This window comes from Kribbella capetownensis, from assembly GCF_004331485.1.
GTDB lineage: Bacteria > Actinomycetota > Actinomycetes > Propionibacteriales > Kribbellaceae > Kribbella > Kribbella capetownensis.
Map to the genome: position 1 here is coordinate 223,009 of NZ_SJKD01000007.1, position 57,671 is coordinate 280,679.

Genomic DNA, 57,671 nt, shown 5'->3' on the forward strand with positions numbered 1-57,671 from the left:
CCAGGAGGCCACCAGCTGCTCGGCCGCGGCGCCGTCGCCGGCGATGGTGAGTTCGCGCAGCTTCTCCACGTCGTCGAGCAGCGGCTGCCCGGCGTACTCGACGAGAACACGTCCGAGCAGTTCGCCGAGCAGCCGTACGTCGGCACGCAGCTCCTCGGGGACTTCGAAACGTGCGCGGGTACGGGTGCGCGCGGTTGCCTGACTACCGGTCTCGGTCACGTTCGCCCACCCTATCGGCGGGCGCACGTCGGCGCCGCTCAGTCCAACAGCTGGAAGCCGATCGTGACCGACTGCTCAGCTACTTCACAGTAAGAGGATCAGACGTTACCGAAGCCGCCGCCGACGACCTGGGAGACCACCGTGGCCAGCTCGACCGGGGTCCGGTCGGTGCCGTCGACCACGAGCATCCGGGCGCAGGACTCGGTCATCGAGGCGAGCAGCTCGGCCAGGACGGGCAGGTTCGCATCCGGGTCGGTGACGCCTGGCAACGACTTCAGCAGGGTCAGCCGTAGGCCTTCGACCAGGAACGCCCGGGCAGCCCGGACTCGCTCCGACACCGCCGGGGCAGCGCCGTACTGGGCTCCGAAGACGATGCGCCAGGACTGCGGGTTCTTGGCGGCGGTGGTGAGGAAGCCGGTCAGGCCGTCGAGCACTTGCTCCTCAGGGGTGCCGATGCTCGGATCGGCCGGCAGTGCGCTGACGATCGAGATGACGAGGTGCTGCTCCTCGCGGGCGAGCAGGGCCAGCAGCAGTTCGTCGCGGTTGGCGAAGCAGTCGTAGACGACCGGCTTGGTCACACCGGCGGCATCCGCGACAGACTGCATCGTGGTCCCGGCGTAACCGTTCGCGGAGAACACCTCGAGGGCCGCGTCCAGGAGCATCGGGCGCCGCCGCTCCGGGCCCAGATGGGCCGCCCGCCGGCGTTTTTCCGTATCCCCTGATGTGTCCCCAACCACTTGACAAACCTACAGCATCGTAGGAAATTCCTACAGTCTGGTAGGAACTACCGGACAGGTCTGGCGAGAACTGCCGCGGGGGTGGTCGATGGCCGAGCGAGGCAGTGCCGGCTGGCTCGAGTCCGAGGGCCTCACCGCCCTGGACGCGAGTGAGCTGGCCCGGCTGGTCGACCGGACCTCGGAGCGGGAGCTTCGGCATCGGCTCATCGGGGGTGTGCGAGAGATCGCGTTGCGCGAGATCTTTCGCCGGATGCCGGAGTATCTCCGCCCCGCCCGGGCCGCCGGGTTCGATGCGATCGTCGCGTGGCAGATCACGGGGGCCGGCGGCGACGGTCGTCCCGACGGCGTGGACGTGTACTGGATCCGGGTCAGCGACGGCCGCTGCCGGCTGCTGTCCGAGCCGCCCGAGGCCGCCGACATCTCGATCCGGACCGACCCGGCCACCCTGCTGCGGGTTGTCACCGGCAACGAAGACCCGGTCCTGGCCGTGCTCAAGCAACGCCTCTCGGTCCGCGGTGACCTGGCGCTGGCGGCCCGGCTGACCAAGATCTTCGCCGTCGGCCCGGCCTGAGTACGGCGTACCCGGCAGCGTTGCGGCCGACGTCACAACACGTCACGGCGCGCTGCCGTTAGGCTGCCCGATTATGGGAGAGACCGTGAACATCCACACCACCGCCGGGAAGCTCGCGGACCTCGAGCACCGGCTCGACGAGGCGGTGCACGCCGGGTCGGAGCGCGCGGTGGAGAAGCAGCACGCCCGCGGCAAGAAGACTGCCCGCGAGCGGATCGCGTTGCTGCTGGACGAGGGTTCCTTCTCCGAGCTGGACGAGTTCGCCCGGCACCGCTCGACCTCCTTCGGCCTGGACGGCAACCGCCCGTACGGCGACGGCGTGGTGACCGGGTTCGGCACCATCGACGGCCGGCAGGTGTGCGTGTTCGCGCAGGACTTCACCGTCTTCGGCGGCAGCCTCGGTGAGGTCTTCGGCGAGAAGATCGTCAAGGTGATGGACCTGGCGATGAAGATCGGCTGCCCGCTGATCGGCATCAACGACTCCGGCGGCGCGCGGATCCAGGAGGGCGTGGTCAGCCTCGGCCTGTACGGCGAGATCTTCCGCCGCAACGTTCGTGCCTCCGGCGTCATCCCGCAGATCTCGCTGATCATGGGCCCGTGTGCCGGTGGTGCGGTCTACTCCCCCGCGGTCACCGACTTCACCGTGATGGTGGACGAATCGTCGTACATGTTCATCACCGGGCCGGACGTGATCAAGACCGTCACCGGCGAGGACGTCAGCCAGGAGGAGCTCGGCGGCGCCCGGACCCACAACACCAAGTCCGGCAACGCGCACTACCTCGGCAGCGACGAGGAGGACGCGATCGAGTGGGTGAAGGCGCTGGTCGGCCACCTGCCGCAGAACAACCTCGAGGACCCGCCGGCGTACGACGCCCCGGCCGACCTCGACGTGACCGAGACCGACCTGGCGCTGGACACGTTGATCCCGGACTCGCCGAACCAGCCGTACGACATGCACACCGCGATCGAGGCGGTGGTCGACGACGGCGACTTCCTCGAGGTACAGACGCTGTTCGCGCCGAACATGATCGTCGGGTTCGGCCGGGTGGAAGGCCGCCCGGTCGGCGTGGTCGCGAACCAGCCGATGCAGTTCGCCGGCACGCTCGACATCGACGCGTCCGAGAAGGCGGCCCGGTTCGTCCGCACCTGCGACGCTTTCAACCTGCCGATCCTGACCTTCGTCGACGTGCCCGGCTTCCTGCCCGGAACCGACCAGGAGTGGAACGGCATCATCCGCCGCGGCGCGAAGCTGATCTACGCGTACGCCGAGGCGACCGTGCCGATGATCACCGTGATCACTCGCAAGGCCTACGGCGGCGCGTACGACGTGATGGGCTCGAAGCACCTCGGCGCGGACATGAACATCGCCTGGCCGACCGCCCAGATCGCGGTGATGGGCGCCCAGGGTGCGGTGAACATCCTGTATCGCCGCGAACTGGCCGGCACCGATGATGCCGAGTCCCGTCGGCAGCAACTGATCACGGAGTACGAGGACCACCTGGCGAACCCGTACATCGCGGCCGAGCGCGGCTACATCGACGCGGTCATCAAGCCGAGCGAGACCCGCGCCGAGATCATCCGCGCCCTGCGCCTGCTGCGCACCAAGCGCGACACCCTGCCGCCCAAGAAGCATGGGAACATCCCGCTGTGACCGGCCTGGAAGTAGTCAGAGGCAATCCGACGCCGGAGGAGCTCGCGGCTCTGGTGGCTGTGATCGCGGCGCGCTCCACGGCGGCCGCCGTACCGGCTGAACCGGGTCGCGCGTCGGACTGGGCGGCGTACTGGCGCCACGCCCGCCGTCCGCTTCACCCCGGCCCGGGTCGTTGGCGCGCGTCCGCTCATCCGTGACACTGAGGGCATGGCCAGATACGAGGTCAACCCTGAAGCCGTCGAGTACGCGCGGAAGCTGATCGACGGACGGCAGTACGTGCTGGACAGTGACTGGGGTGAGGTGCAGCCGCGGGCGGACGACCAGAACGCCTTCCTCGACAAGCACAGCTGGGACGAGTACGGCGCCTGGCACCTCGGCCTGACCGATGGCGCGGGTGCCGAGACCAAGGCGCGGTACGCCTTCGTCATGGGCGACTTCCGGCGCATCCATCGGACCGGCCTGATCGCCTGCGTCTACCGCGCCTCGGAGTGGCGCCACAAGGCAGTCGAACTGGCCGCCCACGACCTTCTCCAGGAACTGGACGCGAAGGCCGGCCTGAAGGCTTAGGTACGCCGGAAGCGGACCAGGGGGTAGATCGGGGTCTGGTCGGTGTTGCGGGGTGGGCCGGGGAAGGTGGTCGCGCCGTCGAGGGTCAGTCCGTGGTGGGCTGCTCGGGCGACCAGGTGGGTGATGGCGTCCTGGGCGCGGGTGTCGTTGGGACCTCGGCCGTCGGCGTAGCGGCCGGCGTCGGACTTGTCGGTGGTGGTGACGAAGACGCCGTCGGGGCGCAGGACTCGCGCGATCTCGGCGAGTGCGGCGTCGCTGTCCTCCAGCAGGTGCAGAAACCAGACGGCAACCACCGCATCACAACGCCTGTCGGCGATCGGAAGCTTGGCGGCGTCGGCCGCGGCAACATGCCCAGGCAACCGAACCCGCGCCCGCCGAAGCATCGCACTCGACAGGTCGACGCCGTGCACCAAGTTGCCCAGAGCAACAAGCTCTGCACCGACGATCCCAGTACCTACGGCCAGTTCCAGCACCCTCCCGCCCTTCGGCAGGAGCGAGTGGACAGCGAGGGCCGCCGCCTTGGCACGTTCTGCGCCGCCTCGGGTGTCGTCGTAGCGGGCTGCTTCGGATTCGTCGTAGGCGAAGGGGGTGGCGGATCGCCAGAGCGCCGGCCAGGAGATGCCTACCTCGGCGAGCATGCGGCGAAGCAGCGGGAGCGAGACACCGACGACGTTGTGGTAGTCGCCCTGGATGCCGGTGACGAACGGGCCGCCGAGACCGTCGACCGTGAACGACCCCGCAACCACCAGCGGTTCCCCGGTGGCGACGTACGCGTCGATCTCCTCGTCGGTCAGGTCGGCGAAGTACACCTCGGTCGACTCCAGCTCCCGCAGTTCCTGCTTGGAGTTCGTGTCGATCAGGCAGTGCCCGGTGTGCAGTACGCCGCTCCGCCCGCGCATCGACCGCAGTCGTTCCCGTGCGACTTCCGGCGTACCGGGCTTGCCGTACGGCTCACCGTCGAGCTCCAGCACCGAGTCGCAGCCGAGCACGGTCGCGTGCTCGGTCAGGCTCGCCACGACCGCTCGCGCCTTCAGCGTCGCCAGCAGCCGGGCGAGCTCACCCGGGCTCTCCGCGGTGATGTGGTCCTCGTCGACACCGGAGACGATCACCTCCGGCTCGACCCCGGCGCCACGCAACGTCTTCAGCCGCGCCGGCGACGCCGACGCGAGCACGAACCGCACGTTCACAGCTGAGTCGTTCACCGCTGGGTCGCTCACAGCTTGGCGAGCGCCCGGCGCAGCGGGTCCAGTCCGATCGAGCCCAGGTTCAGCGCGTCGGAGTGGAACGACCGCAGGTCGAACACGGCCCCCTTGCGCTGCTTGGCCTCCTCCCGCGCCTGCAGCCAGATCCGCTCGCCCACCTTGTACGACGGCGCCTGTCCCGGCCAGCCGAGGTAGCGGTTCAGCTCGGCCCGCAGGAACTCGCTCTCCATCCGGCAGTGCGCCCGCAGGAACTCGAACCCGAGCTCGGCGTTCCACCGCTCGCCCGGCCGCCAGCCGAACGGGTTGTCGCGCGGGATCTCCAGCTCCAGGTGCATGCCGATGTCGATGATCACCCGGGCCGCGCGGAAGCCCTGCGCGTCGAGCATGCCGAAGCGGGCACCCGGATCCTCGAGGTAGCCCAGCTCCTCCATCAGGCGTTCGGCGTACAGGGCCCAGCCCTCGCCGTGGCCCGACACCCAGCAGTCGAGCCGCTGCCACCGGTTGAGCAGGTCGGTGCGCAGCATGGTCTGCGCGCACTGGAGGTGATGCCCGGGCACGCCCTCGTGGTAGACCGTGGTGACCTCGCGCCAGGTGGCGAAGTCCTCGATGCCGGCTGGAACCGCCCACCACATCCGGCCCGGCCGCGTGGTCAGGTCCTCGCTCGGCTGCGTGTAGTAGATCGAGCCGTCCGAGGTCGGCGCGATCATGCACTCGAGCGTGCGGATCTCGTCCGGGATGTCGAAGTGCGTCGCGCCCAGCTCGGCCACGGCCGCGTTGGACATCTCCTGCATCCAGTCGCGGAAGGCTTCCTTGCCGTGGATCTTGCGGCCCGGGTCGTTGTCGAGCACGGAGGCGGCCGCCTCGATGCTGCGGTCGCCGCCGTTCAGGCCGGCCGCGATCGCCTGCATGTCCGCCTCGATCCGGGCCAGCTCCTGCCAGCCCCACGCGTACGTCTCCTCGAAGTCGATCGCGGCACCGAGGAAGCTGCGCGAGGCCAGCTCGTACACCTCCCGGCCGCACGCGTCCCGCTGCGGTGCACGCGGCGCGATCTCCGAAGTCAGCCAGGCGCCGAACTGCTCGTAGGCCTTCCGCGCCGAAGCGGACGCGGCCTCGACCTCCGACTTGACCGCGCCGTCGGGTGCCTGCGCGGCCAGGCCGGCGAAGAAGTCGTCGCCTTCGGCACCGGTCCAGCTGGCGATCCGGGCGGCCAGGTCGTTCACCTGACGCAGCGCCGACACACGTCCGAGCCCAGCCTGCTCCAGCAACGTCTCGCGGTACCCGTCCAGCGCCGTACCGACCTGGTTGAGCCGGATCGCGACGGTCTCCCAGTCCTGCTCGGTCGCGGTCGGCATCAGGTCGAACACCGAGCGGATCTCGGACGGGACCGAGGCGATCGCGTTCAGCTGATGCTGCGGGACGCCGGCGCGGTACCGCTCCAGCTCCAGTCCGAGCCGCTCGAGGAACGCGTCCTTGGCGACCTCCTCGCGCGGGCTGCTGGTCGCGGTGGCCTCGGCCTCGGCGACGGTCCGCTGCGTCAGTTCGGTCAGCGCCCCGAAACCGGACGGCGTGTAGTCCGGCAACTCGTGGTCGTGGCCGGTGATGCCCAGGTAGGTCGCGGAGATCGGCTGCAGGACGACGTACTGCTCCAGATACCGCTCGGAGAGCTGGTCGATCGGGCTGTCCGGTGTGGTGGCTTCGCTCACCTGGCCGACCCTACCCGCAGCTGAGCTCGGAGCTGACCTGATATTCCCGGTACTGTGGCGACCGCTATCCATGGCTCTCCGGCGAAAGGAACTAGGGTTGAGCCAGACACCGTACGGCGGGCCACCCGGCCAGAATCCGCCGTACCAGCCGCAGCCCGGCCCACCGCCGCAACCAGGTCCTTACGGACCGCCACCCGGCCAGTACGGCGGGCAGCCGCAGTACGGTCCGCCACCCGGCCAATACCCTGGGCAGCAGCAGTACGGGCAGCTCTATCCGCCGGTGTACGTGGCACCGCAGCAGGGCTTCGGCTGGGGACCCAACGCCGGCCCGCCGCGGAAGAAGTCCAAGGGCCCGGCGTTCCTGGTCCTGAGCCTGGTGGTGCTGGCCGTCGCCGGCGCGTGGATCTTCGGCATCGTCAAGAAGAACGCCGACAACAACTACACGCCACCGGTGAGCTCCGGCCGCCACACGCCGACGTCCGAGCCGACCGAGCAGCCCACCGAGGAACCGACCTCGAGTACGACGACGCAGCCGAACGGACCGTCCGACGCGGCGATCGTTGCCAAGAACAAGCTCTACACGGTCGGCCAGATGGCGCCGGTGAACTGCAAGGAGCCGAGCGTCCGGCCGAACACCGCCCGCAACGCGGAGGCGTACTGGGCCGCGATCAAGCCGTGCCTGGACAAGTCCTGGGCGCCGATGGTGGCCAAGGCCGGCTACACGTTCAAGGCTCCGCAGATGGTCTACTGGTCCGGCACGAGCGTGTCGAACCCGTGCTCCGGCGGCGCGGTCAACGTGCCGTTCTACTGCTCGGCGAACCACATGATGTACATGAAGGTCGACGTCTTCGTGAAGGCGTACAACGAGTACTCCGATCCGGAGGCGAAGGCCTACGCGCGGATGTGGTACACCCGGTCGATCGCGCACGAGTACGGCCACAGCGTCCAGAACGAGACCGGGATCCTGCAGGCCGCCAGCCGGATGCGGTACGACGCCCCGGACACCGCGAGCCAGATGCGGATGACGCGCCGGATGGAACTGCAGGCCAACTGCTTCGCCGGCGTCTTCCTGGCCGTGAACAAGCGCAGCTACCCGATCAACGGCCTGATGCTCAGCGTCTGGAACAAGTACGTCGTCACCGCCGGCGACCCGCCGGAGCAGGGCGACCACGGCAGCAAGGCCAGCCAGGCCCGCTTCATGGGCAGGTCGTTCCGCACCGGCAATCCGGCCACCTGCAACACGTTCTCGGCCTCGGCGGCCAACGTCAGCTGACGGTCAGCCCGGGTGGCGCGACCTGCCGCCAGGAGTCGGCCAGGATGTCGTGCAGTTCGCCGGCGTCCTCGAGCGCGGCGAGGCGGGCCCGAACCCAGTTCGAACCCGCCTCGTGCGGCGGAACCCAGAACTTCCCGGGTTCCGCCGCGATCAACTCTTCCCGCTCCAGCCGGGGACACCGGACCGCGAACGACGTCTGGTCGTCCGGCACCGTCACGAACATCCGCCCCGCGACGTCGAACGTCGGGTGCCCCCACCGCTGCTTCTCCACCGTCTCCGGGAAGGACAGCGCGATCCGTCGTACGTCGTCAGCGTCCAGCACGCTGACACATTAACGCTGCTTGCGGCCCGGCAGCAGGAGCGCGACGACCGCGCCGGCTGCGACGATCGCGGCACCGGTCCAGACTGCGGGAACCAGGCCGTCGGCGTACCGGACCGGCGACTCGTAGGAGCCGGCCGAAGCGAACACGGAGGCCAGTACGGCCACGCCCATCGCGACACCGACCTCACGGATGGTGTTGTTCGTCCCCGACGCCACACCGCGGTCTGCATCGGACGCGCTCGCCATCACGACGCTCGCGGCCGGTGCGAACGTCAGCCCCATCCCGACACCGGCCAGGATGAACGGCAACACCATCTCGCTGTACTGCGTCGACGCGGTGGTGATCAGAGCGAGCCAGCCGAGCGCCACCGCCAGGAAGACCTGCCCGGTCGTGATCAACGTGCGCGCACCGACCCGGTCCACGATCAGACCGGCGATCGGCGCGACCACCATCGGCGCCATCGTCCACGGCATCGTCCGTACGCCGGACTCCAGCGGGCTGTAGCCCTGCACGACCTGGAAGAACTGCGCCAGCAGGAACACGGACCCGAAGACACCGACCGAGAACGTGAACGACGTGATGTTGATGACGCTGAACGCCCGCACCGAGAACAACCGCAGTGGCAGCATCGGCGACGCGGTCCGCCGCTCCCACCCGACGAACGCGGCCAGCAATGCCACACCGGCGAACAACGAGCCCAGCACACCGGCAGAGGTCCAGCCGTCGTCAGCACCGTGCACAACGCCCCAGACGATGGACAGTACGCCGGCAGCAGCCAGGACCAACCCGAGCAGGTCGAGCCGCTTCACCGTACCCCTGGACTCGGTCAGGACGCGGGCGGCCAGCACCACTGCGACCACGCCGACCGGCACATTCAGCCAGAAGATCCATTGCCAGTTCAGACCGTCGACGACAGCTCCGCCGACGACCGGACCGACTGCGACTCCCAGTCCGGAGATGCCACCCCAGATGCCGATCGCGGCACTCCGCAACCGCTCCGGGACGGCGCCTGCCAGCAGGGTCAGCGACAACGGCATCACCGCGGCCGCACCGACGCCCTGAATCGCACGGGCACCGGTCAGCATCCACGGCTCGGTGGCCAGCGCACAGGCCGCCGAGGCGAGCGTGAAGAGGGCGATCCCGGCGAGGAAGATCCGCCGGCGCCCGAGGCGGTCGCCGATCGCGGCCGCGGTCAGCAGCAGCGCGGCGAAGGACAGCGTGTAGGCGTTCACGAACCACTGCAGGTCGGACAGTGACGCGCCGAGCTCCGACTTGATCACGGGCAGCGCGTTCGTCACGACCAGGTTGTCCAGCGTGACCATGAAGGTCGGGATCCCCACCGCGGCGAGGACCGCGCCCAGCCCGGCGCGACGGGCCCGCTGCGCGGGTGGTTCCAGCGTGGGTCCCAGCTCATCGAGAGCGGTCGACGTCATCTCGGTCTCCTAGTTGTAATTCACTGATAACAAGTTCGTGAGACCAAAGTATGCATTGACTGATAACATGTCAAGGGACGGTTGCCAGAGCGGGTGGGGTATCGACCCACCCGAGAGGAGAACCATGGCGAGCAAGATGCGACTGACCGCGGCTGAGCGAGGCGCGGAGGTGCTGGAGGCGGCTGTGCAGGCCTTCGGCGCGTCCGGGTACGAGGGGACCAAGACCGACGAGATCGCCCGGCTGGCCGGCGTCTCGCAGCCCTACGTGATCCGCCTGTTCGGCACCAAGCAGCAACTGTTCCTGGCCGCCGTACAGTCGGTCTGCGACCGGATCGAGCAGATCTTCCGCGAGGCGGCCGAGGAGTCACCCCAGCTCAGCACCCTCGGGCACAACTACGAACGGCTCCTGGCCGAGCCCGAACTGCTCCTCGTCCTGCTGCACGGCTTCTCGGCCAGCCGCGACCCGGCCATCGGCGACGCGGTCCGCGAGCGCTTCGGCCGCATCTACAGCCTCGTCCGCGAGCTGACCGGCGCCTCACCGACCGAGACCCGCGAGTTCCTCGCCACCGGCATGCTGCTCACGGTCATGTCAGCCATGCAGGTGATCGGTCCCGACGCGGCCGGCCTGCCCTGGGCCGAGGAGCTCAGGTCGACCCTGGGCGACGCGAAGTAGTCAGTCCCGGCCGAGCTTCTGCCCGGAGGCGAACCAGATCGCCACCGTCGACAGCACCAGCGCGCCCACGGTCACCAGCAACGAACCCCGCACGTCCGCTCCACGCACCACCGCGACCGCCACCGCAACCACCGGCCCGACCAGCACAGCAATTGCCCCAGGCAACAACCAGCGCCGGAGCGAGTCCGGGTGCACCCGCGCGTACGACGGGATCTGCGCGGTGAACGCGGTGGCCAGATGCACCACCAGCAAGGCGATCCCGGTCACGACCACGGTCCAGTCCACCTCGCTCGGCGCACGGAAGACCCAGCCGAGCGCGACCACGATGATGAAGACCAGCCCGGCCAGCGAGTCCGGCAGGATGACGGTTGCCACCAGCATCGGAATCGCGATCAGCGGAATCAGGTCCAGCTGATCCCACGGCTGCAGCCAAGAGATCAGCAGCGCCACGCCACCTGCGACAGCGATCACCAACCGGGCGAGGAATGCCGCCTCCCCGGCTGCCCGCAGCTGCACCAGCCACAGGCTGATCCTCTCGGCGGCGGTCATCGACGTCCTCGCTTCGCTCCGGGCGCCGATGAGACACGAGACGGACTGTGCTTGATGATGAACTCGCTCCGCTCGTTCATGACCGCATCCTCGGCGCCGCCGCGAGTCGCGAGGCGTCCCGCAGTACTTCGTCCAGCGTGCCGGCTCCATGCCACGGCACAGTCGGTACGCCGAGGTCGCCGAGCCGGTCGAGCTCGCGGCGACGCTCCAGCAACCGCAGTCGCCAGGCCAGCGGCCAGGTCCGCGCGTCGTGCTCCTCCAGGTCGATCACCGAGGCGACGTCCGGTGGCAGCGTGTCCACAGCGATCACTGTGCATCCCGAGTGCACCAGCGTCACGACGTAGCCGAGCACTGTCTGCCGGAGCAGCGGGCTGAGCACCAGCACGAGGCTGTCGGACCTGATCCGATGCCGTCTGGCCAGCTGCTGCTCGTCCTGCTGGCGGCCCTGCCGGTCGGCGTGGGTCAGTGCGTCGAGGATCCGGCGCAGGTGACCGCGACCGCTGCCGGACCGGACGCCGCGGACCGTGTTCCCGGTGTCGATCAGCCGGACGCGGTCGCCGTGGCGCAGGTAGTGCTCGGCGATCGAGGCCGCGGCACGGACTCCCGTGTCCAGGCTGCTCGACCGGCCGTCGATCCCTTCGCTGATGCCGATCTCGCCGCCGGTGTCGAGCAGGATCACCACCTCGGTGTCGCGATCGGACCAGGTCGACGTCACGTGCAGCTCGCGGGTCCGGGCCGAGACCGACCAGTTGATCCGCCGGAGCCGGTCACCGGTGCGGAACGGACGGACGCCGGCCAGTTCGGTCCCTTCACCCGGGCGCCGCGACCGGTGCAGCCCGACCAGACCGGCCGGACGCGGCATGGCGTCAACCGCTTCGAAGCCCTCGCGCAACGGCAACGTGGTCACGGACATCGCGCTGGCAGACACGACCGGGACGCGGTACGCACCCAGCATCGACGTCGCGATGACCGTCGGCCGCTCCAGCGCGCGAATCCCCCACCGCTTGGACCGCAGCCCGACCTCGAGGGTCACGGCACCTCCGGACACCGGCTCGGCGATCGCGGCCTGCGCGGGGTCGTACTGGAACCACTGCGACCGCGGCAGCGCCGCCACGATCAGGTCGATATCCGGATCGACCGTCCCGGCCACCTCCAGCCGGTACGTCGTCGCCTGACCCTCGAACAGCACGTCCGTGTCCAGTTCGGTACGCACCTCGGGGCGCTCCCGCGGACGGAAGTACCGGCCCCAGACCGCGACGAACGCCAGCGGCAAACCCAGCACGGCCGCATCCGGCCGTCGCGCCAGCACTGCGAGCACCAGCAACACCGCAGCCACGCTGACCGCGCGGATCTGCGCGTGCGTGGGCTTCCATCTCATCGGAGCGCTCCGCTCACTGCGAGGCACCCTGAGGTGCGTCCTGAGGTGCGCCGACCACGGTGGGCGGGGTCGCGACCGACCCCAGCACCGTGCGGACCACCGTCGCACCGGTCACCTCGTGCAGCCACAGCTCCGGACGAACCGTGATCCGGTGCGCGAGCGCCGGCACCGCGACCGCCTTCACATCCTCCGGTACGACGTAGTCCCGGCCCTGGATCACTGCGTACGACCGAGCGGTCAGCAGCAGCGCGAGAGAGCCACGCGGCGACGCACCGACGAGGACCTGGGAGTCGCGCCGGGTGGCAGCGGCCAGGTCGACGCAGTACTGCCCGACAGTGTCGTCAACGGTGACGGTCTCGATCGCCCGCTGCGCAGCGTGCAGACCGGCCGCGTCAGTGACTGCCTCAACGGTCTGGTCCTCCGTACGGCGGCTCATCCGGCGCCGCAGTACCTCCCACTCCTCCGCGGCGCTCGGATAGCCGAAGCCGATCCGCAGCATGAAGCGGTCGAGCTGGGCCTCGGGCAGTGGGTAGGTGCCTTCGTACTCGACCGGGTTCGCCGTCGCGAGCACGTGGAACGGGGTGGGCAGCGGGAAGGTCTGGCCCTCGACGGTGACCTGGTGTTCCTGCATCGACTCCAGCAGCGCGGCCTGCGTCTTCGGCGGGGTCCGGTTGATCTCGTCGGCGAGCAGCAACCCGGTGAAGATCGGGCCGGGCCGGAAGACGAACTCGGACTGCTTCTGGTCGTACACGAACGCACCGGTGACGTCCGAAGGCAGCAGGTCCGGAGTGAACTGCACGCGCCGGAACTCCAGTCCGAGCGCCTGCGCGAACGACCGCGCGGCCAGCGTCTTGGCGAGCCCCGGGTAGTCCTCCAGCAGCACGTGCCCACCGGCCAGGATGCCTGCGAGCACGAGCTCGAGCGCCTCGGCCTTGCCGACCACTGCCTGGCTCACCCGGTCCAGCACCTGGCGGCTCAGCTCGGACACCTCACCGAGCTTCAGCTCGCGATCAGTCACAGTTCCTCACAGGTTCTCGATGGTCTGGATCGCGTCCTCGATCTCCTCGAGGGACGCGGTGCGCTTGTCGTCGGCCGTGACCAGGGCCCACAGCCGTTCGCCGGTGATCGCGCGGGCGCGGTCCGGCTCCAGTGCGGGATCGACGCCATGACGGTGCACCAGCCGGTCGGTGGTCAGCTCGAGCAGCAGCGGGCGGATCCGGCGGGCGAAGGTCTGCGATCCCTCGCCGGCCCGGCGTTCGCGGCTCGACTCCTGCAGCCAGGTCGCCACGAACTGGGTCCGGTTGTCGGTGCTCCGGGTCCGCAGTGCGGCCAGCTTCTCGTCCTGCCGCGCCGGCCAGTTGGTCTCCAGCACCTGCGGAACGATCAGTCGCAGCGCCAGCGATCCGAACCCGATGGCCAGCGCCATCGCCACGAACCACAGCGGGCGCGGCGCCATCCCGGCCGCACTGAACGCACCGATCAGCAGCAGACTCGCCAGCACGGTGAACCCGACGTGCTGCACCAGCGCCTTGTCCAGCCGCATCGACCGAAGACGCCGTTTCTGCCCGCCACCTTGGTCACTGTTCCGTGGCGCGCTCTCGTCCAACGGAGTCCAGCGGTACGACGTCATCCGGGCACCACCTCGCCCGCCTCCTTGGCGGCCCGCGCAGATCGGACGGCGGCCAGTTCGTCACGCAGGCGCATCAGCGCAGCCCGCGCCTCGGCCCTGGCCTGCTCGGTCGACCCGTGCGTCGAGTAGCGGGCCTCGCGGTACAGCTCACCGAGCCGATTCAGCTGCGGTTCGGAGATGCCGCCGACACCCAATACCCGGACGGTGAACTCGGCCGGTGTCTCCGACTGCTCCCGAGCCAGTCCCGCGGACGCGGCCGCCTCCTCCAGAGCTACCCAGCAGGCGATGACAGCGTCGGTCGCCGTACCGGAGTCGATGCGCGCGAGGCCGGTGTCGACCGCCTCGGCCAGCCGGTCAGCCTTCATCCGCTCCCAGTCGGCGTCCGCGGTCTCGGCCTGCGGCAGCTCGACCTTGCGAAGGATCCGGTAGAGCAATCGGCCGAGTAGGAGCACGATGGCCGCGATCACCAGGTAGATCAGCGCCTGCCACAAGGCCTTCAGCCACTCGGGCATCGGCCGGTTGCCCTCGTCCTTCTTCTCCGGCGGGACGAACGGCGTGGGCGGCTGAGCCCGGTCCGTCGGAGTCAGCGTCGGCAACGGCCGGGGCGACGACCTCAGCGTGCTCTCGCTGATCGGCCGCACCGAACCACCGGCCGAGGCGAGCACCACGAATCCGGCCGCGGTGACCCCCAGGATCAGCACGACAGCCAGCGTCCACGCGCCCCGACGGTGGGTGTGCATCCAGGAAGGCTAACCGATCAGAAGCCCGTATCGAGCCACGGAAGCCGGCTCGTGGAAAACGCTTGCGCCGCGGCCTCGAGTGCACCGGCCGTGTGCTCCTGCGCCAGCCCGGCCGCACCGAGCCGGACCAACGACGGCTTGCCGAGGTAGACCGAGGCCAGATCGCGCACGTCGACGCTGAGATCGGCCGGCCGGGTCGTCGACTCGCAGGTCGCCCCGGCCGGACCGCCGGCGAGGTGCCACTTGCCCGCGTTCCAGGGCAGGAATCCGTCGGTCACCTCGAGGACGACGTCGATGTCGCGGGCGTACGTCCGGGCCGCAAGCGCCGGGGCCAGGTCGACGAATCGCAGCCAGAGACCGTCGCGGGTGATCGGCGACGGGGCCCGCTGGTCGACCAGCAGGTCCAGCAGCGGGTCGTCCGACGGCAGCGCCTCGTACCGCGTCTCGCTCAGCAGGTCCGGCTCCAGCAGGTACCGCCAGAGCGCGGCATGCGAGGCCAGGTCGACGGCATGCACACGCCGCACCTCCACGAACCCTTTCTCGGCGCGCTTGGTCCGGTAGTGCGCGAACCCGCTCAGCCCACCGCCACGCTCGGCCAGCACGCAGCGCAGCGCGGAGGCGTTGGCCGGATTGACCATCACGTTGTCGCTGACAACGAGCTCCTGCCATCGGTCGTCGTGCTCGAACATGCCGACCCGCTCGGTCGCCAGCTTGTTGCGCAGTGCCGCGGTCTCGGCCAGCGTGTCCCGCACATCGACGTACCTGATCCGGACGTCGTCGATGCCGGCCACCGGTCGAAGCTCGCGAGCAGGCTTCGGTACGACGATCTCCTGGTGGTCGCTGGCCAAGCCGTACCCGAACCGGCCGTAGATCACCGCTTCGCTCGCGGTCAGCCCGGCGAGCGGCTCGGTCCCGGCCTCGTGGATCTCGTTCAGCTGTGCCCGCATCAGGTCGCGCAGGATGCCGCGCCGGCGGTGGGTCGCGCGGACCCCGACCATGGTCACCCCGGCCATCGGCACCTGTGCGCCCGGCACCGTCATCCGGTGTGAGAACGCCGCAGTGTGCCCGACCAGTTGCTTCTCGTCGATCGCCACGATGCTCCGGTCCGGCTCCCAGACCCGCCGTTCCGCCTCGAGTTGCGCCGCACTCCACGGCGCCGAGAACGCCACGTCGATGAGCTCCAGGAGCTCGCCCCACTCACCCTCGAACCGCCCGATCTCGATCGCCATGCCCAACACCTACCAGACCCCACGAAGCACCGCCCCGCCTTTTGCCCGCGAAAAGACCGCAGGGCCAGGAATTCCCCGTGGTGACAGGAAAGTCGCGCGACTCCCGGTCTGGACTGATGAAAATCGTTTTCATATACTCAGGGCATGACCGCCCATTCGAAGACGCCGTTGTCCCTGCTGGCCGGGCTTTCCACGACACTGCGGGAACCTGTGCTGGACGCGATGCTGGACACCACCAGCGTGGCCGTGGTGGTCGACCAGGACGAGCTGTCCGGGCGGGGTGTGCTGTCCTGGCGCGTGCTGGACGCGTCCGGGCCGATCGACGCCGGCGAGTTCACCGTGGGGGACGACTGCGGGGCGTGTCAGCTGATCGAGTCGCTGCTGCCGTTGCTCGAGGCCCTGGTCGCACGGCAGCGCTGGGATCACGTCGTACTCGCGGCTCCGCCGGCGATGGAGGCACGGCCGCTCGCGGGCTCGCTCGTCGCGGCGTTGCCGGAGATCGTCGTCGACACGATCACCTGCGTGGTCGACGCCGTACTGCTGGTCGAGCAACTGTCCGGTGACGAACTCCTCGACGAGCGCGGTCTCGCACTCGGGCCGCCCGATCGCCGCAACGTCGCCGAGCTCACCGCGCGGCAGATCGAGTACGCCGACGTGTGCGTGCTCGCCAATCTGCACCGCAACGCGGCACCGGATCGGCTGTACAACCTGCTGCTGCACCTGAACCCGCGGACCACGGTGGTCGCGGCGGACCCGGCCGGCGTACCGGAAGGGCCGGTGGCGCGGACCGGGTTGTTCGAGTTCGACGCGGCCGAGGCGTGGGCCGGTGACCTGGCGTCGTCGGATCGTGTCCAGCCGAGTGGTGACGGCGTGACGACCGTGCTCTGGCGGTCCACGCGGCCGATGCATCCGTCGCGGTTGAACGACGCTCTGGAGGACATCGTGAGCGGCGTCGTCCGGAGCCGTGGCGTGGTGTGGCTGGCGAACCGTCCGACGCAGCGCGTGCGCTGGGAGTCCGCCGGGTTCAGCGCGTCGCTCGGCATGCTCGGCGAGTGGTCGGACAGCGAGCACCTGGCCGAGTGCACAGTGGTTGCGACCGGCATGGGTCTCGATCCGGCGCGGCTGCAGTCGATCCTCGACGCGTGCTTGCTGACCGAGTCCGAGCTCGCCAACCTGAACTGGAACGATCTCGACGACCCGTTCGCGGGTCTGCTGTAACTAACCCAGCAAGGGCAGGCGATCCGCGCGCGGGCCGAGCATGTCCAGGTCGTCCTCGCTCAGCGGCACCCGGCCGGTCGCCTTCAGCACGTACGTCGTCGTGTCCCAGCCGATCAGGTCCCACGCCTCCGGCCCGAACAGACCGTCCAGCGTCCGCGCAGTCACCTGCAGCGCCTCCGGATCGGGCTCGGGCGCGTCCGGCAGACCCACGGTCAGGTCGAGATGATGGACCGTTGCCTCCAGCACCAACGTGGCCACGAAGTCGGTCGCCCGCAGGACGTGACCCTGCGTCTCGATCCGCCGCCCCTTGTCCGCCAGCCCGGCCGCAGCCGCCCGGACGGCGGCCTCGGAGACTTCCCGCCAGTGCTGGACCAGCATCCCCGGCCGCCGGTACGACGCTGCGACGCCACGGACGAAGCTCGTGTCCGGATTGTCGCCGTCCATCCGCGGCGGAAAGTCCTGCCAGTACGTGACGAAATCCCGGTCCGGCCCGACCACGGCCGGGCTCGCGAACGCGATCAGCGCCCGCTCGGCGTCGTACAGCAGATGGACCAGCAGCGGCCCGACCGGCATCCCCGGGCATCTGGTCGCCAACCCGAAGTCGGCGTCACTCAGCCCCTGCACGACCTCCGTCAGCCGCCCGTACTCCCGGCCCAGCGTCGCCGCCAGCCCCAGCGGCAACGCCCCTCGCTCGGGTGCCTTCATCCCCGGCCTCCTCGGTGTGCTCCTTGAAGAAACCTAACCCGGGAGTACGCCGTGATGTTCCTACGACCGCGCGGTGTCGAGGTGCGCGGCGGCGCTGGCCTCGAGGTGACTGAGGTCCGACGCCACGGTCGCGAAGGTGTACCCCTGGCTCAGCCGGCGCCGGGCGGACTGCCCGTCCTGGGTGTGGATGCCCGCCGCGACGCCCGCCTCCTGTGCGGTCCGCGCGATCAGTGCGACCGCCTCCTCGAACGGCCCCTCGACCTCGGGGTCACCGGGGAAGCGAGCCCCGACCGACAGCCCGAGGTCCGACGGCCCGACGTAGATCCCGTCGAGGCCCGGCGTCGCGCAGATCTCGGCCACGTTCTTCAGCCCGAGCGGCGTCTCGATCATCGCCAGTACGACGGTCGCCGCGTCCGCGTCGGCCGGGACCGGCCCGATCCGCAGCGAGGCCCGCATCGGCCCGAACGACCGCACTCCGGTCGGCGGGTACTTCGCCGCCTGCACGGCCCGGGTGACGTCCTCGGAGTTGTCCACGAGCGGCACGATCACGCCGGTCGCACCCGCGTCCAGCGCCCGGCCGATCGGCGTCGGATGGTTCGCCTCGACCCGCACGATCCCAACCGTCCCGCCGCCACCAAGAGCAGCGCCCGCATCCACCGCGAGTAGTCCGTTCAAGAGCCCCTGGTACCCCAGCAGACCGTGCTGCCCATCCAGTACGACGTAGTCGTACCCGAGCCTCGCGATCCGCTCGGTGGCCACCGGTGCATCCATCACCACCCAGTAACCGATCAACTGCTCCCGGCCGCGAATCCTCTTGGCGAAATCGTTTGCGCTCACAGCTGCACCCTATCGGTCGCCTGCGCGCAAAATCGCTCGCCTGACCGATCTGTGGACGCGAGGATGGACGGCATGCCAGCCACAGAGCGCCTGCTCCACGACCTCGTCTCCGCGGCCGGACTGGCTCAGGTGCGCTCGGTCGAACCGATGCGGGGGCACGGGTTCGACCACGAGGTACTGCGCGCGACGCTGGCCGACGCACGGCAGGTCGTCCTGCGGCACCGGCAGGAGTCCCGTCCACTTCCCCTGGGCCGAGCCCGCTTCCTGGCCGACCATGACGTAGAGGCGCCGGCACTGCTCGGCGGCAACGACTTCGCAACGCTGTACGACTATGTCCCCGGCGACATGCTGTCCGCGGTGATCGACACGATGACCGACGCCAGTTGGAGATCAGTCGGTACGGCGTTCCGTCGCGTCCATGCAGTGCGCTTCCCCAGCGGTCTGTCCGGCGATTTCGGCCCCGACAGCCTGGTCCTCCGCCCGACCGATCCGGTCGAGGATCTCCACCGGCTGCTGGTCGACGCCGAGTCTCGACTCCGACCCAACCTCCCGTTCGTGCTCCCGCACCTCCCCCGCGTGCATGAGGTGATCGACGACCACGCCGAGCGGCTACGGCAGGCTCCGACCGCTCTGCTGCACGGCGATGTCTTCCTCGCCAACATCATCGTCGCCACGTCACAGACCACCCTGATCGACTGGGACCAGGCCCGCGTCGCCGATCCTGGCCAGGAGATCGCCGCCCTCGACGAGCGCATCCACCTGACCACCGGCGGCGAGCTCCCCGGCGCGTTCTTCGAGACGTACGGCCCGCGGCCGGACACCACAGCCCTGCATCGCGTGACCAACGCGATCGCCTGGTTCACGTACGGGCCGTTCGCCGGCTGGGAGATCGACCCCGACCTCGACGCCGACCGCACCCACCTGGTGACCGGCTGGCGCAACTCTCTCGTCGACTACCTCACCGGTCTCGGCGAGCGGCTGAAGGATTTCTAGACCGGCGGGACGCCGTGGCGGCGGGTGGAGAAGTGGCGATCCTTGGTCTGGGCCGCGGCGAGGCGGGCGATCAGGTCGGTGCGGAGGTCTTCCGGTTCCACGATCGCGTCGATGACGAGGTCGGCGGCGAGGCGCAGGATGTCGATGTCGGTCTCGTACTCCTCCCGCAGCCGGGACACGTACTCGACCCGTTCACCCTCGTCCGCGATCTCCTGGATCTTGTTGTAGTACACGGCGTTGATCGCCGCCTCCGGACCCATCACCGCGATCTTCGCCGTCGGCAGCGCGACGCACGCGTCCGGCGAGAAGCCGGGTCCGCACATCGCGTAGAGGCCGGCGCCGTACGCCTTGCGGACGATCACCGACACCGTCGGCACGGTCGCCTCCGACACCGCGGTGATCATCTTCGCGCCGTGCCGGATGATCCCGGCCCGCTCGACCTCGCTGCCGATCATGAACCCCGGTACGTCGCACAGGTACACCAGCGGCACGTTGAACGCATCGCACAGCCAGATGAACCGGGCAGCCTTGTCCGCCGAGTCGACGAACAGCACGCCACCCTTGACGGCCGGCTGGTTCGCCACGATCCCGACCACCTGCCCCGCCAGCAGCCCGAACCCCGTGACAAGCTCCGGCGCGTACGTCGGTTTGACCTCGAAGAAGGTGTCCGCGTCGACCAACGCGTCGATCACGTCGTGGATGTCGAACCCGACACTCTCCTCGGCCGGCACCAGGTCCCGGGTGAAGTCCCGGGCCGGCGGCGCCGCGTCGTACGACGGCGGCCGCGACTGCCAGGAACCGGGGAGGTAGGAGAAGTACGTGCGGGCCAGCTCGATCGCCTCGGTGTCGTCGGCGGCGAGCAGGTCGCCGCAACCCGAAACGCTGGTATGCATCCGGGCGCCGCCCATCTCCTCCAGCGTCACCTTCTCGCCGACCACCATCTCGGCCATCCGCGGCGAACCCAGATACATCGAGGCGTTGCCGTCGACCATGATCACCAGGTCGCAGAACGCCGGGATGTACGCACCGCCGGCCGCCGACGGGCCGAACAGGCAGCAGATCTGCGGCACCTTGCCGGACAGCGCGACCTGGTTGTGGAAGATCCGCCCGGCACCGCGACGGCCGGGGAACAGGTCCACCTGGTCGGTGATCCGCGCGCCGGCGGAGTCGATCAGCCAGAAGATCGGCAATTCGTCGCGGAGCGCGACCTCGGTGATCCGGACGATCTTCTCCACCGTCCGGGCACCCCATGACCCCGCCTTCACGGTCGGGTCGTTCGCGACGATCAGCGCCGGCCGTCCGTCGACCAGCGCGCGGCCGGTGACCACGCCGTCGGCGGGCAGGCCGGCGTTCAGGGCGTTGGCCAACTGCGCGTCCTCGACGAAGCTGCCCTCGTCGACGAGCAGCGCGATCCGGTCGCGGACGTAGAGCTTGTTCTGACTCGCGAGCTTGGCCGCGGCCTTGTCCGGCGGCGCCAGCGTCGCCTCGCGAGCGACCTTGACCTCAGTCCAGTGGTCATGCGTCATGCAGACATCATTCCACCGGGAGCCCGAGGCTCCGGGCGATCAGCATGCGCTGCACTTCCGACGTACCCTCGCCGATCTCGAGGATCTTGGCGTCGCGGTAGAAGCGGGTGACCGGGTACTCCTCCATGAAGCCGTAGCCGCCGAACACCTGGGTGGCGATCCGGGTCGCGGTCACCGCGGACTCGGTCGCGTACAGCTTCGCCACCGACGCGGCCTGCTTGAACTCCTGCACCGACGCGCCGGCGTCCTTCAACGCGGCCGCACGGTAGACGAGCAGCTCGGCCGCGTCCGCCATCACCTTGAGATCGGCGATCTGGAACGCGACGCCCTGCTTGCGCCCGATCGGCACCCCGAACGTCGTGCGCTCGCCGGCGTACCGGACCGACAGCTCCAGGCAGGCCCGGATGCAACCGAGTGCGACCGCCGCGATCGCCACCCGCCCGTCGTCGAGCGTCGCAAGGAACTGCGCGAACCCCTTGCCGCGCTCGCCCAGCAGGTTCGCCTCGGGGACCCGGCAGCCACTGAGCGACAGCGGATGCGTGTCACTCGCGTGCCAACCCAGCTTGTCGTACGCCGCCTCCGCGACGAAGCCCGGCGTACCACTCGGGACGATGATCGTGGAGATCTCCGGCTTGCCGTCCGCCTTCTCACCGGTCCGCGCGGTCACCGTCACGCAGGAGGTGATCGACGAGCCGGAGTTGGTGATGAACTGCTTCGAGCCGTCGATCACCCACTCGCCACCGTCGAGGACAGCCCGGGTCTTGGTCGCGCCGGCGTCCGAGCCGGAATCGGGCTCGGTCAGGCCGAACCCGGCCAGCTTCTGGCCGGCCACCAGCTCGGGCAGCCAGGTGGCCTTCTGCTCGTCGGTGCCGAAGGTGAGGATCGGGTTGATCCCGAGCCCGACCGCCGCCTCCAAGGTGATGCCCATCGACTGGTCGACGCGGGAGATCTCCTCGATCGCCACGCACAGGCTGGTGAAGTCACCGGCCGAGCCGCCGTACTCCTCCGGGGCGGTCAGCCCGAACAGGCCGAGCCGGCCCATCTTCTGCACGACCTCCACCGGGAAGTAGTGCTTGCGGTCCCACTCGGCCGCGTGCGGGGCGATCTCCGCCTCGGCGAAGTCGCGCACGCTGCGGCGGAACTCGCGATGCTCCTCGGACAGCTCGTACATGACGCACTCCTCTGTGCTTGACGCTTACGTAAACGTAAAGCACAGTGGGGTGCGTGCACAATAACCCGGTGCCCGCTCAGACCTGGTCGATCGCCGAACTGGCGGCCGAGTACGACGTCACCCTGCGCACGATCCGGTTCTACGAGGACCGCGGCCTGCTCACGCCCGAGCGCCGCGGCACGGTCCGCGTGTACCACTCCCGCGACAAGGTCCGCCTCGGCCTGATCCTGCGCGGCAAACGCCTCGGCTTCTCCCTCGACGAGATCGCCACCATCGTCGACATGTACGACGCCGAGCCCGGCGAGGAGGGCCAGCTCGTCTACCTCCTCGACCAGATCACCCACCGGCGCGCCGACCTCGAACAACGCCGCCGCGACATCGACGAAACACTCCAGGAACTGGCGGAAGTCGAAGCCCGCTGCCACTCCGACCTCAACTCCCTCCGCGGGCGAACCGCTCCCACTCACGAACGCCGCTGACACCCCCTCCCCTCACCCTTGCTCAGCACACCGCGCGACGGATCGAGCACGTTGGTGAGTGCTGGCGGTCCGGGTGGCCCAGCGCTGTCGATCCGGCCGGGGCGCATTCGTGTAGAGGGAGAAAGGACCTACACGAGGGAGGTAGTCATGGGTGAGACCACGGTGGTGTGCAGCGTGAGCCTGGATGGCGTGATGCAGGCTCCGGGCCGACCGGACGAGGACCCGCGCGACGGGTTCCGGTACGGCGGCTGGGCGACGCCGTACAGCCAGGACGCGATGGGTCGCGTGCTCGGTCGGGGCCGCCGGTTCGGTGGGATGCTGCTCGGGCGCCGCACGTACCACGACTTCGCCGGCTTCTGGCCGAACCAGCCGGACAACCCGTACACCGAGGCCCTCAACAACCAGCAGAAGTACGTCGTCTCGTCGACCCTGACGAACCCCGCCTGGGCCAACTCCCACGTCATCACCCTCGACGACATCCCCAAGCTGAAGACCGACCAGGACCTGATCGTCCTCGGCAGCGGCGCACTCGTCCGCTCCATCCCCGACCTGATCGACCACTACATCCTGCTCATCCACCCACTGACCCTCGGCTCAGGCCACCACCTCTTCGGCAACCACCACCAACCCCTGGTCCTGGAGAACTCCGAAACCACCACCACCGGCGTACTCATCAGCACCTACCGCCCGGCGGCGTGAGCCAGCACCTGGACTTCGTCGTACCTGCGCAGGGCCAGCGCGGCGAGACGGGGGTCGGCGCCGAGGGGTGGGCTGATGTGGTGGCCAGGAGCGCGGCGATGGAGCAGGCTGTTGAAGAAGCCGGGCGCCAGGAGGTACGTCGCTATGGCCGTGCGGGCTGGGGCTCGGGAGAGGACTGTGGTGAGGGGGTTGGCGGTGCCGGTGATGTAGGCGACGTCTACTGGGCGGTCGATGCGGGTGGACAGGAGCTTGGCTGTGGTTGAGCAGTCTTGGAGGGCTCGGGGGTCGGAGGACCCGGCTGCGGCCAGGACTACGTGGTCGATCCGGGAGAGGTCGCCCAGGCGGTCGGCGAGGATGCCGGCCAGGACGGGATCGGGGCCGAGGGCGGGCGCCGCGTGGACCCGGCCGGGATGGCGGTCCACCTCGGCCGCCACGTCGACGTACACGTGATAGCCGGAGCTGAGCAGCAGCGGCACCACGACCGCCTGATTGCTATCGGCAACAACCCGCCGGACCAGCGACGGCAGCGCCGGTACGTCGACGTCCACGAAACCCAGCGACAGCGGTACGCCGGGCCGCTGCCGCGCCATCATCCGGACCAGTTCGTGGACGACCCGGATGCCGCCCGGATCGGCGGTCCCGTGCGCGACCGCGACCAGGTCGATCACGACGGAACCCCGGCCGCCTCGACCGCCAGCCGATACCCGCGCCGGACCACCGTCCGCACCAGTTCCGGTTTCCCGATCGCCGTCCGGAGTCTGTTCACCGTGACCTCCACCGCATGCACGTCCTCAGCACCAGGGAGCACCGCGAGCAACTCCGGTCGCGACACCACATCACCTCCGGCCGCCACCAATGCGGCCAGCACAGCCCGCGGACCAGGACCGAGCGGCAGTACGACGCCGTCGAGGACCGCGGCCCCGCCACGGATCACCAACTGCCCGTGCTCGGTCTCGATCGACCGGGCGTTGTCGTCGGTGAGCCGATCCGTCACGATCCGGATCAAGGCACCCAGCCTGAAGCGGTCCGGCACCAGCGGCTCCAGACCCAGATTCACGAACGGCCCGGCGGTCACCGGACCCACACAGGCGTTCAGCACCCGGCCTGACTTCAGCGCCGCGATCAGAGCGTCGTACTGCCCGGTCAAGGCCGCCGAGTCGAGCATGGCCTGCGCACCGGGTGCGGACGTGTGCACGACCGCATCCACCGCACCCGTACCGATCTGACCGATCATCCGCTCCACCAGAGCGGGATCGGGCGCCGGGCCCCAGCGGTACACCTCCAACCCGCGCACTGACGCCCCGGCCGTGCGCAGCGAGTCCTGCAGCGCCGGATCCGACAACCCATGCAGTTGTACGACGATCTTCCGGCCGCTGACACCCTGGTCGCGGAGCCAGTCCACCACCTCGACGGTCGTCTCGGACCGCGCGGACCAGTGCTCGACCAGCCCGGCGGCCCGGATCGCGCCACGCGCTTTCGGCCCACGCGCCAGGATCCGCGACTGCTCCAGCGTGCCGAGCAGGTCCGCGGCCAGGCCGGCGCTGTCCGCGGCCTCGATCCAGCCGCGGAATCCGACCGCTGTGGTGACGACGACGTCGTCCGGCGGGTTCGCGATCACCCGCCGGGTCGCCTCGAGCAGCGCATGGTCGTCGGCGACCGGCACGATCTGCAGCGTCGGCGCGTGCAGCACCTTCGCACCGCGCCGCTCGAACGCCGCGATCAGGTCGTCCGCGCGGCGGTGCGCGGTGACCGCGATCGTGCAGCCACTGAGTGGCCCCGGCCTAGCCGTGCTCACTGAGATTCACCATCACCTGTCCGTCGACGATCTCGACCTCGTACACAGGCAGCGACACCGACGGATCGTCCAGGCATTCGCCGGTGCGCAGGTCGAAGACCTGCTTGAACATCGGCGACGCCACCGTCGGCACCTCGCCTCTGCTCCCCACGATGCCACGCGACATCACGTTCGCCCCACTGAACGGATCCTGGTTGCCCAGAGCAAACACCTCGCCGGCGTGGGTCCGGAACAGCGCGAGCTGCAGCTCCCCGGCCAACGCGGCGACACCACGCTCCGGCAGCAGCACGTCGTACTCACACACCACAAACGCGGTCGTGACGCTCATCGGCGTACCTCCAATCGGGGACCGGCCAGCAGCACCGGCTCCAGCTGTCCGCGTTCGGCCGGGGTGGCGGGCCGCGGCTGGTTGCGCTCGACCACGTACCGCAGATCGGCGTCCGGCTGGTCCGGCGCGTTCACGAAGGAGACGAACCGGGCCAGCTTGTCGGGGTCGTTGAGCGTCGCCTGCCACTCGTCGACGTACGAGTCGACATGCGCGGCCATCGCAGCGTCCAGGTCGGCGGCGATGCCGAGACTGTCGTTCAGTACGACGTCGCGGACGTGATCGAGACCGCCCTCGATGTCGTTGATCCACACCGCGGTTCGCTGCAGCCGGTCGCCGGTGCGGATGTAGTACATGAGGAACCGGTCGATCGCCCGGAAGAGCTCCTCGTCGGCCAGGTCGGACGCGAGCAGTTCCGCGTGCCGTGGCGTCATGCCGCCGTTGCCGCCGACGTACAGGTTCCAGCCCTTCTCGGTCGCGATCACGCCGACGTCCTTGCCACGCGCCTCGGCACACTCCCGCGCGCACCCCGACACCCCAAGCTTGAGCTTGTGCGGCGACCGCAGCCCGCGGTACCGCAGCTCCAGCGCGATCGCCATCCCGACAGAGTCCTGTACGCCGTACCTGCACCAGGTGGAGCCGACACACGACTTCACGGTCCGCAGCGCCTTGCCGTACGCGTGCCCGGACTCGAAGCCGGCGTCGACCAGCCGCTTCCAGATCGCCGGCAACTGCTCGATCCGCGCACCGAACAGGTCGACCCGCTGGCCACCGGTGATCTTCGTGTACAGGCCGAAGTCGCGGGCCACCTCGCCGATAGTGATCAGACCCTCAGGCGTGATCTCACCGCCGGGGATCCGCGGGACGACGGAGTATGTGCCGTCCTTCTGCATATTCGCCATCACGTGGTCGTTGGTGTCCTGCAGCGTCGCCCGCTCGCCGTCGAGAACGTGACCGGCGGGGTCCAGGCTGGCCAGGATCGACGCGACCACCGGCTTGCAGATGTCGCAACCGCGTCCGGCGCCGTGCCGCTCGACGATCTCGCTGAACGTCCGCAGCCCGGTCACCCGGACGACGTCGAACAGCTCGGCGCGGGACAACGCGAAGTGCTCGCAGAGCGCCTTGCTGACCTCGACACCGGCCTTGGTGAGTTCGGAGTTCAGCAGGTTCTTCACGATCGGCAGGCAGGAACCACAACTGGTCCCAGCCTTCGTCTTGCCGCACACCGACTTGATGTCGGTGCAGCCGTCGTCGCGGACCGAGCACCGGATCGCGCCGGCCGACACGTTGTTGCATGAGCACACCGGCGCGTCGTCCGGAAGCTCGAGCTTGACCGGCCCTGCACCCTCGGGCAGCAGGAATGCCGCCGGGTCCGCCCCGAGTTCACGGCCCACCATCGGGCGGAGTCCGGAGTACGCCGATGCGTCGCCGACCAGGATGCCGCCGAGCAACGTCCGGGCGTCGTCGGACAGGACGAGCTTCTTGTAGACACCGGCGACTGGGTCTGCGTACACGATGTCCAGCGCACCCTCGGTCGCGCCGAACGCGTCCCCAAAGCTGGCGACGTCGACACCGAGCAGCTTCAGCTTCGTCGAGGTGTCCGCTCCGGGGAATGTCGCGCCACCGCCGAGCAACCGGTCGGCGACGATCTCCGCCATCGTGTAGCCGGGAGCAACCAATCCCCAGACCCGGCCCTCGATGCAAGCGACCTCGCCGATCGCCCAGACGCCCGGCACCGACGTCCGGCAGCCTTCGTCGACCACGACACCGCCGCGTTCCCCGATCTCCAGACCGCCCACCCGGCCGAGCTCGTCCCGCGGCCGTACGCCGGTCGCGAACACCACCACGTCGGCCGGCAGATCAGGGCCGTCGGCAACGGCCATCGCCCGGGCCGCGCCTTGGGACGTCAGCTTCACCCGGTTGCACTGCGTCGACACCAGCACCTCGACGTCAAGTCCTTCGATCAACCGGGCGAGGGCAGCGCCGCCGCCCTCGTCGACCTGCAGCGGCATCAGCCGCGGCGCGAACTCGACCACCTTCGTCGCGGCACCCAGCGCCCGCAGCGCGCCGGCCGCCTCGAGCCCCAGCAGGCCACCGCCGACGACCACACCGCTGACCTGCCGGCCCTCCGACTTCAGCCGCTCGACGTAGACCCGGAGCGCGGCGACATCGTCGACGGTCCGGTAGACGAAGCAGCCCTGCGCGTCGTTGTTCTTCACCGGTGGGACGAACGCCGACGACCCAGTGGCCAGCACGAGTTCGTCGTACTTGACCTGCTCGCCGCGCGCGGTGGTCACGGTCTTGCCGGTAGTGTCGATCGCGGTGACCTGTACGCCCTTGCGGAGCGTCACCGCTGGGTCGTCCCAGAGGTCGGGTTCGCCGAGCGAGAGGTCGTGGGGGTCGCGGCCGGAGAAGTAGCTGGTCAGCGCGACCCGGTCGTACGGCAGCCGTGGTTCCTCGGCCAGCACGGTGATCCTCCACTGGATCTCGGTGTCGCGCGATCGCAGTGCCTCCACCAGCCGGTGCGCGACCATGCCGCCGCCCACCACAACCACGTGCCGGGCCTTCTTCAGCTCTGTCATCGTCGCCCTCCTGCTGGGAACTGGTTCGGTCTCGCCGCGCCGGAAGCGGTCGAGCAGTTCGCCGACGGCGCCGGTGCAACTACCGCACCCGGTCGTCGCCCGCGTCGTGGCGGCGATGCCGGCGACACTGTCGGCACCTCCACGCCAGGCCGCCTCGATCGCGGCCCTGGTGACCCCGTTGCAGCGGCAGACGGTGGTCACCTTCTTCTGCGGTACGACGGGATCCGCCAGCAGCCCGTCCGCCGCGACCGGCGTCCCGCGGTCCGCCAGCAGCACCAACTCAGCGGCCACCTCGGGCGCCCCGATCGCCACCGCGGAGCGGACCACGCCGTCGCGCAGCACGGCCCGCACATACCGTTCCCCGTCCTCGAGCCGCACCTCCTCGCCGTTCTCGTCTTTGTTGCCTAAGGCAAGTACATCGAGTCCACCGGTGGTCAGCCGCAGTACGTCGTACTCCGGGACACCGGCCGGCTCACTGTTCAGCTGCCGCGCCAGCGCCTCGGCCTGACCCCACGCGGACGCGACCGTCCCGCTGACCCAGCCATCGACCTCGGCACAGTCCCCGATCGCGTGCACTCGCGGATCGTCCGGGCTCGTCAACGTGCGGTCGACAACGATCCCGTCCCGCACCGTCAACCCGTCCGCCAACTCTGTCCGCGCGTGCACCCCACAAGCCACCACCAACAAGTCCCCGAACACCTGCCGCCCGCCACGCAGGGTCAGCGCCCGGAAATTCCCATCCCGCGAGGCAACCTGTTCAACCGTTGCGTTGAGCAACACCTCCACGCCCAACTCGCGAACCGCCCGCGTGACCCGCCGCCCTGCCGATCCTCGAACCGCCTTGTTCAGCAGCGTTTCGCCGTCATGCATCAGCGTGACCGGCACGCCACGTCCACGCAGAGCGCAGGCAGTCTCGACGCCAAGCACACCGCCACCAAGCACAACCACCCGTCGTACTCGACCAGCCGCGCCAACAAGAGCGCGGGCATCGGCAACGGAACGCAAGGTGTGAGCTCCGGCGGAACCAACAACCTCGGAAGGCACCGCGCCAGTCGCAAACACCAACCGGTCGTACGGCCACTCGCGTCCGGCGGAATCTGTTACTACGCGGCGGCTACGGTCCACGGCAACCGCTGTGGTGACTGGCTCATCGCCGAGGGAGGGCTCGGGCGCGCGGCCGGCGACGTACTCGGTGAGGCGGCTGCGGTTGTACGACGGCTCGTCGCCCAGCACCGTCACGTCGTACGATGCCAACAGCTCTGCCAACCGCCGACCGGCCATCCCACCGCCGATGATCACCACGCGCGGGTTCATGCGGAGACTCCGGTCACCGGGAGACTCGCGGCGCTCACCTCGACGGCACACGCCTTGAACTCGGGCATTCGCGACACCGGGTCGAGCGCATCGTTGGTCAGCTCGTTGACCGCCTCCGAACCACCGAAGTGGAACGGCACGAACACGGTGTCCGGACGCACATCCGCCGTCACCCGCGCCGGCAGCACCATCGACCCACGAGCGGTCCGCAACCGCATCGGCCGCCCGTCCGCGATCCCCAGCTGCGCAGCCACCCGCGGATGGATCTCCGCGAACACCTCCGGCTCCGCCGCCGCCAACTCCGGCACCCGCCGCGTCTGCGCCCCACTCTGGTAGTGCTGCAAGAGCCGGCCGGTCACGAGATACATCGGCGCTGCGGCGTGCAGATCATCCGCAACCGGCCGATGATCCACCGCCACCACGTGCGCCCGCCCATCCGGCGTACTGAATCCGTCCGCGAACAACCGCGGCGTCCCCGGATGCCCCGGAGAAGGAACAGGCCAGAACAACGCCTCCCCCGCGTCGATCCGCTCCCACGTGATCCCCGAGTAGTCAGCCTTCCCACCAGCACTCGCCAGCCGCAGTTCCTCGAACACCTCAGCCGGATCAGTCGAGAATGCGGCCCCACACCCCAGCCGCGAAGCCAATCCAGCAAAGACAGCCAGATCGCTCCGCACCTCACCAGGCGGCGCGATAGCGGCCTGCCGCCGCAGTACCCGCCCCTCGAGGGACGTCATGGTGCCCTCTTCCTCGGCCCACTGCGTCACCGGGAAGACGACATCCGCCAGCAGCGCGGTCTCGGACGGTACGACGTCCGCCACCACCAGCAAGTCCAATGCAGCAAGGCGTTCCCGCACTGATGCAAGCCGCGGTGCCGAGACCAGCAGATTGCTCCCGTGCACGAGCAGCGCCCGCGGACCACCCGCCGTACCCAGCGCGTTGATCAGCTCGACCGCGCTCTTGCCCGGACCAGGCAGGTCCTCAGGATCCACACCCCACACGCGTGCAACGTGAGCCCGCGCGGCCGGATCGGAGATGCTGCGGTACCCCGGCAACTGGTCCGCCTTCTGCCCATGCTCCCGACCGCCCTGACCGTTCCCCTGTCCGGTAATGCAGCCGTAGCCACTCCCCAGCCGCCCCGGCAGACCAAGTGCCAACGCAAGGTTGATGCACGCAGTCACCGTGTCCGTGCCCTTGCTGTGCTGCTCAGCGCCACGCCCGGTCAGAATGAACACTCCGTCGCCGCCGTGCACCGGTGCAGCAGCCGCAAGCACCCGGGCCGCCCGCCGGATCGTCGCAGCCGGCACGCCCGTCACCCGCTCGGCCCGCTCAGGCCACCAAGCCGCAGTCGAGCGGAACAACCCCTCCGGGTCGTCCGTCCGCTCACTCAGGTACGCCGTGTCCGCAAGCCCTTCCTGCAGTACGACGTGCGTCAGCGCGAGCACCAACGCCAGATCGGTCCCCGGAGTCGCCTGCAGATGGATTCCTGCGTCGTCTGCGGTCAGCCCGGCCGTCGCAGTACGACGCGGATCGACCACGAGCAGCCCGCCCGCGTCCCGTGCGCTCTGCAGATGAGCGACCGCCGGCGGCATCGTCTCGGCGAGGTTGCTGCCGACCAGCAGCACCACACCCGCACCACCGAGGTCGGCCAGCGGGAACGGCAGCCCGCGATCGATGCCGAAGGCGCGGTTCGTCGCGGCCGCCGCGGACGACATACAGAACCGTCCGTTGTAGTCGACGTTCGCGGTCCTGAGCGCGACCCGGGCGAACTTGCCCAGCGCGTACGCCTTCTCGTTGGTCAGCCCACCACCGCCGAAGACCGCAACGCTGTCAGAGCCGTACGACGCTTGGAGCGACCGGATGCGATCCGCGACGAAGTCCAGCGCCTCGTCCCAGCTCGCCGCCACCAAGTTCCCCGCGGCGTTCCGCATCAGCGGCGTCGTGAGCCGGTCCGGCACGGTGAGGACCTCCGGCGCCGTCCAGCCCTTCCGGCACAGCCCGCCGCGGTTGGTCGGGCCGCCCTCAAAGGCTTGAATGGCGCGGGGCTGCACCGACACCTGCACCCGGTCGACCGGGTGCAGGGTCGTCGCGCACTGCAGAGCGCAGTACGGGCAGTGAGTCGGAACAGCCGTCACACGCGCTCCCCACTCAGCGGGCCGCCCTTGCGCAGGTAGCAGAAGTACGTCACGGCCAGGCAGACCACGTAGAAGCCGCAGAAGACGTACAGCGCGGGAATCAGCGAGCCGAAGTGGCTCGTCGACATCGCGAAGCCGCGCGGGACCAGGAAGCCGCCGTACGCGCCGACCGCGGAGGCGATGCCGATGCAGGCCGCCGCCTCGCGCCGGGCCCGACCCGGATCGCCCGGTGTGGTCAGCCGGAACACCGCCGGGATCATCCGGTACGTCGATCCGTTCGCGGCGCCACTGGCGACGAACAGGACCAGGAAGCTGATCAGGAATCCGGCGAAGCTGCCCGCGTTCAGCGACACGATCGCGGCCAGGATGCCCAGGCCCATCACGACGAACGAACAGACCGTCACCCAGGCGCCGCCGACCAGGTCGGCCAGCTTGCCGCCGAACGGCCGCGCCACCGAGCCGACCAGCGCGCCGAGGAAGGCGATGCCGGCCCCGGTGACGTCGGGGAACGTGGTCTTGATCAGCAGCGGGAACGCGGCCGAGAACCCGATGAACGACCCGAAGGTGCCGATGTAGAGGAACGAGATGATCCAGGTGTGCGGTCGCTTCGCCGCCGTCACCGAGGTCCGGAACGACGAGGTCGCGACGGACAGGTTCGCCATCACCTTCCACGCCAGTACGGCGGCCAGCACGATCAGCGGGATCCACAGCAGGCCGGCCCGGTTCAGCGACAACCCGGCGCCGGCCACGATCACGATCGGCACCACCAGTTGGACCACAGCGACACCGAGGTTGCCGCCGGCCGCGTTGATGCCGAGTGCGAAGCCCTTCTCCTTCTCCGGGAAGAAGAACGAGATGTTCGTCATGCTGCTCGCGAAGTTGCCGCCGCCGACGCCGGCGGTGGCCGCGACCAGCGCCATCAGCCAGAACGGCGTGTCCGGCTGGGTCAGGAAGTAGGACAGCCCGGCGGTCGGCACCAGGAGGAGCAGCGCGGAGACGATGGTCCAGTTCCGGCCGCCGAACCGTGGGACCGCGAACGTGTACGGCAGCCGCAGCGTCGCGCCGACCAGGCTGGGCAGCGCGACCAGCCAGAACAGCTGGTCGGTGCTGTAGGTGAAGCCCGCCTTGGGCATCGACACCACGACGATGCTCCACAGCTGCCAGACGGAGAAGCCGAGAAACTCGGCGAAGATCGACGGCCACAGGTTGCGCCGCGCCACCCGGCGGCCGGTCCGCGCCCAGAACGTGCCGTCCTCGGGATCCCACACATCGATCCAGCGGCCGCGGCGCGGCGCCTCGACCGTTCCGACCGTCCCGGTCCGGTCGCGGTGAGTGACGACCTCCGGTCGTGCCTCCAGCGTCATCGTGCGTCTCCGATCATCCGGCCCGACTAGTAGGCCAGGACGCTATGACCGGGGTGTTTCCGAGCGGTCATCTCGTTGTTACGCCGCAGAAACGGCTCCCGCACACCCCGCGGTGGGTGGTGAGAGAAGACGTTGCCGGGCTGGGTACTGTGCCTACTCATGGGCCGCACCGACGGCGAGGGGACAGCGGTGGAACACAACGAACAGCAGAGCCCTGACAGCGACAACCGGCCTCGTAAGAGCCGGGGCCGTTGGGCCTGGCGGGCGGCGATCGCGGCGGTCCTGATCGGGTGGCTGGTGCTCGGGTCACTCGGCGGTCCGACGGTCGGCAAGCTGAGCGAGGTCCAGGAGAACGACAACGCGAACTTCCTGCCGAAACAGGCCGAGTCGACCCTGGTCGCGAACGAGTCGGCCAAGTTCGTCGACTCCAAGGCCCTGCCGTACTTCGTCCTGATCGTGCGCGACTCCGGTATCACGCCGACGGACCTGGCCAACGCGAAAGCCTTTCTCGCCTCGGTCCCGGCGATGGACCTCGGCGACGGCACGACGATCGGCGACTACCTGGCCGCGCCGGCCACGACGATCGTCCCGTCGGAGGACAAGAAGGCGCTGCTGCTCACTGTCGAGATCGACGGCGACCGGGCCGACGAAGTGGTCAAGGACGGCGAGACCGTGCTGTTCGCGGTCGCCGACACGATGCGCACCGAGATCAAGCAGACTCTGACCCCGACCGGTCTCGATGTCTACGTCACCGGTCCGGGTGGTGTGTTCGCGGACTTCGTGGTGGCGTTCAGCGGCATCGACGGGATCCTGCTCGGTGTCGCACTCGCGGTCGTCTTCGTCATCCTGCTCATCGTCTATCGCAGCCCGGTCCTGCCGATCGCCGTCCTGCTCACCGCCGTCTTCGGTCTCGCCCTCGCCGCGCTGGTGGTGTATCCGCTGGCCAAGAGCGACGTACTCGAACTGAACGGGCAGAGTCAGGGCATCCTGTTCATCCTGGTGGTCGGGGCCGCGACCGACTACTCACTGTTGCTGGTGTCGCGGTACAAGGAAGAGCTGCACGACTACGCCGGCAAGTACCAGGCGATGCGGATCGCATGGCGGGCCGCCGTCGAGCCGATCGCGGCCAGCGCGGCGACCGTCATCCTCGGTCTGCTCTGCCTCCTGCTCTCCCAGCTCGGCAGCACGAAGGGTCTCGGCCCGGTCGGCGCGATCGGCATCGCCGGCGCTTTCATCTCCGCGATGACGTTCCTGCCCGCGATCCTGCTCGCGTTCGGGCGGCGGATCTTCTGGCCGTCGATCCCGCGGCTCGACCACGTGCACGCGCGCGATCAGGTCGGCGGACGCAAGCTCTGGGGCCGAGTCTCTGGACTCGTCGGCCGCCACCCGCGCCGGGTCTGGGTCATCACCGCGCTGGCTTTGCTCGGGTGCGCCGCGTTCCTGCCGACGTTCAAGGCAAGCGGTACGTCGCAGGAGGACCTGTTCCTGAACAAGGTCGAGTCCGTCACCGGCCAGGAGGTGCTCGGCCAGCACTTCGACGCCGGCGCCGGTACGCCGGTCCAGATCCTCACACCGGCAGATCGGGCCGACCAGGTGGTCCAGACCGCGTCGAAGGTGGACGGCGTCGCGACCGCGTCCGCCTCGGTGGCTCCCGGCGTACCGCCGAAGGTCGTCGACGGGAAGGTGCTGGTCCAGGCCACGCTGAAGGTCCCGGCCGACTCACCGGAGGCGACCAAGGTCGTCGAGCATCTGCGCACCGAGCTGGACACGGTCAGTCCGGACGTCCTGGTCGGCGGCAGTACGGCGATCAACCTCGACGTACTCGACGCCAGCAAACGCGATCTGCGCGTGATCATCCCGACCATCCTGACGGTGATCTTCGTCGTCCTGATGCTGTTGCTGCGCTCGATCGTCGCGGCCGTGCTGCTGGTGGTCGCGAACGTGCTCTCGTTCGGCGCGACCGTCGGGGTGAGCGCGATCGCGTTCAACCACATCTTCGAATTCCCCGGCGCGGACCCGAGCATCCCGCTCTACGCGTTCGTCTTCCTCGTTGCCCTGGGCATCGACTATTCGATCTTCCTGATGACCAGAGTGCGGGAGGAATCCCAGGAACAAGGGACCAGACCGGGCATCCTGGTCGGCCTCGCGGTCACCGGCGGCGTGATCACGTCGGCCGGCGTCGTGCTCGCGGCGACCTTCTCGGCGCTCGCGGTGCTGCCGATCCTGTTCCTGGTCCAGATCGCGTTCATGGTCGCGTTCGGCGTACTGCTGGACACGACCGTGGTCCGCTCACTGCTGGTGCCCTCGCTGGCCTATGACATCGGCAAGCGGGTCTGGTGGCCGAGCAAGCTCTCGTCCTAGGGTGCGAACCATGGAGACGTTCGAGGGCACGATCGTGGTGAACGACGGCGGCGGCGCCTGGGTGGAAGTGCCGGGCGAGGTGATCGCCGGGCTCGGTGGCGGCGGGCGGATCCCAGTGCAGGCGACGTTCGACGGCGTCGCGTACCGCGGCTCGATCGCGTCGATGGGTGGGTGCATGGCGCTCGGCATCCTGAAGAGCATCCGCACCGAGCTGGGCAAGGGTGCCGGCGATCCGGTCACCGTCACGTTGCAGCCAGACGCGGCCGAGCGGACCGTCGAGGTGCCGGCCGATCTCGCCGCGGCGCTAGAGGACGCCGGGCTGCGGAAGGCCTTCGACGCGTTGAGCTACAGCCATCGCCGCGAGCACGTGAACGCGATCAACGACGCGAAGAAGCCGGAGACCCGCACCCGCCGAATCGGCAAGACACTGGAGATGCTCAATCCCTCCTGAGCGGCGCCAACTCGGTCCGACTGGACACCAAGCGATTTGTCGACAAGCCGTGCGAACACCTCCAGTACGCCGGTATGTCCGCAGACCGCCTGGGCTGCGTCGAGGGTGAAGCCACCGGCGGAAGACCTGACGTTCGTCCGGTAGTTGAAGTGAGCTCGAAGATCCGCTGGGCTGAGCTGCCTGTGTCGGGTCGCTCGTGTCGACAGTATTCGTTAACCTGCGGAACAGGGGGTCGAGGAAGTGAGGAGCCCGATGGCCGACACCAGATCGACTGACCACGGCAGATTCGCACTGCCGACCAAGAACCTGCCCGCGCCGCAGGTGCGTGATCTACCCGAACCACCCAGCCAGACCTGGAAGATCGTCGGCCCCGGCATGGTCGGCGCCGGTGTCGGCCTGGCGTCCGGTGAGTTCATCCTCTGGCCGTACATCTCCAGTCAGGTCGGCCTGGTGTTCCTCTGGGGCGCCGTCGTCGGCGTGATCGTCCAGTGGTTCCTGAACATGGAGATCGAGCGGTACACGCTGGCCACTGGTGAGACAGCGTTGACCGGCTTCAACCGGTACGGCAAGCACTGGGGCCTGTTCTTCGCGATCATGACGTACTTCGCGAACATGTGGCCCGGCTGGGCGACCAGTTCGGCCTCGATGCTGACCTACCTGTTCGGCGCCGGCGATCCGCGCTGGATCGCGATCGGCATCCTGGTCGTCATCGGCGTGATCCTGACCCTGGCACCGGTCGTCTACGTGATGCTGGAGCGGCTGATCCTGGTCAAGATCCTCGCCGTCGCGGTGCTGGTGATCCTGGCGCTGGCCTTCGCGATCCGGGCGAAGACCTACCACGCGCTCGGCGACGCGGTCACCCACCCGGAGTTCCCGGCCGACCAGCTCGGCTTCGCCCTGATCATGGGTGCGATCGCGTACGCCGGAGCCGGCGGCGGCCAGAACCTGGTGCAGAGCAACTGGATCCGGGACAAGGGTTTCGGCATGGGTGTGCACGTGCCGCGGCTGACCTCGCCGATCACCGGCGAGACCGAGGCCGACCCAACCGCGAACGGCTACGTGTTCGAGCCCGACGAGGCGAACATGGCCCGCTGGCGGCGCTGGTGGAAGTTCGCCAACATCGAGCAACTCGCAACGTTCGTCGCGATCACTGTGCTCACGATCGTGTTCACCTCGATGCTGGCGCACGCGACCCTGTTCGGCGACGAGAACGTCAAGAACAGCATCAGCTTCCTGAAGATCGAGGGCACCACGCTGCAGTCCCTGGTCGGCGACTGGTTCGGCTACCTGTTCTGGGCGATCGGTGCATTCGCACTGTTCGCGGCCGCGGCCGGCATCGTCGACTACACCTCGCGGCTGGCCTCGGACATGATCAAGGCCCGCTACCTGCGCGAATCATCGGTCAGCGAATCCAAGCTGTACTTCTGGCTGGTCTGGGGACTGGTTGCCTTCGGCATCATCGTGCTGCTGGCCGGCCTGACCCAGCCGCTGGTGCTGCTGGTCATCTCCGCCTGCACCGCGGGCACGATGATGTTCGTGTACTCCGGTCTGCTCTGGTACATGAACTCCCGCGCCCTGCCGCAGGCCATCCGGATCAACCTGGTCCGCACGCTGGTGATGGTCTTCGCGTTCCTGGCCTTCGGGTTCCTCGCCGTGTTCACCGTCATCGACCAGATCAAGAACAACTTCTGACCCTGCGGCCCCGGGGTACGCCGTACCCCGGGGTCACTTGAAGTCGGTCAGGAACTCGGCAACGACCCGCTCGGCCTCGGTACGGCGTTCGACCGCGACGCCACTGCTGTCGCGGACCTTGCGGTACAGCTCGACCGACGCCTTCAACGCCCGCAGGCAATCGTCCCGGTCCGCCGTGGCCACGGTCTCCCGCAACTCCGGCACGAGCTCCGGCGCCAACGTCTCCAACCGCCGTACGCCGGAAGGCTTCGGGGTGCGACCGTGGACGGCGAGCGGTGCGATCGCGGCCGAACGCAGCGCCCCCAGGCCTTCGATCGCCTCGAACAACTCGCCCCGCGCGATCTTCACGCCGATGTAGTGGGTCCACCCCCAGAACCGGTCCTCGATCCACTGCGGATCCGGCTGCGGCCACTGGGCCGCGCCGGGAGTCGTGTCGAGGGTGTCGTCCCGCTGCCAGAGCACCAAGCCGTCCTCAACCCGGTGATGGAGGTCGTCGGGCGTGACGAACTTCAGGTCGAGATGCAGCAGCGGCGGTCCGTACAGCGCGATCAGCAGCCGCGGTTCGCCGACGTGTTCGCCGGTGAAGCTCGTCAGCAGGGTCCCCAACCGCCCGGCGAACGTCCGAGCGTCGGCCAGGCAGGCCGCCTGCCCCTCCGGAGTGCAGACCAGCACCAGATCCAGATCCGAGTACTCGTCGCTCGTTCCGGTCGCGATCGATCCGCCGGCGACGACGGCCAGCAGCCGCTCGTCGGCCTCGGCCTCGGCGACAACAGCCTGCGCGATCTCCCGAAGGTGCGCAGGAACCTGGTCGATGGGTGTGGTCACAACTACTCCTTGGGGTGCTTGGTCAGTGCGTGAGCATCAGGATCAGCCGGACGACGAACGACAGTGCCAGCACCGCGACACAGGCGATCCGCCACGGCGTCGTACTCGGTCGCAGCGGCAGGAACATGCCCAGCAGCAACGGGATCGACGCGATCGTCATCCAGGTGTACGAGTCGTCCATCACGTCGAGCGTGCGGTGACTGCACTCCAGGTACTCCGTGACGTCCGTCGGGCAACTGGCGTCCGCTCCGGCGTAGTGGACGATCTCGACCACGGCCAGCACGAGATTCGCGATCACGACCAGGAAGGCCGTTGCCCGCCACACCTGATCCTTCGTCCGTACGTCGTCCTGAACCCACACCGGAGTCACGGTACTGCTTGTCCGGCGCGTTCTCCTGGCAATTACCGGACCACCAGACCGCCCCAGCTCGGCGCGTACGACGGTACGACCGACTGGCAGTCGACGATCTGTGGAGCGTCGGCCGCGAAGCCCCAGATCCAGCCCAGGCGGTCGATCCGGCCGTCCTTCAGCGAGAACGAGACCGGCTTGCCGACCTTCGCCGGATCGTTCGAGGCGGTCACCACGCCGGTCGCGACTGCCACCGGGCCGCCGGCGACCAGGCAGTTGATCCGGCCCTCGACGTCCACTCCCGAGCCGCGTCGATCCGAGAAGTGGAAGTCCCCTTGAACCTCCGTCGGGTTGCCGCCGACCGGGACCCGAGCCGCCAACTGGAACCGCAGCGTCGAGTCACCGAGCAGCGCAGCGACTGTGGTCCCGGTCTCAGCCGCCTTCACCGCGACTGTCGGGCGAGTCCCCGGCGCCGGCCGTGCGCCGTGCACCTGGAAGCCGCCTTCGGTCAGCGGGAACGTCGGCGCGGTGCCCTGCAACAGGCTCACCGGAGCGCCGAAGAAGCCCCAGATCCAGCTGATCCGGTCCTGCCGGCCGCCGTCGTACACGGTCAGCGAGATGTTCTTCCCGACCATCTCCAGCGGCAGGCCCGGGTTGTCGGCCGCGTCGATCACCCCGGTGACCACCGCCACCTCGTCGACTGCCTTCAGGCTCGTGATCCGGCCGCTGAACTCCGCGAGCAACCGTCCGTCGGGCTTGCGGTGCACGACATGGAACGTGCCGGACGGATGCAGCGGATCGGTGGCCCGTCCGTCGATCTCGAATCGCACCGGATCCCCGGCGAAGTCTGCGCCCCACTCCGGTCCGAGCGTGCCACCACCCGCGCCCGCCACCCGCATGACGCCCGTCGCACCGTCACGGTCGTTGCCAGCAGCAACCGCCGACGGCACGGCACCGGCCGTCACCATCAACACCAGTGCTCCGGCGACCAACCGCCGTACGAATCTCCGGCTTCTCACGCGAACCCCTCCTCGGTCGGCCCGCCGCGTGCGGGCCACCGAGAAGACGTTTCCATCAAGGCAACGGCAAGGGATCCATCCCGAGAACCAACCGTCTCCCTCCGCCGAGGGAGATCAGCGCTGGTACGGCTGCGGTGCTCCGTTGACGGTGGTGAAGACCGAGTAGACCGAGGTCGTCGCGGTCACGAAGAGGCGGTTGCGCTTGGCGCCGCCGAAGGTGAGGTTGGACACCGTCTCGGGGACGAGCAGCTTGCCGAGCAACGTGCCGTCGGGGTGGTAGACGTGCACACCGTCCGCCGCCGACGCCCAGATGCGGCCCTCGGTGTCGAGGCGGATGCCGTCGAAGATCCCGTTGCCGCACTCGGCGAACAGGTCGCCACCGGACAGTTTGTCACCCTCAACAGTGAAGACCCGGATCGTCCCCTCCTCCGAATCGGTGATGTAGAGCAACGATTCGTCCAGCGAGAAGACCAGCCCGTTCGGCCGGTTGAAGTCGTCCGCGACCCGGGTCAGCACGCCGTCGGTCGAGACCCGGTAGACGTGACAGCCGCCAGTCTCGATCTGGCCCTTGTATCCCTCGTAGTCGCTGTCGATCCCGTACGCCGGGTCGGTGAACCAGACCGAGCCGTCCCGCTTCACGACGACGTCGTTCGGGCTGTTCAGCCGCTTCCCGTCGTACTCCGAGGCCAGGACCGTGATCGCGCCGTGGTGTGCGGTCCGGGTGACCCGGCGGTTCCCGTGCTCGCAGCTGACGAGGCGGCCCTCGGTGTCGAGCGTGTGCCCATTGGTGTTCCCGGCCGGCTGCCGGAACACCGACACCTGGTACGACGTTTCGTCCCAGCGCAGGATGCGGTCGTTCGGGATGTCGCTCCAGAGCAGGTAGCGGCCGGCCGGCGAGTACACCGGGCCCTCCACCCACCGGCCACCGGTCCACAACCGCTCGAGCAACTTGTCCCCACGGATGCCGGCGAACCGGTCGTCCAGCGATTCCCAGACGGCCGGGGCGGTTCCGGCCAACGGCTCGAGGATGGTCATCAGCACTCTCCAAGGGCTCGACTGTGCGTCAGCCGGAAAGCCTATTCCCTTGGAGCCGCCCATGGTTGCGGTGCGCCGGATGCGGTCAGCAGCCAGGACCAGACCGCGTTCGTCGCGGTGATGAACAGCCTGTTGCCCTTCGGTCCGCCGAAGGTCAGGTTGGAGACGACGTCGGGCAGCAGGAGCTTGCCGATCAGCGTTCCGTCGGGGTCGAAGCAGTGCACGCCCTCGTGTGTCGCGGCCCAGACCCGGCCTGCGTCGTCCAGCCTGATGCCGTCGAACATGCCCGCCTCGCAGGGCGCGAACACCTCGCCGCCGATCAGCTGGTCGCCGTCCACGTCGAACCGGCGGATGTGCTTGCCCGGGGTGTCGACGACGTACAACTGGGACTCGTCGAGCGAGAACGCCAGCCCGTTCGGCCGGATGAAGTCGTCCGCGACCACGGTCAGCGCGCCGTCCGGGGCGATCCGGTACACATGGCAGCCGTCGATCTCCTGCCCGGCCTTGTGTCCCTCGTAGTTCGAGGTGATCCCGTACGGCGGATCGGTGAACCAGATCGAGCCGTCCCGCCTGACGACCACGTCGTTCGGGCTGTTCAGCCGCCGCCCGTCCAGGTGTGACGCCAGCACCGTCCGCGTCCCGTCGTACTCGGTCCGGACGACCTGGCGCTCGCCCTGGGAACAGCTGACCAGGCGGCCCTCGCGGTCGATCGTGTTGCCGTTGACGTACCCGGACGGCTGGCGGAAGACGCTCACGTCACCGGAGACCTCATCCCAGCGCAGCAGCCGGTCGTTGGGGATGTCGCTGAAGATCAGGCAGCGCCAGGCCGGTGAGTACGCCGGGCCTTCCAGCCAGCGACCGCCGTCGTACAGGCACTCGACGTACTCGTCCCCCGCGATCTTGCCGAACCGCTCGTCGAGCACCTCGAGCTCGGCCCGGATCCGGGTCGGTGCGGCGGACAGCGTGATGGTCATGTCCCTCCTTTGTCGAATCTCATCCTGTTACAGTTCTAGATCACAGGATGAGGTTTGGTAAAGGGTGACAATGGCCATAGACGAGACGGACCGCAAGCTGCTCGCCGAACTCCAGCTGGACGCGACCCAGTCGTACGCCGCGCTCGGCCAGGTGGTCGGGATGTCGGCCGGAGCCACGCACGAGCGGGTCCGGAAGCTGAAGGCGGCCGGCGTGATCCGGCGGACCGCGGTCGAGGTCGACCCGGCCGCCGTCGGGCAGGGCGTACTGGCCTTCGTGATGCTGGACGCGGACGCCTGGATGGGCGACGAGCCGACACTCCGCGCGCTGGCGGAGATCCCGGCGGTCCAGGAGGCGCACATCATCGCCGGCCCGGCGTCGGTCCTGGTGAAGGTGCGGACGGCCACCACCGAGGACCTGCAGACGACCCTGCGCGCCCTGCACAAGGTGGACGGCGTCACCAGCACGCAGACCATCGTCGTGCTGGAGTCCTGCTTCGAGCGGCCGCCCGCGGTGATGTGAGTAACGCTCCTCCCCGCTGGAGGCCCGCTTGACCCTAGACTCAGGCTGGCCGAAGGGAGTCAGCTGTGTCCGACAGCAAGAAGATCACCAAGGTGCTGATCGCCAACCGTGGCGAGATCGCCGTCCGGGTCGTCCGGGCCGCCGCCGACGCGGGGCTCGGGAGCGTTGCCCTGTACGCCGACCAGGACCGCGACGCCCTGTTCGTCCGGCTCGCCGACGAGGCGTACGCGCTGGACGGGTCGACACCGGCCGACTCCTACCTGAACATCGCCAAGATCCTCGACGTCGCGGCTCGCTCCGGCGCCGACGCCGTCCATCCCGGCTACGGCTTCCTGGCCGAGAACGCCGACTTCGCGCAGGCCGTTCTGGACGCCGGACTGATCTGGATCGGCCCGCCGCCGTCGGCGATCGACTCCCTCGGCGACAAGGTCAAGGCCCGGCACATCGCCGAGAAGGTCGGCGCACCACAGGTCCCCGGTACGCCGGACCCGGTCGCGGATGCTTCCGAGGTGGTGGCGTTCGCGGAGGAGTACGGTCTGCCGATCGCGATCAAGGCGGCGTACGGCGGTGGCGGTCGGGGGATGAAGGTCGCCCGCAATCTGGAGGAAGTGCCTGAGCTGTTCGAGTCCGCCGTACGTGAGGCAACGAGCGCCTTCGGCCGGGGTGAGTGCTTCGTCGAGCGGTACCTGGACAAGCCGAGGCACGTCGAGACCCAGTGCCTGGCCGATGCCCACGGCAACGTTGTGGTCGTCTCCACCCGGGACTGCTCGCTGCAGCGCCGGTACCAGAAGCTGGTCGAGGAAGCGCCTGCGCCGTTCCTCACCTCATCGCAACTCGAGACGCTGTACACGTCCTCCAAGGCGATCCTGCGGGAAGCCGGGTACGTCGGCGCCGGCACCTGTGAGTTCCTGGTCGGTCAGGATGGGCTGATCTCGTTCCTCGAGGTGAACACGCGCCTGCAGGTCGAGCACCCGGTCAGCGAAGAGGTCACCGGCCTCGACCTGGTCCGGGAGATGTTCCGGATCGCTGACGGCGAGGAACTCGGGTACGACGATCCCGTCGTGTCCGGGCACTCGATCGAGTTCCGGATCAACGCCGAGGACGGCGGTCGCGGCTTCCTGCCCGCACCCGGCACACTGACCCGCTGGCACGCTCCGTCCGGCCCGGGCATCCGGCTCGACGGCGGCTACGACCAGGGCGAGACCGTGCCGGGCGCGTTCGACTCGCTGGTGGCGAAGCTGATCGTCACCGGCCGGGATCGCACCCAGGCGCTGCAGCGGTCGCGGCGCGCGCTGCGCGAGTTCGTCGTCGAGGGGATGCCGACGGTCATCCCGTTCCACTCCGCCGTGGTGTCGGACCCGGCCTTCGTCGGTGACGACGGCTTCAAGGTCCACACCCGCTGGATCGAGACCGAGTACGACAACCAACTCACGCCGTACGACGGACCCACCGCCGAGATCCCGGAACCGGCCGAACGCGAGAAGGTGACCGTCGAGGTCGGTGGCAAACGCCTCGAGGTCGTCCTGCCGGCCGGCCTGGGCGCGTCCGCTGTCTCGGCTGCCGGCGCTGGCACTGGCGGAAAGAAGAAGCCTGCGCGCCGCGCCGGCGGCTCAGGCAAGGCCTCAGCCGCGTCAGGCGACTCGCTGACCTCTCCGATGCAAGGCACCATCGTCAAGATCGCCGTAGAAGAAGGCGCAACGGTGGCCGAAGGCGACCTCATCGTCGTCCTCGAGGCCATGAAGATGGAACAACCCCTCAACGCCCACAAGTCCGGCACCATCACCGGCCTCTCAGCCGAGGTAGGCGCTACCGTCACCGCCGGCGCCACCCTCTGCGAAATCAAAGACTGATCAATCCCACCTGCAAGCCGCCCAGGACCAAGCCGAACCCAAACTCAAAGATGCCATCGCGTCCGCCAGGGCAACCAGCCGCGGCGGCCGCGTCCGGACAAATGCACCCCGACCTCTCGTAGACGGCCGGGGTCCGGTCGCCGTACCTCAGCTCCTCCTCGGCCGCACAGCTTGGTGCCGCCGACCCCAGCCGTCGCCCGAGGGCCCACATGTTCAGGCGCTCACTCCACCCGACCTCTGAGCGGGACCACACTTGTCGCAGTTGTTGCATTACGCAACATCCACAGGCCTGAGCAGCTGTGGACGAGATGTACCTGACCTGTGGATGACGAAATACCTTGAAAACAAGGGCTTCTGACGTTCAGAAACTGTCGGAGGCGAGGTTTAGGGTTGGCGGTATGGAACTTCTGGGCGAGCGACCGGTGTGGTCGATGAGTGGCGCGGAGAGACTCGCCACCCTCGACGCGCTGGAGGCCGAGCTCGCCCGCCTGCAGACGAACCGTCTCCAGCTGATCGCCGGCCTGGAAGAAATCGGCTACGCACAGGGGATCGGCGCCCACGACACCGTCCAACTGCTGGCCTTCCGCTACCGGATCGATCGCCCTGAAGCCAGGCGCGACGTACGCCTGGCCCTAGCCCTGTCCAAGTACGCCGAAGTAGGGGCCGCCCTCCCCGCAACCAACCACTCCGTCGATGCCGACCAGCCCGGCGATCCAACTCGGCTGGACGCCCCAACTCAGGCAGACGAGCCGGGCCTGCGCGACGACGAGACTGACGACCGGGACAGGGTGACTGATGTGTACCTGCGTACCGCCCGGGCCGAGGCGATCGTGTCCGCACTCGAGCGAGTCCCGAGCACCGTCCCCGCAGAGGACGTCACCGTCGCCGAGCAGCAACTCGTCAACCTCGCCCGCCACCTGGCTCCCGGCGAACTCCGCAAAGCCGGCCAGCGAATCCGCGACATCCTCGACACCGACGGCCCCGAGCCGGACGAACGAAAGGCCTACGACCGCGAGAGCCTGAGCCTGTTCACCGCCCCCAACGGAGTCAAGTTCCGCGGATATCTAGCCAACGAGAACGCCGAACTCCTCAGATCCCTCATCCACGCCGGCGCCCGCCCGAACCGCACCATCGACGGCCAACTCGACCCCCGCCCCCGCGACAAACGCCAAGCCGACGCTCTGACCACCACCCTCAGCATCGCAGCCACCGCCTACGACACCACCCCCACCCACCCCCGCAAGCCCTCCACCACACCAACCACCAACGCCGCCCAAAGCGTCGACACACCAGCCACCAAGACCAACTCGCGCGCCCACACAACACCTGCTGGCAAAGACACAACCGGCGAAGCGGGCCTTGACGCCAACCCCGGCAACGCAACAGGCTCCGATCCCAACCCAGCCGACGCCGCAGCAGATCCTGACCACAACCCAGGCAACGGCGCGGCAGGTGCTGACGGTACGTCGGGCGATCGGGCGGCGGGTGCTGTTCCTGGGTTTGGTGCGAAGGCGACGATCACGGTCACGATCGACCTGCAGGATCTGACATCCGCTGCCGCGGATGCGACCGGCGACCTGGTCTACGGCGATGGTCTGTCCGCCGCCGCGATCCGGCGACTCGCCTGCGACGCGAAGATCATCCCGCTCGTACTAGGTTCCAACTCCGAACCACTCGACGTAGGCCGCGCCGAACGCCTCGTCAACAGAGCAATGCGCCGCGCCCTGAACGCCCGCGACAAAGGCTGCGTGGTCTGCGGAGCCCCACCGATCCAATGCGACGCCCACCACGTCCGCTCCTGGATCGACGGCGGCCCCACCGCGGTCTCGAACCTGGCACTCCTCTGCCGCCGCCACCACATCGACCTCCACGCAGGCGACTGGAGCATCACGATCACGAACGGCGTAGTTCACGTCTCCCGCCCCACCTGGGCCGACCCGCCCCCACGCCCCACAACCAGACCACCCCACCAACCCATCGCCCACACCCCACCGCACTCGCATGCCCGCACCCCGCTTGTTCCACCCGCCCACGGCACACCGGGCTCGCCCGCCGACACCGAATCGGTCGTATCCGGCGCACCCGCCGACACCGAATCGGTCGTATCCGGCGCACCCGCCGACACCGAATCGGTCGTATCCGGCGCACCCGCCGACACCGAATCGGTCCCTTCCGGCTCGCCACCCGCGCCGGCCCCTCCATCTCGCACGCCCCAATCATCCGCCGCGAGCAGCCCGCTCCAACTCGTGCCCGAGACTCCAACTCCACCGGCCTTTCGCGGAGCTCCAATCGCTCCACTCGAGCCCGAGACTCCAGCCTCGCCGACGGCGGTGAGTACCACGAGCGCCCGCAGATCCCCAGATCGCATGGCGCCCGGAATCGGGCTCCTCTATCGACTGCTCCGCGCCGAGAGCGAGAACGCCGGAGGTACGACGCTGTCATCGCTCCGAGAGGCCGCAAGCCTCGCCATCTGGGGCGAACCCACGCAACCCGATCAGCCCGCGACCCCAGACAAACTCTCCCCCGACGATCAACCATCCGCTCTCCCCGACGACCACCCGTTCGACCCATGGCACCAGCCCACGCTCACCTCTAAACACGCGCCGTAGTCACTCCGGACGATCGCCGACCACGGCCTCACGTCCCTCTGCGCAATGTTCCACAAACGATCGGCCGTGGCCTGGCGCGGGCTTAAGGCCGCGACACCTGCGGCGGGGCGGGACCGCCGCGGACGGCACGGGCCCAGGCCCGCGGCGCCCTTGGCCTGGTCGGCCGCACCCGCGCCACCACTTGAGTGCTTCGACAGCCACGACCGGCCGCCCACTCACCCGAACCACCACTTGACCGATTCGACAGCCCCATCCGGCAGGCCGCCCGCTCAACCGACCCACCACCTCGCCTCTTCGATACCCGGCCGCACGCCTTGCCCACCCCACCCACCACCTGGCCGCTTCGACAGCCGCGGCTGGCCGTCTGTCCCCCCGAGCGACCGTCTGACCGCTTCGAGAGCCGGGGCTGGCGATCGGTTCACCCAGGCGCGCTGATGTTGATGGGGGATGCGGGGAAGCCGTTGTGTAGGAGGATTGTCAGGTGTGTGCCTAGGTCGGGCGGGAAGACTGGATCGGTGGTCGACACCAGGTCCTCGGCGGTCCACCAGTGGAAGCCGGTGAGGTAGGTCTGCTCTTCGGCGGTCAAGGCGTACGGCGACGGGGTGAAGTGCTCGGTTCGGGCGACGAACCAGCGCTCGTCCGTGTCGGTCTGCTTTCCTCGCCAGGAGTACGGATGCCGACGGTGCCAGACCTCTGGCCCGATCTCCACCTCGCGCAGGCCTGTCTCTTCCAGGATCTCCCGACGACCTGCGGCGATGGCGTCCTCACCGTCTTCGATGCCACCGCCCACTGGGTACCAGATCGGTTCCGACCCCGCCGATTCACGACCGCGCAGGAGGAGCAGACGGTCCGACTGGTCGAGGAGGAGGATCTTGACCGTCCGCCGAAGCGGCACGCCGTTCGTCGACGGCATCAGAGTTGGTTGACGTCGGAGCCGTCCGGAAGCAGCCACGGGACCGGGCTCGGACGCCCCTCGAACTCGATCAGCACCCAGACGTCCCGGTTGGTCGAGCGGGCCTCGATGAGATAAGTCATGGGCAAGTGTAGGTACAGCGGCCCTGAACGGAGTCCTTGTAGGTCAGGTTGTACTGTCGGCTGGTGTTTCGGGGGATTGACACACAGTTCTCAGGTTGACGCTGTAGGTTCCCTGCAGACATCTCGGTGAGGAGGGTTCTGCATGTCCAAGAAGACTCATCAGCAGCAGCTTGCGGCGCGGAAGGCGAAGCGGCAGGCCGAACGGGCGGCTGAGCACGCACGGCAGCGACGGAACCTGGCGATCACGATCACCGCGATCGTGGCGGTCGTCGTGGTCGTGGTCGGGGTCTTCGTGGTGATCGGGACCGGGAACGACGGGGACACACCCACGGCAGGGGCGTCCACGGCGCCGACCGAGCTGCCGGCGTCGGCGGGGCCGGACAACAAGCCCAAGAGCATTCCGACCGCGCTCGCGGCGGCGCCGAAGCGGGCGACTCCGCTGCCGGCGGAGGTCAGCTGCACGTACAAGAAGGGCGCCGAGCCGGCCAGCAAGAAGGTGAATCCGCCGGCCGACGGGAAGGTCAGGGCGTCGGGTACGTCGAACGTCAGCCTGAACACCTCGATCGGCGATCTGCAGGTGAAGCTGGACAGCTCGCTGGCGCCGTGCACGGTGAAGAACTTCCTCAGCCTGGTCGGGCAGAAGTACTTCGACGGGACGAAGTGTCACCGGCTCACGGTCGGCGAAGGGCTGCAGGTGCTGCAGTGTGGCGACCCGACCGGGAGCGGGGGCGGTGGGCCGGGGTACAGCTTCGCGGATGAGGTGTTCCCGACGTTGAAGTACGGCCGCGGCATGCTGGCGATGGCGAACTCGGGACCGAACACGAACGGGAGCCAGTTCTTCATCGTGTACGGCGATGCGTCCGGGCTGGGGCCGCAGTACACGGCCTTCGGGACCATCGACGAGCCAAGCCTGAAACTGATCGACAAGGTCGCGCAGGCAGGCGTCGCTCCCCAGCAGAGCCCGACCGACGGCACCCCCATCACCCCAGTAGAAATCAAAACAGCAACCTCAGCTGCCTGATCAAAAGCAAACCGCGCCGCCTGTCCCTCCGGGACAGGCGGCGCGGTGTATTTGAGGGCAACACCAGATGGTGGTCGGGCGGAGCCGGGTGGGTGGTGGGGCGGGGTGCTCCACTCACCACCCGGAGGTCAGGCGAGGAGGTTGTACTTTGAGCGGGGCCAGGAGAGTAGGGCTTGGATTTGGGTTATGCCTGCTTGTTCGAGCAGCTGCACGGGGCCTTCGGCGAAGTGGTAGAGGTTGGTGGCGGGGTCCCGGGCTTCGGTCCAGGCGCGATCGGCGTACGACTGCATGGTCTTCTTGTAGCGGTGGTCGGGGGCGACCGAGTCGAGGATCAGCAGGTTCTTGAAGTAGATCGAGTTGAAGCGCGTCGGCTGCTTCCACAGCCGGTCCTCAGCGCCGTAGAAGGCGAGTGACGCGTTCGCGACCGACTTCGCGTCGCGGAGGTACTGTCCGTCACCCGTTGCCTTGAACAACAACACGCCGGCGCCGAGCATGACGCCCTGGTTGTAGCTCCACTGGGTCTTCTCGACCGTGCCGGCCAGGTCGATGTGGTCCCAGTACAGGCCGTTCGGCGCCAGCATGCAGGTCTGCGCCCACTCGTACATCCGTTTCGCCCAGGTCAGGTACGACTTGTCCCGGGTGAGCAGGTACAGATGCGCACCGAGCTCAGCGCCCGGCCCGTTCGACACCGTGTTGCGGTCCTGGCTCCACGGCGCCTGGGTCCAGTACACCCCTCCGGCACACGGATGCGACGGATCGGTGTCCCAGCCGTGCACGACCAGCGCGAAGATCTCTCGCGCGCGCGCCAGCGCCGCGCGGTCCCCGGTCCGCTTGTAGTGCTGGACGAGGTTCAGCCCGATCCACTCGTTGTCGTCGTAGAACTTGTCACCACCCTGGCCGAGCGGCGGCCGCACGTACGAGTCGTAGCCCTTCGGCGTCGTCCCGGCGTTCCAGTACGGCTCGTACGCCGCGATCCGCCGATCGGCCTCCTCGGACGCCTTCCGGCCCGCGCCCGGCACGCCGGCGAGGTTCTCGGCCGCGATCGCCGCCTGCGAGTACGGCCAGACGTAGGAGTACGGGTTGGTCTGCGTGTTCGGGTACTCCTCGAGCAGGAGCCCTTGCTGCCCTGCGTCGAAGTACTTGTTCAGTGCCTCGTACGACGCCTTGGCGCGGGAGGCCGGACCGGTCACGGCGTCAGCCGCCGTGAGGTGAAGTGATCCGAGGACAGCGACCGCGAGCACACCCGCCGCGATCCGACTTGATATACCAAACTTCCTGGGCATCGACCTGCTCCTCCTGGGCGGTGGCGGTTGACATCGATGTCACGTTCTAACCGGCGGACCGACACCCCGTCAATGCCTCAGCGATCCAGCGTCATGGACGGATCGGTTGGTATATCAAGAGGATCGACCGGGAACGCGATCCAGCCGGACCGCAGATGCAGCCGGATCCGGAACTGGTCGGCGGTCAACGCCCGCTTTCCCTTCGACCCGACGGCCTCCACGGTGACCGCCCGCCCACCGGACGGCCCGACGCCGGTCCGCTTCACCACCCGCAGACTCTGGATCGTCCCGACAGCGAAGGCCGCCTCGATCTCCGCCGCCGTCCGCGTCACCGTCCAGGTCACGTTCGGATTCCCGTTGCCCGGGTACGCGTCCCAGCCGTCCGCCTTCATCACCTGGTACGGAATCGGGCCGGCCGCCGTCGCTCCGCCGTTCGACGACGAGAACTCCGCGATGATCGGCTTCCCCTTGTACCACCGCACCTGCCCGACGGTCGCGGCGATCGCGGTGTTCGTCGACGACTTCTCCGAGTCGTACCCGCCGTACACCTGGCAGGCCGTCGTGTCACACAGGTCGTACGCCTTCCGCGTCGCCCGGCTCCGATGGAAGACGGAGTAGGTGCGTGCGGCAATGGCCTGCGCCTGCAGTGCGGCCGGCTTCCAGCTGGACACGGCCTCCCGCGGTACGACGCCGCGCAGGTAGTACTCGAGTGACACGACGTTCACCGTGTCCAGATGCACTCCGGACACGTCGACCGCCCGCAGCGCACCGCGATACCGCCGTACGGCACCACTCGGCAGGATCAGCCCTATCACCGGTGCACCCTCGAACTGGGTGATACCTGTGAACGTCTTCCACAGCGTCCATGTGCGCGTCTTGCTGTTGAACGAGCTCACCTTGGTGCCGTGGTCGCCGTACGGATCGATCGACCACTGGTTCCGGGTCGATGCCCTGGGCAACTCGTAGACCTTGCGGGTGATGAGGTCGCGGACCTTCAGGTGGTTGACCACACCGACCCGGATGCCGTCGGTGGTGTCCGCGGTCACTCGGACCCGGATGCTGCCGGTCGCCTTGCCCGTGGTCGTTCCCGGGTAGTAGAAGTCGAGGATCTGCTTGACCGACTTCCCCGCGATCGCGGCGCCCTGAGCGCCGTACTGCGACATCCCCCGGCCGTGGCCGAAGCCGCGACCGCTGATGGTGGTGTCCGCGGCCGCGGTCGGGTCGATCTCCCGCGCCTGCGCGGTCGCGCTGATCAAGGTGGAGGACAAGACGATCGCGGCGACCGCGCGCTTGTTCATGGTGAGCTCCTGTACTGGACGGTGATCGTGCGCCGGCTCTGGTTGTAGTTCAGCCAGCCGTGCTGGTACCGCTGCCGCGAGCCGCCTGTCATCTTGTAGACCTCGGTGGTCGGCAGCCCGAGCCGCGACCGCTCGGCGCCGAGACTGCGGTACCGCGAGCGGAACATGCCGACCGTCGAATGGGGGCCAGTGGCAACGGAGTAGAAGATGTCGCGATGGGCGAAGTACGTCGCCCAGCCCGTCCGGGTCCGGTGCTCACCCCAGAACGGCGGGCCGACCGCACGCAGGCCGAGCTTCAGCGCGAACCGGTAGATGGGCGTCGCGACACTGCCACCCATCAGTACGTCGACCCGGTGCCTCAGCCACGGCAACTGCTTGTACAGCTGGGCGCCCGGGCACGCCGTCGCCTTCGTGTCGCGGTGCCCGGAGATGCTGAGCAGCTTGGTGCCGCCGAGCACCACCGTCGACTTCGGCGACCGGTAGTAGGCGTCGAACTTCCACGCGATCACGCGCGCCGTCTTCTCCAGCATCGCCTGCGTCGGCCCGGCCTTCTCGAAGTTGCCGATCAGCGCGATACCGAACGAGTTCGTGTTGAACGAGCCGGTGTGCGCACCGAGGACGGGCAACTGCGCACCGCCGTACCGGCCCTCGAAGACGCGGCCGAAGCGGTCGACGAGGAAGTTGTAGCCGACGTCGCACCAGCCGCGGCTCTTCACGTGGTACGCGTACATCCCGCGCACCATCGCGGCGACCTGCGTACGGCTGTAGTCGTTGCGATCCGCGGTGTGGTGAACGAACGCGGCCATCACGGTCTGCGTGTACTTCGGCCGCGCGCACGCCGCCCCGTTGTGACTACGCAACCGCTCGTCGGCACCCCACTGCTTGCGGCTCGCCATCGCCGGCATCGGGTACGGCGTACCACTCGCACTCGCCTGCGCATCGGGTGGTTCAAAAGAATCACCGGCCAATACACCCGGCTGAATCAGCACCACTTTTGCATCGGCGACCGATGTACCGTCGCTGGTCAATGCACTCGCCTGCACCCCGGTCGCATTACTGACCCACAACGGTTCGGTACCGGATCGCTCAATTCCTTCAGGAACCGATGGATCTGGACCGTGTTCATCTTCGACGGTCAGCGACTCCCAGTCGCTCCACTGACCGTTCTGCTGAACGCGGACCTTCGCCTGCACCGCCTGCACTCCAACAGGCCACGTGATACCGACCATTGCGAACGGTTTCGTCTCAACAGCAACAGAAGGTCCGTCGAGTGACAGTTCCTGGTACGACGGCTCGATCTCAGCGGCCTGGTGCTGCAGGGTGGGTAGGACCAATGAGACAACGGTGACACCGAGCGGGAGCAGTCGGGAGAACGTGCTCATGGGCCAGCCTTCCGGCGCAGGTACGACGGTCGCTGGGCGGCGCTCATCGATTATGCGCGCTGCGTGACCGCTTTCCCGGTATTGCGTGACCCTGCGTGGCGGCACGGTTTTGACGGATTGGATAGGCTCGGCGTAAAGCCGTCGAGGCTTGATCCCTACGTTTGAAGAGGCCCGGCATGGAACTCATCCTGATCATCGCGGTGGTGGTGATCGCGGTGCTGGCATATCGCTCGTACCGTCGGACCCAGCTGCAGAACAAGCAGCAGCACGAGATCACCGCCGCCGAACTGGAATCGGTGAAGCGGACCGCCGACGAGGACATCACCCGGTTCGGCGAGGAGCTGCAAGACCTCGACCTGGACATGGTGGGCAAGGATCTCGGCGACGGCGCCCGGCAGGACTACCAGCGCGCGCTGGACTCCTACGAGTCGGCCAAGCAGGCGGTCGGCCAGGTCACCGAGGCGGATCAGATCAAGCACGTGATCGAGATCCTCGAGGACGGCCGGTACGCGGCCGCCTGTGTGCGCGCCCGAGTGAAGGGCGAGCCGCTGCCGCAGCGCCGCCCGTCCTGCTTCTTCAACCCGCAGCACGGTCCGTCCGTGGTGGACGTGACCTGGGCGCCGCCAGGCGGTGCGCCGCGTGAGGTGCCGGCCTGCGCGGCCGACGCCGAGCGGGTCCGCGCCGGCGCAGAACCCGACGTCCGCAAGGTCATGGTCGGCCCGCAGCGGGTGCCGTACTGGGAGGCCGGCCCGGCCTACTCGCCGTACGCGCAGGGCATGTTCGGCGCGCTGGGCGGTGTGATGACCGGCATGTTCCTCGGCACGATGCTCGGCGGCATGTTCGCCGGCGGCGGCTACGGGGACTACGCAGCCGGGTACGACGCCGGGATGGCCGACGGTGGTGACGGCGGCGGCGATGGTGGCGGTGACGGCGGCGGCGACTTCAACATGGGCGACGGCGGCGGCGACTCCGGCGGCTGGGACTTCGGCGGCGGAGACTTCGGCGGCGACTTCTGACCGACCGCTCTACAAGGCCACCCGCGGACACCTGTCCGCGGGTGGCTTTTGTTGCTAGCAGCAACTGGCAGACACACGACTTGGCGGGTACAGGCCAGCGGGGACGTCTTGCCCGCGTGTCCTGCCGGTGGTGAGGATCACGGCGACGAACCATCTGGGGAGGATCCGTGAGGCGACACCTTCGGCGTACCGTGATCGGCGTACTGGCGGCGGGGCTGCTCGCCACGTCGGGGGTGAGTGCGCGAGCAGAAGAACGACCGGACAAGGTCGAGCCGGCGCTGGCGGCGCAGCTCGATGCGGGCCAGTCAGGCTTCTGGGTGCGCTTCGCCCGGCAGCCCGAGCTGAAGTCCGTGGCACGGATCACCGACTGGAAGGCGCGCGGCGAGGCCGTCGTCTCCGCTCTGCGCACCAAGGCGGACAGCGATCAGTCCAAGGCGGTCCGGCTACTGCGTGCCGCGAAGGCGGACTACGTCTCGCTCTACATCGACAACTCGATCTACGTCCGGAACGGCAGCCGTGAGCTCGCGGCGAAGCTCGAGACAGACCCGGACGTCGTGTCCCTGCAGGCTCCCAAGACGTACGCGTTGCCGAAGCTGTCGACGACACCGAAGGCCAACGCCACCGCAGGTCTCGAGTGGGGCGTCTCGGCCGTCCACGCCGACCAGGTCTGGAGCCGGTACGGCGCCACCGGTCAGGGCATCGTGGTCGGGAGCATCGACTCCGGTGCGCAGTACGACCATCCGGCGCTGGAGCAGCAGTACCGCGGCACCAACGCCGACGGCACATTCAGCCACGACTACAACTGGTACGACCCGGGCCGGGTCTGTCCGACCGAGGCGCCGTGCGACAACGTCGGGCACGGCAGCCACACGATCGGCACGATGGTCGGCGACGATCACGCCGGCCACCAGATCGGCGTCGCCCCCGGCGCCCGCTGGATCTCGGCGAAGGGCTGCGAGACCCCCGACGGCTGCACCGATGTGTCGCTGGCGCTGAGCGCACAGTGGATGCTGGCGCCGACCAAGCTGGACGGGTCGGACCCGGACCCGTCGAAGCGGCCGAACGTCATCAACAACTCGTGGTCCGGGTCGCCGAACGACCCGTGGTACCAGGACTGGGTCCGGCAGTGGGTTGCCGCCGGCATCTTCACGACCTTTGCCGCTGGCAACAACGGACCTGTTTGCGCGACCGCGTCCTCGCCGGGTGACTATGCCGAGTCGTACGCCGTCGGTGCCGTCGACGAGCACGGTGCCGTGGCGAGCTTCTCCTCGCGCGGCAACCCGGCGTCCGGCACCATCAAGCCCGACATCGTCGCACCCGGTCAGATGATCCTGTCCAGCGTTCCCAACAACCGGTTCGGCTACTCCAGCGGTACGTCGATGGCCGCACCACACCTCAGCGGCGCTGTCGCACTGCTGCTGTCGGCCGCTCCGTCGCTGATCGGCGACGTACAAGCGACTCGGGCGATCCTGGACCGGTCCGCGCACGATCACGACGACACCAGTTGCGGCGGTACACCGGCCGACAACAACGTCTACGGCGAAGGCATGCTCGACGTCTACGAAGCCGTCAGCGACGCACCCCGCGCCAACGCGGGTCTGCTCACCGGAACCGTCACCGACGGCACCGGCGCACCGCTGCCCGGTGCCAGGCTCAGCACCCCCGACAGCAACGTCGTGACGACCGGCGCCGATGGGATGTACCAGCTGTACCTCGACGCAGGTGACCACGACGTGACCGTGCAGTCGTTCGGCTACGCCACGCAGACCTTCCACGTGCAGATCGGGGCGCAGACCACCACGACGAAGGACCTCCAGCTCAGTACGACGCCACGCTCGACGCTGAGCGGGCTCGTCCGCGACGGTTCCGGTCACGGCTGGCCGCTCTACGCCAAACTGACGATCGACGGCGTACCAGGTCAGTGGTACACCGATCCCCGCACCGGCCGGTACACGATCGACATGCCGGTGGGGACCACCCACAAACTGGTCGTCCAGCCCGTGTACGGCGGCTACACCACCACGAGCCTCGACGTCCTCCTGACCGACGACCTGGTCAAGGACGTCGCCGTTGAGATCGACACGAAGACCTGCACGGCACCGGGGTATGACGCCCAATGCCAGAAGGTGCGTGGCGGACTGGTGCAGGGCGTCGTCAAGGACGCGAACACCAACCAGCCGGTCAACGGCGCGACCATCACCCGCGCCGGCCAGTCGGCGACCACGGTCACCACAGCGGACGACCCCGCGCTGTCGGACGGGTTCTACTGGTTGTTCGCACCGGCCGGCACCGAGAAGGCTGCCGCGGCGATGCATGGGTATCAGCAGCAGAAGAAGGCCGTCACAGTCCAGACCGACTGGGTGCGGCCACTGAACTTCGCACTGAAGGCCGGTCGCCTCACAGTCGCGGAGTCGGGCGTCGATGCCACGCTCAGGCTCGGCAAGTCAACGCACAAGACACTCACCATCACCAACGACGGCACGGCGCCTGCGACGTACTCGATCGCGGACACCCAGCGCGGCTTCGAGCTGCAGCAGTCGCTCAAGGCCGCCGGAATCACGCCAGTACGCCGTACTCCGGCGCAGCCCCAGCCTGGACGCATCACGACTGGTGCCACTCAAGCAGCCGCTGCTCAGCCGGCCGCCGAATGGTGGCTTCCCGTGGCGAATTACCCCGTGCCGGTGAAGGACAACGCGGCAGCGGCGCATGACGGTCTGCTCTACTCGTTCGGCGGCGCACTGGCCGACGGCACGCCCACTCCGGTGTCGTTCGTGTACGACCCGCCGCAGCTGCAGTGGCGCCGGCTGGCTGACATGCCGGAGGCGCGGCAGAAGCCGGCCGCCGGGTTCGTGGACGGCAAGTTCTACGTGGTCAGCGGCTGGGGCCCGTCAGGTGCACCGGCGCCGAAGACGCTGATCTACGACCCGGCCGCGAACCGCTGGAGCTCAGGCGCCGCGAATCCCAAGCCTTGGGGTGCCGCAGGTTCGGCGGTTGTCGATGGCAAGGTCTACTCGGTCGGCGGGTGCGTCGACGAGTGTCAGGCGGCCACCACCGACGTGATGGCGTACGACGTGGCGCACAACAGGTTCGACGCGGTGGCGCCGTACCCGGAGCCGATCTCATGGGCGTCCTGTGGTGGCATGGAGGGCAAGCTGTACTGCGCCGGCGGTCTGGGCTCGGACGGCTCCCCGCGGCCGCAGAGCACCTCGCACAGCTACGTCTACGATCCGGCCACGAACAGTTGGGCACGGGTCGCAGACATCCCGCTGGATCTGTGGGCGAGCAGCTACGCCGTCGCCAACGGGCAGCTGGCCGTCACCGGCGGCGCGGCGATGGACTCGACCGTGCTGACCAACGAGGGCTTCGTCTACGACCCGGGCACCGACCGGTGGACCGGACTGCCGAACTCGGCCAACGGCATCTACCGGGGCGCGGCGGCGTGTGGCCTGTACCGGGTCGGTGGTCTGCAGGACGCCCGCGCCGTCCCGTACACCGAACAGCTCCCCGGCTACGGCACCTGCGACGACGCGGGGACCGACGCACCCTGGCTGTCCGAGTCGGTCACCACCGCCACGCTGGCCCCGAAGGCGAGCGTGACCATCACGCTGACGATGGACTCCGGGGCGCTGTCCCAGCCGGGCGTCTACCGATCCGCGGTATCGGTCCGAGAGAACACGCCGTACGCCGCACCGTCGGTCGACGTCACGCTGACCGCGCAGGCGCCGGCCAGTTGGGCTCGCCTCTCAGGCACCGTGATCGGCCGGACCTGTGACGGCGACACGGTTCCGCTGGCCGGTGCGACCGTTGCGATCGACCGCCGGGCCAGCTCATGGACCCTCGCCACCGCGAACGACGACGGCTACGCTCTCTGGCTGCCAGGCGGCGGCCCCAAGGCCCGGGTGGTGGTCGCCGCCCCCGACTACCGACCGG

At 68.7% G+C, this 57,671-nt stretch carries 51 protein-coding genes (2 of these 51 only partly in view); 19 read left to right on the plus strand and 32 right to left on the minus strand.

Features of this window, described 5'->3' with window-relative positions; all coding sequences use genetic code 11:
- Both E0H75_RS29110 and E0H75_RS29115 read right to left on the minus strand, forming a co-directional pair.
- A protein-coding gene (locus E0H75_RS29110; RefSeq protein WP_131516871.1) for a phosphoenolpyruvate carboxylase crosses the window boundary here: on the minus strand, positions 1-219 show its 5' portion. Its footprint begins 2,421 nt before the window's first position; only the first 219 of its 2,640 coding nucleotides appear in the window; the start codon lies at positions 217-219; the stop codon falls past the left edge of the window.
- A gap of 98 nt (positions 220-317) precedes the next feature.
- Positions 318-881 (minus strand): TetR/AcrR family transcriptional regulator, encoded by a 564-nt coding sequence (locus E0H75_RS29115; RefSeq protein WP_131516872.1) that lies wholly within the window; start codon positions 879-881, stop codon positions 318-320.
- 163 nt (positions 882-1,044) lie between these two features.
- Here E0H75_RS29115 and E0H75_RS29120 point away from each other — a divergent pair, with 163 nt between their 5' ends.
- From E0H75_RS29120 to E0H75_RS29135, 4 genes are all read left to right on the plus strand, one after another.
- Entirely contained in the window at positions 1,045-1,527 is a 483-nt protein-coding gene (locus E0H75_RS29120; RefSeq protein WP_131516874.1) for an SCP2 sterol-binding domain-containing protein, read from the plus strand.
- Positions 1,528-1,600: 73 nt separating this feature from the next.
- Positions 1,601-3,178: an acyl-CoA carboxylase subunit beta gene (locus tag E0H75_RS29125; RefSeq protein ID WP_202873224.1), complete on the plus strand. Its 1,578-nt coding sequence runs from the start codon at positions 1,601-1,603 to the stop codon at positions 3,176-3,178.
- Positions 3,175-3,375, plus strand: a complete 201-nt coding sequence (locus E0H75_RS29130; RefSeq protein ID WP_202873225.1) for an acyl-CoA carboxylase subunit epsilon — start codon at positions 3,175-3,177, stop codon at positions 3,373-3,375. The genes E0H75_RS29125 and E0H75_RS29130 overlap by 4 nt, the downstream gene beginning before the upstream one ends.
- Positions 3,376-3,385: 10 nt before the next feature.
- Positions 3,386-3,745 carry a hypothetical protein gene (locus tag E0H75_RS29135; RefSeq protein WP_131516877.1) on the plus strand — a complete coding sequence of 120 codons (360 nt, stop codon included), beginning with the start codon at positions 3,386-3,388 and terminating at the stop codon, positions 3,743-3,745.
- Here the strand turns inward: E0H75_RS29135 and E0H75_RS29140 are convergent.
- Complete coding sequence (locus tag E0H75_RS29140) at positions 3,742-4,947, minus strand: Maf family nucleotide pyrophosphatase (RefSeq protein WP_131516878.1); 1,206 nt, start codon at positions 4,945-4,947, stop codon at positions 3,742-3,744. The genes E0H75_RS29135 and E0H75_RS29140 overlap by 4 nt on opposite strands.
- Before the next feature lie 11 nt (positions 4,948-4,958).
- Positions 4,959-6,650: a DUF885 domain-containing protein gene (locus E0H75_RS29145; RefSeq protein WP_238163338.1), complete on the minus strand. Its 1,692-nt coding sequence runs from the start codon at positions 6,648-6,650 to the stop codon at positions 4,959-4,961.
- Between the two features lie 97 nt (positions 6,651-6,747).
- Between E0H75_RS29145 and E0H75_RS29150 the strand changes: the two genes are divergently transcribed.
- Entirely contained in the window at positions 6,748-7,923 is a 1,176-nt protein-coding gene (locus tag E0H75_RS29150; protein WP_165554101.1) for a neutral zinc metallopeptidase, read from the plus strand.
- Here the strand turns inward: E0H75_RS29150 and E0H75_RS29155 are convergent.
- Positions 7,916-8,245, minus strand: a complete 330-nt coding sequence (locus E0H75_RS29155; protein ID WP_131516883.1) for an MmcQ/YjbR family DNA-binding protein — start codon at positions 8,243-8,245, stop codon at positions 7,916-7,918. The genes E0H75_RS29150 and E0H75_RS29155 overlap by 8 nt on opposite strands.
- A 9-nt stretch (positions 8,246-8,254) precedes the next feature.
- Positions 8,255-9,679 carry an MFS transporter gene (locus E0H75_RS29160; RefSeq protein ID WP_131516885.1) on the minus strand — a complete coding sequence of 475 codons (1,425 nt, stop codon included), beginning with the start codon at positions 9,677-9,679 and terminating at the stop codon, positions 8,255-8,257.
- 124 nt (positions 9,680-9,803) lie between these two features.
- Between E0H75_RS29160 and E0H75_RS29165 the strand changes: the two genes are divergently transcribed.
- Positions 9,804-10,352, plus strand: a complete 549-nt coding sequence (locus tag E0H75_RS29165; protein WP_131516886.1) for a TetR/AcrR family transcriptional regulator — start codon at positions 9,804-9,806, stop codon at positions 10,350-10,352.
- Here E0H75_RS29165 and E0H75_RS44705 read toward each other — a convergent pair whose 3' ends face one another.
- The 6 genes from E0H75_RS44705 to E0H75_RS29195 form a co-directional block, all read right to left on the minus strand.
- Positions 10,353-10,901, minus strand: coding sequence for a hypothetical protein (locus E0H75_RS44705; RefSeq protein WP_131516888.1), 549 nt, complete (start codon positions 10,899-10,901; stop codon positions 10,353-10,355). It lies immediately after the preceding gene.
- A gap of 76 nt (positions 10,902-10,977) precedes the next feature.
- Positions 10,978-12,279, minus strand: coding sequence for a DUF58 domain-containing protein (locus E0H75_RS29175; protein ID WP_131516890.1), 1,302 nt, complete (start codon positions 12,277-12,279; stop codon positions 10,978-10,980).
- Between the two features lie 13 nt (positions 12,280-12,292).
- Positions 12,293-13,297: an AAA family ATPase gene (locus E0H75_RS29180; RefSeq protein WP_131516891.1), complete on the minus strand. Its 1,005-nt coding sequence runs from the start codon at positions 13,295-13,297 to the stop codon at positions 12,293-12,295.
- Between the two features lie 6 nt (positions 13,298-13,303).
- A complete protein-coding gene (locus E0H75_RS29185; protein WP_238163339.1) occupies positions 13,304-13,909 on the minus strand; it encodes a hypothetical protein in 606 nt (201 codons plus the stop codon).
- On the minus strand, positions 13,906-14,649 hold the full coding sequence (locus E0H75_RS29190; protein WP_131516892.1) for a DUF4129 domain-containing protein: 744 nt from the start codon (positions 14,647-14,649) through the stop codon (positions 13,906-13,908). The genes E0H75_RS29185 and E0H75_RS29190 overlap by 4 nt, the downstream gene beginning before the upstream one ends.
- A gap of 17 nt (positions 14,650-14,666) precedes the next feature.
- Entirely contained in the window at positions 14,667-15,878 is a 1,212-nt protein-coding gene (locus E0H75_RS29195) for a GNAT family N-acetyltransferase (RefSeq protein ID WP_131516893.1), read from the minus strand.
- Positions 15,879-16,022: 144 nt separating this feature from the next.
- Here E0H75_RS29195 and E0H75_RS29200 point away from each other — a divergent pair, with 144 nt between their 5' ends.
- Complete coding sequence (locus E0H75_RS29200; RefSeq protein WP_131516894.1) at positions 16,023-17,096, plus strand: CobW family GTP-binding protein; 1,074 nt, start codon at positions 16,023-16,025, stop codon at positions 17,094-17,096.
- On the opposite strand, the gene E0H75_RS29205 is transcribed toward E0H75_RS29200, so the two are convergent.
- On the minus strand, positions 17,097-17,801 hold the full coding sequence (locus E0H75_RS29205; protein WP_131516895.1) for a maleylpyruvate isomerase N-terminal domain-containing protein: 705 nt from the start codon (positions 17,799-17,801) through the stop codon (positions 17,097-17,099).
- Between the two features lie 60 nt (positions 17,802-17,861).
- Positions 17,862-18,638 (minus strand): HpcH/HpaI aldolase family protein, encoded by a 777-nt coding sequence (locus E0H75_RS29210; RefSeq protein ID WP_131516896.1) that lies wholly within the window; start codon positions 18,636-18,638, stop codon positions 17,862-17,864.
- 72 nt (positions 18,639-18,710) lie between these two features.
- Here E0H75_RS29210 and E0H75_RS29215 point away from each other — a divergent pair, with 72 nt between their 5' ends.
- On the plus strand, positions 18,711-19,631 hold the full coding sequence (locus tag E0H75_RS29215) for an aminoglycoside phosphotransferase family protein (protein ID WP_165554102.1): 921 nt from the start codon (positions 18,711-18,713) through the stop codon (positions 19,629-19,631).
- Here the strand turns inward: E0H75_RS29215 and E0H75_RS29220 are convergent.
- Together E0H75_RS29220 and E0H75_RS29225 are read right to left on the minus strand one after the other, a co-directional pair.
- Positions 19,628-21,157 (minus strand): acyl-CoA carboxylase subunit beta, encoded by a 1,530-nt coding sequence (locus E0H75_RS29220; RefSeq protein ID WP_131516898.1) that lies wholly within the window; start codon positions 21,155-21,157, stop codon positions 19,628-19,630. The two genes, E0H75_RS29215 and E0H75_RS29220, sit on opposite strands and share 4 nt — an antisense overlap.
- Before the next feature lie 7 nt (positions 21,158-21,164).
- Positions 21,165-22,328, minus strand: a complete 1,164-nt coding sequence (locus tag E0H75_RS29225) for an acyl-CoA dehydrogenase family protein (RefSeq protein ID WP_131516899.1) — start codon at positions 22,326-22,328, stop codon at positions 21,165-21,167.
- A 68-nt stretch (positions 22,329-22,396) separates the two neighbouring features.
- Between E0H75_RS29225 and E0H75_RS29230 the strand changes: the two genes are divergently transcribed.
- Together E0H75_RS29230 and E0H75_RS29235 are read left to right on the plus strand one after the other, a co-directional pair.
- The gene (locus tag E0H75_RS29230) at positions 22,397-22,807 is read left to right on the plus strand and encodes a MerR family transcriptional regulator (RefSeq protein ID WP_131516900.1); all 411 of its coding nucleotides are present in this window, start codon (positions 22,397-22,399) and stop codon (positions 22,805-22,807) included.
- Positions 22,808-22,954: 147 nt separating this feature from the next.
- Positions 22,955-23,506: a dihydrofolate reductase family protein gene (locus E0H75_RS29235; protein ID WP_131516901.1), complete on the plus strand. Its 552-nt coding sequence runs from the start codon at positions 22,955-22,957 to the stop codon at positions 23,504-23,506.
- Here E0H75_RS29235 and E0H75_RS29240 read toward each other — a convergent pair.
- The 6 genes from E0H75_RS29240 to E0H75_RS29265 are packed head-to-tail and all read right to left on the minus strand — an operon-like array spanning position 23,488 to position 33,021.
- The gene (locus tag E0H75_RS29240) at positions 23,488-24,174 is read right to left on the minus strand and encodes a sirohydrochlorin chelatase (protein WP_131516902.1); all 687 of its coding nucleotides are present in this window, start codon (positions 24,172-24,174) and stop codon (positions 23,488-23,490) included. The genes E0H75_RS29235 and E0H75_RS29240 overlap by 19 nt on opposite strands.
- The gene (locus tag E0H75_RS29245) at positions 24,171-25,301 is read right to left on the minus strand and encodes a uroporphyrinogen-III synthase (RefSeq protein ID WP_202873227.1); all 1,131 of its coding nucleotides are present in this window, start codon (positions 25,299-25,301) and stop codon (positions 24,171-24,173) included. Before E0H75_RS29245 ends, E0H75_RS29240 begins: the two co-directional genes overlap by 4 nt.
- Entirely contained in the window at positions 25,288-25,629 is a 342-nt protein-coding gene (nirD, locus tag E0H75_RS29250) for a nitrite reductase small subunit NirD (protein ID WP_131516904.1), read from the minus strand. Before nirD ends, E0H75_RS29245 begins: the two co-directional genes overlap by 14 nt.
- The gene (gene nirB / locus E0H75_RS29255) at positions 25,626-29,522 is read right to left on the minus strand and encodes a nitrite reductase large subunit NirB (RefSeq protein WP_131516905.1); all 3,897 of its coding nucleotides are present in this window, start codon (positions 29,520-29,522) and stop codon (positions 25,626-25,628) included. Before nirB ends, nirD begins: the two co-directional genes overlap by 4 nt.
- Positions 29,519-31,657 (minus strand): molybdopterin oxidoreductase family protein, encoded by a 2,139-nt coding sequence (locus E0H75_RS29260; RefSeq protein WP_131516906.1) that lies wholly within the window; start codon positions 31,655-31,657, stop codon positions 29,519-29,521. The genes nirB and E0H75_RS29260 overlap by 4 nt, the downstream gene beginning before the upstream one ends.
- Positions 31,654-33,021, minus strand: a complete 1,368-nt coding sequence (locus E0H75_RS29265) for an MFS transporter (RefSeq protein WP_131516907.1) — start codon at positions 33,019-33,021, stop codon at positions 31,654-31,656. The genes E0H75_RS29260 and E0H75_RS29265 overlap by 4 nt, the downstream gene beginning before the upstream one ends.
- A 159-nt stretch (positions 33,022-33,180) precedes the next feature.
- Between E0H75_RS29265 and E0H75_RS29270 the strand changes: the two genes are divergently transcribed.
- The 3 genes from E0H75_RS29270 (at position 33,181) to E0H75_RS29280 (ending at position 37,525) form a co-directional block, all read left to right on the plus strand.
- Complete coding sequence (locus E0H75_RS29270) at positions 33,181-35,382, plus strand: MMPL family transporter (protein ID WP_131516908.1); 2,202 nt, start codon at positions 33,181-33,183, stop codon at positions 35,380-35,382.
- A 10-nt stretch (positions 35,383-35,392) separates the two neighbouring features.
- On the plus strand, positions 35,393-35,833 hold the full coding sequence (locus tag E0H75_RS29275) for a YdeI/OmpD-associated family protein (protein WP_131516909.1): 441 nt from the start codon (positions 35,393-35,395) through the stop codon (positions 35,831-35,833).
- A gap of 252 nt (positions 35,834-36,085) precedes the next feature.
- The gene (locus tag E0H75_RS29280; protein ID WP_131516910.1) at positions 36,086-37,525 is read left to right on the plus strand and encodes an Nramp family divalent metal transporter; all 1,440 of its coding nucleotides are present in this window, start codon (positions 36,086-36,088) and stop codon (positions 37,523-37,525) included.
- A gap of 33 nt (positions 37,526-37,558) precedes the next feature.
- Here E0H75_RS29280 and E0H75_RS29285 read toward each other — a convergent pair whose 3' ends face one another.
- The 5 genes from E0H75_RS29285 to E0H75_RS29305 all read right to left on the minus strand — a co-directional run bounded on the left by E0H75_RS29285 (position 37,559) and on the right by E0H75_RS29305 (position 41,727).
- Positions 37,559-38,350, minus strand: coding sequence for a hypothetical protein (locus E0H75_RS29285; RefSeq protein ID WP_131516911.1), 792 nt, complete (start codon positions 38,348-38,350; stop codon positions 37,559-37,561).
- Positions 38,351-38,372: 22 nt separating this feature from the next.
- Positions 38,373-38,711, minus strand: coding sequence for a hypothetical protein (locus E0H75_RS29290; protein ID WP_131516912.1), 339 nt, complete (start codon positions 38,709-38,711; stop codon positions 38,373-38,375).
- Between the two features lie 41 nt (positions 38,712-38,752).
- Positions 38,753-39,718 carry a hypothetical protein gene (locus E0H75_RS29295; RefSeq protein ID WP_131516913.1) on the minus strand — a complete coding sequence of 322 codons (966 nt, stop codon included), beginning with the start codon at positions 39,716-39,718 and terminating at the stop codon, positions 38,753-38,755.
- A gap of 114 nt (positions 39,719-39,832) precedes the next feature.
- Complete coding sequence (locus E0H75_RS29300; protein ID WP_131516914.1) at positions 39,833-40,753, minus strand: SMP-30/gluconolactonase/LRE family protein; 921 nt, start codon at positions 40,751-40,753, stop codon at positions 39,833-39,835.
- A 41-nt stretch (positions 40,754-40,794) separates the two neighbouring features.
- The gene (locus E0H75_RS29305; RefSeq protein ID WP_131516915.1) at positions 40,795-41,727 is read right to left on the minus strand and encodes an SMP-30/gluconolactonase/LRE family protein; all 933 of its coding nucleotides are present in this window, start codon (positions 41,725-41,727) and stop codon (positions 40,795-40,797) included.
- Between the two features lie 70 nt (positions 41,728-41,797).
- Here E0H75_RS29305 and E0H75_RS29310 point away from each other — a divergent pair, with 70 nt between their 5' ends.
- The 3 genes from E0H75_RS29310 to E0H75_RS29320 all read left to right on the plus strand — a co-directional run bounded on the left by E0H75_RS29310 (position 41,798) and on the right by E0H75_RS29320 (position 46,706).
- The gene (locus E0H75_RS29310) at positions 41,798-42,247 is read left to right on the plus strand and encodes an Lrp/AsnC family transcriptional regulator (protein ID WP_131517176.1); all 450 of its coding nucleotides are present in this window, start codon (positions 41,798-41,800) and stop codon (positions 42,245-42,247) included.
- Between the two features lie 65 nt (positions 42,248-42,312).
- The gene (locus tag E0H75_RS29315; protein WP_131516916.1) at positions 42,313-44,097 is read left to right on the plus strand and encodes an acetyl/propionyl/methylcrotonyl-CoA carboxylase subunit alpha; all 1,785 of its coding nucleotides are present in this window, start codon (positions 42,313-42,315) and stop codon (positions 44,095-44,097) included.
- A 398-nt stretch (positions 44,098-44,495) separates the two neighbouring features.
- The gene (locus E0H75_RS29320) at positions 44,496-46,706 is read left to right on the plus strand and encodes an HNH endonuclease signature motif containing protein (protein WP_131516917.1); all 2,211 of its coding nucleotides are present in this window, start codon (positions 44,496-44,498) and stop codon (positions 46,704-46,706) included.
- A gap of 418 nt (positions 46,707-47,124) precedes the next feature.
- Here the strand turns inward: E0H75_RS29320 and E0H75_RS29325 are convergent, their stop codons facing one another.
- Entirely contained in the window at positions 47,125-47,619 is a 495-nt protein-coding gene (locus tag E0H75_RS29325) for an NUDIX hydrolase (RefSeq protein ID WP_131516918.1), read from the minus strand.
- The gene (locus E0H75_RS44710) at positions 47,619-47,741 is read right to left on the minus strand and encodes a hypothetical protein (RefSeq protein ID WP_272948937.1); all 123 of its coding nucleotides are present in this window, start codon (positions 47,739-47,741) and stop codon (positions 47,619-47,621) included. The genes E0H75_RS29325 and E0H75_RS44710 overlap by 1 nt, the downstream gene beginning before the upstream one ends.
- A 142-nt stretch (positions 47,742-47,883) precedes the next feature.
- Here E0H75_RS44710 and E0H75_RS29330 point away from each other — a divergent pair, with 142 nt between their 5' ends.
- On the plus strand, positions 47,884-48,762 hold the full coding sequence (locus E0H75_RS29330) for a peptidylprolyl isomerase (protein WP_131516919.1): 879 nt from the start codon (positions 47,884-47,886) through the stop codon (positions 48,760-48,762).
- Between the two features lie 128 nt (positions 48,763-48,890).
- Here the strand turns inward: E0H75_RS29330 and E0H75_RS29335 are convergent, their stop codons facing one another.
- From E0H75_RS29335 to E0H75_RS29345, 3 genes are all read right to left on the minus strand, one after another.
- Positions 48,891-49,952 (minus strand): glycoside hydrolase family 76 protein, encoded by a 1,062-nt coding sequence (locus E0H75_RS29335; RefSeq protein ID WP_238163340.1) that lies wholly within the window; start codon positions 49,950-49,952, stop codon positions 48,891-48,893.
- A gap of 170 nt (positions 49,953-50,122) precedes the next feature.
- Positions 50,123-51,343 carry a SpoIID/LytB domain-containing protein gene (locus E0H75_RS29340; RefSeq protein ID WP_131516921.1) on the minus strand — a complete coding sequence of 407 codons (1,221 nt, stop codon included), beginning with the start codon at positions 51,341-51,343 and terminating at the stop codon, positions 50,123-50,125.
- Positions 51,340-52,725 carry an N-acetylmuramoyl-L-alanine amidase gene (locus E0H75_RS29345; protein ID WP_131516922.1) on the minus strand — a complete coding sequence of 462 codons (1,386 nt, stop codon included), beginning with the start codon at positions 52,723-52,725 and terminating at the stop codon, positions 51,340-51,342. Before E0H75_RS29345 ends, E0H75_RS29340 begins: the two co-directional genes overlap by 4 nt.
- A gap of 176 nt (positions 52,726-52,901) precedes the next feature.
- On the opposite strand from E0H75_RS29345, the gene E0H75_RS29350 reads away from it, so the two are divergent.
- Together E0H75_RS29350 and E0H75_RS29355 are read left to right on the plus strand one after the other, a co-directional pair.
- Positions 52,902-53,741, plus strand: coding sequence for a hypothetical protein (locus tag E0H75_RS29350; protein WP_131516923.1), 840 nt, complete (start codon positions 52,902-52,904; stop codon positions 53,739-53,741).
- Positions 53,742-53,908: 167 nt separating this feature from the next.
- On the plus strand, positions 53,909-57,671 hold the 5' portion of the coding sequence (locus tag E0H75_RS29355) for a S8 family serine peptidase (protein ID WP_131516924.1). 74 nt of this gene lie beyond the right edge of the window; only the first 3,763 of its 3,837 coding nucleotides appear in the window; the start codon lies at positions 53,909-53,911; its stop codon lies off the right edge, out of view.

Coding starts and splice junctions, on each gene's coding strand:
- E0H75_RS29115 (WP_131516872.1), bottom strand. CDS start 881: ATGCTCCTGGACGCGGCCCTCGAGGTGTTCTCCGCGAACGGTTACGCC.
- E0H75_RS29120 (WP_131516874.1), top strand. CDS start 1,045: ATGGCCGAGCGAGGCAGTGCCGGCTGGCTCGAGTCCGAGGGCCTCACC.
- E0H75_RS29125 (WP_202873224.1), top strand. CDS start 1,601: ATGGGAGAGACCGTGAACATCCACACCACCGCCGGGAAGCTCGCGGAC.
- E0H75_RS29135 (WP_131516877.1), top strand. CDS start 3,386: ATGGCCAGATACGAGGTCAACCCTGAAGCCGTCGAGTACGCGCGGAAG.
- E0H75_RS29160 (WP_131516885.1), bottom strand. CDS start 9,679: ATGACGTCGACCGCTCTCGATGAGCTGGGACCCACGCTGGAACCACCC.
- E0H75_RS29165 (WP_131516886.1), top strand. CDS start 9,804: ATGGCGAGCAAGATGCGACTGACCGCGGCTGAGCGAGGCGCGGAGGTG.
- E0H75_RS44705 (WP_131516888.1), bottom strand. CDS start 10,901: ATGACCGCCGCCGAGAGGATCAGCCTGTGGCTGGTGCAGCTGCGGGCA.
- E0H75_RS29175 (WP_131516890.1), bottom strand. CDS start 12,279: ATGAGATGGAAGCCCACGCACGCGCAGATCCGCGCGGTCAGCGTGGCT.
- E0H75_RS29185 (WP_238163339.1), bottom strand. CDS start 13,909: ATGACGTCGTACCGCTGGACTCCGTTGGACGAGAGCGCGCCACGGAAC.
- E0H75_RS29190 (WP_131516892.1), bottom strand. CDS start 14,649: ATGCACACCCACCGTCGGGGCGCGTGGACGCTGGCTGTCGTGCTGATC.
- E0H75_RS29195 (WP_131516893.1), bottom strand. CDS start 15,878: ATGGCGATCGAGATCGGGCGGTTCGAGGGTGAGTGGGGCGAGCTCCTG.
- E0H75_RS29200 (WP_131516894.1), top strand. CDS start 16,023: ATGACCGCCCATTCGAAGACGCCGTTGTCCCTGCTGGCCGGGCTTTCC.
- E0H75_RS29205 (WP_131516895.1), bottom strand. CDS start 17,801: ATGAAGGCACCCGAGCGAGGGGCGTTGCCGCTGGGGCTGGCGGCGACG.
- E0H75_RS29215 (WP_165554102.1), top strand. CDS start 18,711: ATGCCAGCCACAGAGCGCCTGCTCCACGACCTCGTCTCCGCGGCCGGA.
- E0H75_RS29220 (WP_131516898.1), bottom strand. CDS start 21,157: ATGACGCATGACCACTGGACTGAGGTCAAGGTCGCTCGCGAGGCGACG.
- E0H75_RS29225 (WP_131516899.1), bottom strand. CDS start 22,328: ATGTACGAGCTGTCCGAGGAGCATCGCGAGTTCCGCCGCAGCGTGCGC.
- E0H75_RS29235 (WP_131516901.1), top strand. CDS start 22,955: ATGGGTGAGACCACGGTGGTGTGCAGCGTGAGCCTGGATGGCGTGATG.
- nirD (WP_131516904.1), bottom strand. CDS start 25,629: ATGAGCGTCACGACCGCGTTTGTGGTGTGTGAGTACGACGTGCTGCTG.
- nirB (WP_131516905.1), bottom strand. CDS start 29,522: ATGAACCCGCGCGTGGTGATCATCGGCGGTGGGATGGCCGGTCGGCGG.
- E0H75_RS29265 (WP_131516907.1), bottom strand. CDS start 33,021: ATGACGCTGGAGGCACGACCGGAGGTCGTCACTCACCGCGACCGGACC.
- E0H75_RS29270 (WP_131516908.1), top strand. CDS start 33,181: ATGGGCCGCACCGACGGCGAGGGGACAGCGGTGGAACACAACGAACAG.
- E0H75_RS29275 (WP_131516909.1), top strand. CDS start 35,393: ATGGAGACGTTCGAGGGCACGATCGTGGTGAACGACGGCGGCGGCGCC.
- E0H75_RS29280 (WP_131516910.1), top strand. CDS start 36,086: ATGGCCGACACCAGATCGACTGACCACGGCAGATTCGCACTGCCGACC.
- E0H75_RS29300 (WP_131516914.1), bottom strand. CDS start 40,753: ATGACCATCCTCGAGCCGTTGGCCGGAACCGCCCCGGCCGTCTGGGAA.
- E0H75_RS29305 (WP_131516915.1), bottom strand. CDS start 41,727: ATGACCATCACGCTGTCCGCCGCACCGACCCGGATCCGGGCCGAGCTC.
- E0H75_RS29310 (WP_131517176.1), top strand. CDS start 41,798: ATGGCCATAGACGAGACGGACCGCAAGCTGCTCGCCGAACTCCAGCTG.
- E0H75_RS29320 (WP_131516917.1), top strand. CDS start 44,496: ATGGAACTTCTGGGCGAGCGACCGGTGTGGTCGATGAGTGGCGCGGAG.
- E0H75_RS29325 (WP_131516918.1), bottom strand. CDS start 47,619: ATGCCGTCGACGAACGGCGTGCCGCTTCGGCGGACGGTCAAGATCCTC.
- E0H75_RS44710 (WP_272948937.1), bottom strand. CDS start 47,741: ATGACTTATCTCATCGAGGCCCGCTCGACCAACCGGGACGTCTGGGTG.
- E0H75_RS29330 (WP_131516919.1), top strand. CDS start 47,884: ATGTCCAAGAAGACTCATCAGCAGCAGCTTGCGGCGCGGAAGGCGAAG.
- E0H75_RS29340 (WP_131516921.1), bottom strand. CDS start 51,343: ATGAACAAGCGCGCGGTCGCCGCGATCGTCTTGTCCTCCACCTTGATC.
- E0H75_RS29345 (WP_131516922.1), bottom strand. CDS start 52,725: ATGAGCACGTTCTCCCGACTGCTCCCGCTCGGTGTCACCGTTGTCTCA.
- E0H75_RS29350 (WP_131516923.1), top strand. CDS start 52,902: ATGGAACTCATCCTGATCATCGCGGTGGTGGTGATCGCGGTGCTGGCA.